This window comes from Microbacterium sp. lyk4-40-TSB-66, assembly GCF_030209475.1.
Taxonomy (GTDB): Bacteria; Actinomycetota; Actinomycetes; order Actinomycetales; family Microbacteriaceae; genus Microbacterium.
The window spans coordinates 57,672-114,252 of sequence record NZ_JARVRW010000007.1 but is presented as its reverse complement, the minus strand read 5'-3'; the positions used below and the strand labels follow the sequence as shown (position 1 = coordinate 114,252).

Below are 56,581 nucleotides of genomic sequence, written 5' to 3'. Positions count from 1 at the left end.
CGACCACGACGACACCGGCCCCGGCGATCACCGTCGACGAGAGGGTCACCGAGGTGGGGCTCAGAGCGTGGAAGGCGAGGGGGATCATCACCGGTCCGAGGACCATCAGGGCATTCGCGACGGCGAACGCGATAGACCAGCCCACGTTCACCCAGACCAGGTAGATCGCCGATGCGCTGACCTCGGCCACACCGGCGATCGCGGCGTACTGCAGTGATGCGCCGGCCGGGCCGTCACGGCCGACGAGCAGCAGCCCCACCAGGAGCAGGGCGCCGGTCGCCGCGAGGCACGTCACCGACAGCGCCATCACGAATGCCACCATGGTCGACCCCCTCACCGCGTGCGCGGACGACACGAAGCTATTGCGGCGCACCGACCCCCGCAAGCGCGGGGCGTCCGGTCGGCCGATCGCGGGATCGCCGCCGCCACCGCCCCTCATGCGGAACGCCCGCCCCTGCGGCATCCGGAGGGTTGCGACGGGGACGGGCGATCTGCGGATGCGGGATCAGGCGAGCTGCGCGCGACGCTCCGCGAGCTGGTCGAACGAGGCGAACGACTCCGCGATCGGGCTGCCGGTGAAGTGGCCGACCCAGCCGTCGTCGTCGTGGAAGAAGCGCACGCTGACGTAGTGGGGCGTGGTGCCCATGTCGAACCAGTGGGTGGTGTTCGCCGGCACCGAGATGAGGTCGCCCGCCTCGCAGTACACCGCGTGCACCTTCTCGTTCGCGTGCAGGTAGAACACGCCGGCACCCTTGGCGAAGTAGCGGTCCTCGTCGTCGTCGTGCGCGTGCTCCGACAGGAACTTCTCGCGGAACGGCGTCTTGACCTCGTCGTAGTCGGACTGCGCGGGGTCGAGCGCCACGACGTCGACGAGGGTGTAGCCCTCGCGGTCCTTCACCTCGCCGATCTCGTCGGCGTACAGCGCGAGCACCTCGTCCTGCGAGGCGCCGACGGCGACGTCCTTGACCTCCCAGCGCGAGAAGCGGGCGCCGAGCTCGGCGAGGGCCTCTCGGATCTCGCTCTCCTCGGTGGTCTCGAGCACGGGCGTGCTGGGGTCGGTTTCCTTCCAGACGGTCAGCAGGGTCATGGCCGCTCCTTTCGTTGGGGGTGGGGAGGATGGATGCCGGTGGCTCAGCGCGTCGCGACGGCGAAGCGCAGCAGCCACTCGGTGATCTCGAGGTGGCGACGGGCCGCGGCCACGTCGCTGCCCCAGGCGTACATGCCGTGGTTCGCGACGATGAGCGCCGGAACCTCGGGCACCTCGGCGGTGGCGGGACGATAGACCTCGTCGAACCAGCCGGCTTCGACGGTCATGTCCTGGTGGTTGCGGATGACGGGGACGGTCACCGTCTCGTCGTCGGCGAGGTGGCCGATGCCTTTGAGCATCTCCATGTCGCGGATCTCGACGCCGCCCGGCCACCGGTGTCCGGCGACGACGGCGTCGAACGCGTGCACGTGGAACACCGCGTTCGCGCCCGTGCGCGCCGCGATGTGGGCGTGCAGACCCGACTCGGCCGACGGGGGCCGCTGGTCGTGGGGGTCGATCGCCTCGCCGTTCGCGTCGATCAAGACGACGTCGGCATCGGTGAGCAACGACTTGTCGAGGCCCGAGGCGGTGACGGCGAGCACGAGCGGATCGCGGTCGACGACGACCGAGAGGTTGCCCGAGGTGCCGCGCATCCAGCCGTAGCCCGAGAAGCGCGAGGCCTCGGCCGCGAGCGCGGCACCGGCGGCCTGCACCAGGTCGCGAGAGGGGAGGACGCTCATCGGGTCACCTCGATCTCGTCGAAGGACGCCACGGCGGGGGAGGCGAACGCGGTTCCGGCCCACGGTTCGCCGGCGCGGTCGAGGGCGACCACCTGCCAACCGGCCGCGAGGGCCGCGGTCACCTCGTCGGGGTGGTCGGTGAGGAACAACGCACGCTCGGGGGCGACGTCGAGGGCGGCGGCGATCGCGTCGAACGACGCGCGCTCCTTCTTCGGCCCGGCCTTGACCGTGTCGAAGAAGTCCTCCACGAGGGGGGTCAGGTCGCCCTGCGGCGCGTGACGGAACCACGGCACCTGCGAGGCGACCGAGCCCGACGAGTAGACGGCCAGCCGGACACCGTCTTCGTGCCAGGCGTGCAGGCGCGGCGGCACGTCGTCGAAGAACTGCGAGTGGATCTCGCCCGCGGCGAAGCCCTCGGCCCAGATGATCCCCTGCAGCGTCTTGAGCGGGGTGGACTTGACGTCCTTCGCCATCAGACCGCGCAGCGCCTCGGCGATCTCGGCGTCGGAGGCGTCGGCATCCAGGCCCGTCTCGACGATCGCGGCGGCGCGGGCGGCGCGGACGGTGTCGTCGTCGCGTCCGAGCACCTCGTCCAGACGCGGGCGGGCGTAGTCGTACAGGTCGCCGAGGATGAACCCGGCGGCGGACGTGGTGCCCTCGATGTCGAGCACGACCACGTCGGCGGTGGCGGAGACGGTCATGATTTCACTTTCGTGTCGATGAAGGATGCCACGGCGAGGGCCGCGAGGCGGGAGTGCTCGACGACCACGTCGTCGGACGCCCCGGCGATGTGGGGGGTGAGGGTGACGTTCGGCAGTCGCAGCAGCACGTCGTCGGGGCTGAGCGGTTCGTCGTGGAACACGTCGAAGCCGGCGCCGGCGATGCGCGCGTCGCTCAGCACCGCGACGAGGGCGTCGCGGTCGACGAGAGCGGCGCGGCCGGCGTTGATCAGGTATGCGTCGGGGCGCAGCAGGGCGAGTTCGCGCGCGCCGATCAGCCCGGTGGTCTCGGGGGTGAGCGGCACGTGCAGGGTGACGATGTCACTCGAGGAGAGCAGGTCGTCGAGCTCGAGGTGCGTCACGTCGTCGCCCAGGTCGCCGGGGGCGAGGAAGGGGTCGTAGACGGCGACGCGCATGCCGAACCCCTGCGCGCGGCGCACGACGCGGCGGCCGACCGCTCCGCCGCCGACGACGCCGAGCTGCCGGCCCGTGAGGCCGGTGCCGCGGAACCGTGCGTAGGGCTCGAAGACGTCGTCGGTGCTCCAGTTGCCCTCGCGCAGCCATGCCGACGCCGCGGGCACGTGGCGCACGGTCGCGAGCAGGAGGGCGAGGGTGAAGTCGGCGGTCACGTCGGCGTTGCGGCCCGGCGTCGTGCGCACCTCGACGCCGCGCGCGGCGCACGCGGCGAGGTCGACGTTCGCGGGGTTCGCCCGGCAGGCGACGACCAGCGACAGGCGCGGCGCCGCGGCCAGGGCGTCGTCGTCGATGCGGTCGAGCTCCGCGATCACGACGTCGGCGCCGGCCAGGGCCTCCGCGAACGCGGGATCGGCGGCGGCGCGCGCGCCGAGCGACTGGCCGATCTCGACATCGGGTGTCGTGAACACCTCACCCGGGAGCTCGGCGGCGATCCGCGGGTCGAAGGGGGCGGTGACGACGATGCGGGTCACGCGGGGGTCCTCTCGGGGGTGGGGACGTCGGGAACGGGCTCGTCGAGGTGCGCGGCCGGGGCTCCGGCGGCGGTGCGTTCGACCTCGGCGCGGTCATCGCCCTGAGGCGCGCCGCCGGTCGTCGCGTCGAGGCGGAGGCCTTCGGCATCCGGTGCCGGCCGACCGAGGGCGCGCAGCGCCGGCCACTCCGGCCGCAGCGCCGCCCGCACGCGTGCGAACACCTCTCGCGCCGACGACAGGGCGGAGGAGGGGCGAGGTGCGAACTCGACCGCGTCGGCGGGGAAGACCCGCACGGCGGCGCCCAGGTCGACGGCGAGCCCCGCGGCCACCAGGGCGACGGTCGCCGCGCCCCGCGCTCCGACCTCGGGGTCGGTCGTACGCACGATCGTGCGACCCGACACGTCGGCCAGCAGCTGGCACAGCAGGTCGCTGCGCGCGCCGCCGCCGCACACGGGCACGCGCTCGGCGGCACTCAGCAGGTCGAGGCACTCCGCGACCGAGAACGCGAGGCCCTCGAAGACACTGCGCAGCAGTTGCGCCGGAGTCGTCGTGACGTTCATGCCGACCCAGGATGCCGAGGCTGCGGCATCAACGAACGGGGCGCGCTCGCCGCTGGGCGAGCCGTAGGGGAGATAGATCACCCCGCCGCTGCCGGCCGGTGCCGTGCGTGCGAGGCGTTCGAGCTCGCTCCAGCCGCGGTCGGCGAGGCCCAGGGTGTCGCGCACCCAGTCGAGGTTGGGCGTGCCGACCATCGACGACAGGGCTTCGAGCACCTGGGTGCCCCGCCCGGTGGGTATGAGGATGCCGATCCCGCTGTCGGCGGCGTCGCGGTCGACGCGGTTGACGGCCACGGTGGCGGTCGTGCCGAGCACGACCCAGCCGTCCTGATCGTCGAGGGCGCCGAGCCCCACGGGGCAGGCGGCGGAATCGACGAGCCCGACGGCGACGGGCACGCCGGATCGGAGACCCAGCTCGGCGGCGGCGGCATCGGTGAGGGAGCCCGCGTTCTCGTGGGGGGCGCGCACGGGCGCGAGCAGGTGCGCGAACCGGCGGTGGCCGAGCGCGTCGATCATCTCGTCGGAGTAGGCGAGGGTCGCCGGGTCGAGGTACGTGCGCGACGCCTCGGAGGGGTCGGTGGCGACCTCGCCCGTGAGGCGGTGGCGCACCGCGTCCTTGCAGTTGAGATGGTGGGCGGCGCGGGCGAGGGTCTCGGGCTCGGTCTCGGCGAAGCCGTCGAGGAGCACGGGGAGCGTCCCCGGGAAGCTGGCCGATCCCGTGGCGGCGATCACGGCGGCATCCCGGCCGTCGTTCTGCCACGCGGTCACGCGGTCGGCGCCGCGTCCGTCGAGCCACAGGGCGGCCGGGCGCACCGGGTGTCCGTCGGCGTCGATGAGCCACGCCCCGTCGCCCTGGCCGGTGACACCGATCGCGACGACGTCGGGCCCGGCACTGCGGGCCTGCGACAGGGCCTGACGCACGGCACCGACGACGGCCTCCCACACGAGGTCGATGTCGCTCTCGGCCGCACCGTCGGGCGTGCGCACGACCGTGACGGCGCGGTGGCCCGCGGCGAGCGTCTCGCCCTCGAGCGAGTAGAGCACGGCCTTGACCGCGGTGGTTCCGGCGTCGATGCCCAGGACGGCGGGGGTCACGCCGCACCGCCCGGGGTGGTCTTGGCCACGGGCTTGCGCTCCGCCGCCGCCCGCGCGCGCTGCGCGACGGTGTACGCCAGTACGAGGGCGACCAGCAGCACGACGCCCTGGACGGCCGCCTTGACGTTGAAGTCGAGACCGAGCAGGTCGAGGCCGTTGGCCAGCACGCCGAGGAAGAGCACGCCCACGACGGTGCCGGGCACGTTCGGACGCGAGCGCGGGTGCATCGACGCTCCGATGAACACCGCGGCGATGGCGTCCAGCAGGTAGCTGAAGCCCGCGAGAGGGGTGTACAGCCGCAGCGAGGCGCTCAGCAGCACCCCGCCCGCCGCGCACAGCACTCCCGCGCCGATGTAGACGAGCACGCGGATGCGGCGGGTGCGAAGACCCGCGACGACCGCCGCGCGGTCCTGTAGGCCCATCGCCTGGATGCGCACGCCCGCCGGGGTGCGATGCAGCAGGATGCCGACGCCCACGGCCGCGACAGCCGCGATGATCACCGGGATGCCCACGCCCAGCACGTCGCCCGAGCCGAGGAAGGTGAAGCCCTCGGGGGCCGCGCGGAAGCTCACGCTCGCCCCGCCGTTCGTGCCGATCTGCTGGGCGCTGCGGCCGATGAAGAAGGTGCCGAGCGTCGCGAGGAAGGGCGTCACGCCGAGCCCCACGATGAGGAAGGCGTTGAGCGCGCCGATGATCGCACCACCGAGGAGTCCGAGCAGGACGGCGACGGGCCACGGCATCCCGAACGACATCATCGACACGATCGCGAACCACGCGCCGAAGTCGACGGCGACAGCGGCCGAGAGGTCGATGCCGCCGGAGGACACCACCACCGTCAGGGCGAGGGCGACGAGCAGCAGGATCGCGACGCCGTCGAGCACGTTCAGCAGGTTGCTCGGGCGCAGGAACGCGTCGCTCGCGAACGAGAAGAACACGATCAGCAGCGCGAAGGCGGCGACGAAGCCGTAGCGGGTGACGGTCGCGGCGGCGGAACCGGCGACCCCCGACCAGCGGGTGCGGGTGGCGGTGGTGCTCACGCGCGGGCCTCCTCGCTCTTGCGCGCCGCGGCCGCGGCGACGACGAGCAGGATCAGCACGCCCTTGAACCCGTCGACCCACGCGTTGGCCACGCGCGAGAGGATCAGGCCGTTCGACAGCAGCGCCACGAACACCGCACCCAGCACGGAGCCGAAGATCGTGACGGTGCCGCGGCGGGTGAAAGCCGCCCCGAGGAAGGTCGCCAGCACCATGTCGACCATGAGTCGCTCGTCGATGCCCGGGCTGCTGCCCGAACCCCGCGCGACGAGCAGCAGGGCGCTGAGGCCCGCGACCACCCCCGCGATGACGAACGTCGACATGATGTAGCGCCGGGTCGGGATGCCGGCGAAGGTCGCGGCATCCCGGTTGCCGCCGACGGCCTGCAGACGCCGGCCGTACGGGGTGCGCGCCATGACGAAGACGAGCACGGCGGCGACGATCAGCATGAGCACGGCGGCGAGCGGGATGCCGGCGATCCGCGTGTCGCGGACGGCGACGATGAGCGGGTCGGTCACGTCGATACGGCGGTTGCCGCTGACGACGCGGGTGATGCCGACCACGGCGACGTAGACCGCGAGGGTGGCGAGGATCGACGACAGCCCGACCCACCCGACGAGAACGGCGTTGAGCAGACCGAACACGGTGGTGACCAGGATGCCGAGGGCGAAGGCCACGGCGAACGGGGTGCCGTAGGTGGTGAGCTGATCGCTGACGATGGCAGTGGCGAGGGCCGCGGTGGCGGGGATCGACAGATCGATGCCGCCGACGACCACGTCGTCGCCGCCGCCGATCACGACGATCGCGAGGCCCATCGCGACCAGCGCCACGGGGGCCGCCTGCGTGAGGCTCGCGGTGATGTTCGCGACGCCGAGGAAGCCCCGCGCCGTGACGGCCAGGTACACGGTCATCGCGAGCACGACCAGCAGGGGCCCGCGTCGCGCGAGCAGACTGCGCAGGCGCGGGGCGAGCGTCGGGCGCTCCACGGTCAGGGCGCTCATGCGGCATCCCCTTCGGTTCGTTCGGGGGCGGTGGCGGCGTCGGCGGGGGAGCCGTCCGCGCTCCCGGTCACCAACGCGCTCAGGTGCTCGAGGGTCAGTCCGTCGGTGGACACCTCGTGCGCGACGCGTCCGCGTTCGAGCACCACGACGCGGTCGCTGAGCCCGAGCACCTCGGCGGGGTCGGTCGAGACGATCACGACGGCGGTCCCGGATGCCGCGAGCTCCGCGAGCAGGCGGTAGATCTCCTGCTTCGCGCCGATGTCGACGCCCACCGTGGGTTCGTCGAGCACGATGACCCGTGCGCCGGCGGCCAGGCTCCGGCCCAGCACCACCTTCTGCTGGTTCCCTCCGCTGAGCAGACGGGTCTGCACGCTCGTGTCGCGCGGGCGGATGTCGAGGCGTTCGGCGAGACCCTCGGCGCGCGTCCGCGACGCGGCGTCGTCGAGGAGCCCCGCTCGGGTGCCCTCGGCGAGGGTCGAGAGGGTGAGGTTGCGCTGCGTGGAGAAGTCGAGCACGACGCCGTCGTGGCGGCGGTCGCGCGGCACCAGCACCACGCCGGCCTCGAGGGCGGCGGCCGGGCTCGACGGACGGAACCGCCGTGCCAGCAGCGACAGATCGCCCGCGTGGCGGTGCAGCCCCACCAGGGCTTCGGCGAGTTCGGATGCTCCGGAGCCGAGCAAGCCGGTCAGACCCAGGATCTCGCCCGGACGCACGTCGAGGTCGACGCCGTGCACGACCGCGCCGACGCGGAGGCCCCGCGCGCGCAGCACCGGCTCGGTCGAGACGACGGGTCGACGTGGGGGATAGAGGTCGTCGATCTCGCGCCCGATCATCAGGCGGACCATCTCGCGACCGCTGTCGGGACCGACCGCCTCGATGCGACCCACGTCGAGACCGCCGCGAAGGATGGTCACGCGGTCGCAGATGCGAGTGACCTCGCCGAGGTAGTGCGAGATGTAAAGGCTGGAGATGCCGCGCTCGCGGAGGCGCCCGATGATGCCGAGCAGCTGCTCGGCCTCGGCGCTGGCGAGCGGAGCCGTGGGCTCGTCGAAGACGATGAGGCGCGTGTCGTCGTCGACCAGCGCGCGGGCCACCTGCACGAGCTTGCGCTCGGCGGGTCCGAGGTCGCGGACGAGCCGGGTGGGGGAGAGGCGAATGCCGAGCACGTCGTGCAGCACCTCGGTCACGCGGGCCTTCATGGCGCGGCCGCGCAGCACCCCGCCCGCGCTCTGCTCGTTGCCGAGCCAGACGTTCTCGGCCACGGTCATGTCGGGCACGAGCTGCAGCTCCTGATGCACGAACCGGATGCCGGCCGCGTGGGCTTCGGCGGGAGTGAGCTTGCCGGCATCCGTCCCGCCGATGACGACCGTGCCGCCGTCGCGCTCGTAGATGCCCGCGAGGATCTTGATGAGCGTGGACTTGCCCGCGCCGTTCTCGCCGACGAGGCCGTGCACCTCGCCCGGGCGCACGTCGATCGAGGCGCCCCGGAGAGCCGGCACGCCCGCGAACGCCTTCGTGACGCCGGTCATAAGGAGCACCGGCGTCACGAGGGGGGAGGAACTGATCGTCACTGGGTGTAGCCCAGCTCCTTCGCAACCGCGGTCGCCTCTTCGGGACCGGCGACCGGGATGGTGTCGACGTAGCTGACCTTCTCGACGTCTTCGCCGAGGAAGTACTTGCCCACGTTGTCGGCCGAGATGGTGGCGATCTTGCGCGGCAGCTGGGCGATGTTGCCGACGAACGGGCTGTTGGGCTCGCTCATGATCTCGAGCGTGTCGGGGCCGGCGTCGAAGGCGGTGACCTTCACGTCGGTGCGGCCCGAGTCCTCGATCGCCTGCACCACGCCGATGGCCGGCTGGTCCCAGCACGCCACGTGGATGCCCTGGATGGTGCCGACCGGGTACTTCTCCAGCAGCGCGAGCGTCTGCTGACGCGCGTCATCGGGGGCGTTGGCGAACTGCTCGGCGAGCTCGGGCTCGATGAGCTTGATGCCCGGGTAGTCCGTCGAGAGCTCGTTCTTCCACGCGTCGTAGCGCTCGCCGCAGAAGGACAGGCTCGTTCCGAACGCGTTGAAGACGGCCACGTTGCCCGTGCCGCCGAGGGCGTCGCCGGTGATCTTGCCGAGGGCCGTGCCGCCCACCTCGTTGTCGGACTGGGCGTTGTTGACCGCCCACTCCGAGGCGTGGTCGACGCCGAAGACGGGGATGCCGGCGTCGTGCAGCTGCTGCAGCTTCGGGTCGACCGACGCGTCGCCGAGGATCGTGATGACCGCGTCGACGTTCTGGGCGAGGAAGATGTCGTGGTTCTGCGCGTGCAGGGTGTTGTCGCGGTTGCCGTCGGTGGTGAGCGGCGTGCCGCCGAGCTTGGTGACCTCGTCGACCGCGCCCTGGAAGGCCTCGCGGTCCCAGAAGTGCTGCGTGCCGACGACGGCGATGCCGATCGTCTTGCCCGCGAGCGGCTGAGCGGCGTCGACGCCCTCGCCGTTCGGGGCGGACGCGTCGGACGAGACGGTGCTGCAGCCGGCGAGGGCGAGCCCCGCTGCGACGACGATCGCCGGAAGGGCGAAGAGGGACTTTCTCACGGTGGGCTCCTGTGGGGCCGGTGGGCGCTCGCGTCGGTGCGCGCGTCGCCGCGGATGCTGTGTGGGATGCCGCCGGAAAGCGGTCCCTCGAATCGTAGGGAGGGGGCGGACGACGTTCGACTCGAACGTCACACGGTGAAATGAAGCCGTCACGGGTGAGCCGCTCAGTATGCTTCGCCCGTCCCGCCGCGGCCCGTCCGGTGCGCCGACGGGCACCGCCCTCTCGAACCCGCCGGTCCCGCACCGGCCCGTCCCCACCGCAGGAGATCCATGTCGCACCCCGCCCGTCGCGTCGTCACCGTCGGCCTCCACGTCGCCGACGTCCTCGGTCGCTACGTCGACGCCATCCCGCCCGGGCAGGGGCTCGCACTCCTCGACGAGATCCGCCTGACCGTCGCCGGCACCGCCGCCGCGACAGCCGTCGACCTCGCGCGCCTGGGCGTTCCGGTGGCGACGGTGGGCGCCGTCGGCGACGACGCGCTGGGCGTCTTCCTGCGCTCCACGATGGCCGACGAGGGCGTCGACGTCACCGGCCTCGCCGTGCGCCTCGAGCGGCCCACCTCCGCGACGATGCTGCCCATCCGCCGCGACGGGAGCCGACCGGCACTGCACGTCATCGGGTCGAACGCGGCGATCGCGCCCGAGGATCTGGCATCCATCGATCTGAGCGACGTCGCGGTGCTGCACCTCGGCGGTACGTGCCTGCTGCCGGGCATCGACGGCGCGCCCAGCGTCGACCTGCTGCGACGCGCCCGCGAGGCCGGGGTCGTGACGACGATGGACTTCATCCCGACCGGGGGTGCGGGCGACCGCGATGCGGTGCTGCCGTGCCTGCCCTTCGTCGACCACCTCCTCCCCAGCGAGGAGGACGCGCTCTCGTTCGCCGGGGCGGCGACGCTCGACGAGGCGATCGCGTTCTACCTGGATGCCGGTGTGGGAACCCTCGTGGTCACCCGCGGCGCCGCAGGGGTCAGCATCAGCACCCGCGATTCCCGCGATATGCGACGGGCGGCATATGTCGTCGACGTCGTGGACACGACGGGCTGCGGCGACGCCTTCAGCGCCGGGTTCATCAGCGGTCTCGTGGGCGGCGCCGACGTCGCCGAAGCCGCGGAGCGCGGGCTCGCCTGCGGCAGTCTCGTCGCCACCGGGCTCGGGTCCGACGCGGGCCTGCACTCCGCGGCCGACGTCGCGCGGCTGCGCGCGGAGGGTGTGCGCGGAGCGGTGTGACGCGGCGTCCGGGGGTCTCCGCTCCCGGCTCTGCGCGTCGTCGTCGGGTCGGGCCCGACCGCGGCGGATCCCTGACCCTGCGTCGACGGCGCCACGGCTGTTCGCGCCCGCGCGCACACGCGTGCGAGAATGGCCACGGCGTGCTCGGACCGACCTTTCCCCGCACGGCGCCACGGCGCCGGTGGGTTCGAAGGGCCACCGGGCCCCAGGACAGCGTCCGCCGCACCTTTCCTGAAGGAGCACAGATGTCCGCCACTCCCACCGCCACCACCGCCGGGGCCACCTCCACCGAGCGCGTGCAGCAGCACCGCCGCTACCTGATGTGCCGGCCCGCGCATTTCACGGTGAGCTACAGCATCAACCCGTGGATGGAGCCCTCGCGCCCCACCGACACGAACCTCGCCCTCCAGCAGTGGCAGTCGCTGTACGACACCTACACGTCGCTCGGGCACGAGATCGAGCTCATCGACCCGGTCGAGGGACTGCCCGACATGGTCTACACCGCCAACGGCGGCTTCGTCATCGACGGCGTCGCGTACGGTCCGAAGTTCCGCTTCCGCGAGCGCGCGGCCGAGGCGCCGGCGTTCATCGACTGGTTCGCGGCGAACGGCTTCGAGGTCGCCGAGCCGGTGGAGGTCAACGAGGGCGAGGGCGACTTCCTGCTCGTGGGCGACACCATCCTCGCCGGCACGGGCTTCCGCTCGACCGGCGACAGCCACCGCGAGGTGGGTGAGGTGTTCTCGCGCGAGGTCGTCTCGCTGACCCTCATCGACCCGCGGTTCTACCACCTCGACACGGCGATCGCCGTGCTCGACCCCGTCGAGGGTCCGGGCGGGGTCGACAAGGCCAACATCGCCTACCTCCCCACCGCGTTCGACGAGCGCAGCCAGGCGATCCTGCGCGAGCGCTACCCCGACGCCATCCGCGTGTCCGACAGCGACGGCTCGGTCTTCGGTCTCAACTCCGCCAGCGACGGCAAGAACGTCATCATCTCGCCCCGCGCCGTGGGCTTCGAGGCGCAGCTGCGCGAGCGCGGCTACACCCCGGTGATGGTCGACCTGTCGGAGCTGCTGCTCGGCGGCGGCGGCATCAAGTGCTGCACGCTCGAGCTGCGCGGCGGTGCCCGATGAGCACCACCGTCGACGCGCTCGGCGAGCGTCTCGTCGCCGAAGAGGGCGCCCACCTCGCCCACAACTACCACCCGCTGCCGGTCGTCGTCTCGCGCGCCGAGGGCGTGTGGGTCACCGACGTCGAGGGCAAGCGCTACCTCGACCTGCTGTCCGCGTACTCGGCGCTGAACTTCGGTCACGGTCATCCCGCGATCCTCGCCGCCGCGCGGGAGCAGCTCGATCGCCTCACGCTGACCAGCCGGGCGTACCACAACGACCGACTCGGGCCCTTCGCGACGGCGCTTTCGCAGTTGTGCGGCAAAGACCTGGTCCTGCCCATGAACACGGGAGCCGAGGCCGTCGAGACCGGCATCAAGGTCGCGCGCGCCTGGGGCTACCGCACGAAGGGCATCGCCCCCGACGCGGCGACGATCATCGTCGCCAACGGCAACTTCCACGGACGCACCACGACGATCGTCGGCTTCAGCGACGATCCCGTCGCGCACGACGACTTCGGTCCGTACGCGCCCGGCTTCGTGCACGTGCCGTACGGAGACGCGGATGCCATCGCCGCGGCGATCGACGAGAACACCGCCGCCGTGCTGCTCGAGCCCATCCAGGGCGAGGCGGGCGTCGTGCTGCCGCCCGAGGGGTTCCTGCAGCGGGTGCGCGAGATCTGCACGCAGAACAACGTGCTCTTCATCGCCGACGAGATCCAGTCGGGTCTCGGCCGGGTGGGTGAGACGTTCGCGTGCGATCGCGAGGGCGTCATCCCCGACGTGTACCTCCTCGGTAAGGCGCTCGGAGGGGGCATCCTGCCCCTGTCCGCCGTCGTCGCCGACGAGGACGTGCTCGGCGTCATCCGCGCGGGCGAGCACGGCTCGACCTTCGGGGGCAACCCGCTGGCTGCGGCCGTGGGCCTGCGCGTGGTCGAGATGCTGGCATCCGGTGAGTTCCAGACCCGCGCCAAGGCGCTGGGCGGGCACCTCGAGCCGGCCCTGCGGGCGCTGATCGGCCACGGCGTGACCGCGGTGCGCATCGCGGGCCTGTGGGCCGGTGTCGACATCGCCCCCGCCTACGGCACGGGCCGAGAGGTCGCCGAGAAGCTGCTGACGCACGGGGTGCTCGTGAAGGACACGCACGGACAGACGATCCGCATCGCCCCTCCGCTGACGATCCGGGCGACCGAGCTGGACTGGGCCGTCGATCAGCTCCGCCAGGTGCTGTCGGCCCGAGCCGGATGACGCGCGAGGTCACACGATCCCGCCGAGCGCACACGCCGGTGCAGTCCGGGACAGGGTGATCTCGCGTCGGGCGTGTGATCTCGGCGCGGCGGGATGCGGCCGGGTCAGGCGACCGAGACCGTGAGCTCGTCCCACCCCGTCGCGCCGTCGGGGGCGGGCGGCGCCGGCGCGTCGGTCTGCGTCTGACCGTCGGCCGAGAGGGCGCGGCAGCGCACGGTGTGCGAGCCACTCGTCGCCTCCCACGCCAGACTCCACTGCACCCAGGTGTCGGCCGAGATCGCCGACGCCAGGGTCGCCGCCTGCCAGGGCCCGTCGTCGATCTGCACCTCGACCCCGGACACGCCGACGTGGGTCTGCCAGGCGACGCCCGCGATCACGGCGGTGCCCGCCTCGACGCGGGCGCCGGCCCGCGGGACGTCGATGCGCGACTGGAGTTTGACGGGCCCGCGCTCCGACCAGCCGCGCGAGGTCCAGTACCCCTCGGCCCGGTCGTAGCGGGTGACCTCGAGCTCGGTCACCCATTTGGTGGCGGAGACGTACCCGTACAGCCCCGGGACGACCATGCGCACCGGGAAGCCGTGCTCGATCGGAAGCGGCTCGCCGTTCATGCCGATGGCCAGGAGCGCATCGCGGTCGTCGGTGAGCGCCTCCAGCGGACTGGATGCCGTGAACCCGTCGATCGAGCGCGACAGCACCATGTCGGCGTCGGCGGTGGGCCGGGCGCGGGCGAGGACCTCCCGCAGCGGCACGCCGAGCCAGCGGGCGGTGCCGATGAGAGATCCGCCCACCTCGTTGGAGACGCAGACCAGGGTGGCGACCGTCTCTTTCGGTGCGAGCTCGAGCAGGTCGTCCCAGCGCAGCACGACCTCTTGCTCGACGAGTCCGTGCACGCGCAGGGTCCAGTCCGTGGGGTCGACCTGGGGCACGACGAGGGCCGTGTCGATGCGGTAGAAGTCGGCCGAGGGGGTGATGACCGGCGCGAGGCCGTCGATGCCGAGTTCCGCGGCCGCCGGTACGGCCGTCGTGGTCGTGGGCGTCGGGAGGCGGAGGGCCGCTCGCACGGCGCTCACCGCGCGGGCGCCGGAGCTCAGCGCGAACGAGCCGGCGGCGGCGAGGGCCCCGGCCGCGACGGCGATGCCCGACAGTGCCAGCACGCTCCGGCGGGTCAGGCCCTCGTCGGCCACGAGCCCGGAACGCGGCCCTCGACGCAGGCGGCCGATGAGCCACGCCGTCGCAGCCGACGCCGCGCCGGCCGCGACGATCGAGGGCACGGGCGACAGCATGGCCGCGTCGGAGCGGGTCAACGCCACGATCGCCCCCACGACGCCGAGCGCGCCGAGGACCACTCGGCCCCACGGGGGCCGGTGCCACTCGAGGACCCCTGCCGCCCCCGCGACAGCGAGCAGCAGCACCGCGATGCCGACGAGGAGCGCCGCTTTGTCGCCGGTGCCGAAGAGGCTGATGGCGAGGTTCTTCGCCCATGCGGGGGCGATGTCGATCATGCCGCCGCCGATCACCGCGAAGGGGCTCGCAGTGGGCGCGACGATGGCCGCGACCAGTTCGCCGAGCCCGGCGCCGAGGGCGGTGGCACCGATCGCGGCGACGGCGGCGGGCAGGTCGCGGGTTCGGATGGAGACGGAGGGCACGAACGGAGCCTATGGACGCCGTGCCCCACGGGCGCCGTCCGCGGCGGAACTCACAGCCAACCGGAACCCCGCGCCTCGCGCCCTGGCCACCCCGCACGCGGGTAGCGTGCTGGCATGCCCGAGAGCCTGCGGTCGATCCGCCGCCCCGCGGCCGGAGGGGCGCCGGCGTTCGACCTGTCGTACGTGCGCTCGGGTCCTCGGGACGCGACTCCCGTGGTCGTCATCCCGGGCGGTCCCGGCTTGGCGTCGGTGCTGCCGTACCGGGGCCTGCGCCGGTGGGCGGCGAGCGGTGGGCTCGACCTCGTGATGATCGAGCATCGCGGTGTCGGCCGCTCGCGTCACGACGTCCACGGCCGGCTCCTGCCACCCGCGGCGATGCGCATCACCGCCGTGCTCGACGATCTCGCGGCCGTCCTCGACGCCGAGGGCATCGACCGCGCCGTCATCGTGGGCTCCTCGTACGGCAGTTACCTGGCGATGGCGTTCGGCACGCGGTATCCGGAGCGGGTGGCATCCATGCTTCTCGATTCCGCGCTGCAGTCCACCCGCGATGTCGGCCTCGAGCGGGAGCGCCTGCGGGGGCTGTTCTGGGATGCCGATGACGACATGGCCCGCGGGGTGAAGCGCCTCATGGTGGAGGGCGTGACGCCGCGCGTCGTCCTCGACATCGTGCGTGCGGCGTACGAGCTGGGCGGCATCGACCTCGTTCGGCCCCTCCTTCGGCACCGTCCGGGCCTCACCTGGCGCGCGCTGGGCGCATATGCCACGCGCGACGGGGGGCTCCCGCGTATCCCGGGCATCTACGAATTCGACCTCGTCGGCACGATCGCGTTCCGCGAGCTGGGGTACGCGGGTACGCCCGACGGACATCCGCTCGACCCGGCGTTGACCTACCTCCCGCTCGCGCCCGGTTTTCCCGCGTTCGATCGCGAACCGTTCGACCTGGTCGAGGCCGTGCGCTCCTTCGCCTTCCCGCTCGTGGTGCTCTCGGGCGACCGGGATCTGCGCACGCCTCCGGCCGTCGCCGAGCGGGTGGCCGCGTCGGCTCCGGATGCCACCCTGGTCCGCATCCGCAACGGCCACAGCGCCCTCGACACCCACCCGTCGGCACTCTTGAACGCGACGCGGCGGCTGGTGCGGGGGCAGCAGGCGCGTCTACCCGGAGACGAGGCGGCGCTCGACCGACTGCCACGGAAAGGGCTGTCGGCGTCGTTTCCCGGTCTGCTCCTGCACGTCGCGCATCTCGACGCCCTGCTGCGGCGCCGCGTGCCGCCGCGCTGAGCGGGGCCGGGAGCCCCGCGTGCATCCCCGGCCCTGGAGAGCGGTCGACTGTCAGCCTTCGGAGCGCGTTCTCGCCTCGCGGCCCCGTGTCGGGCCGTCCTGCCGGGTGACGAAGGCGACCACCGTACGCAGGACGAATGCGGCACCGACGACCACCACGACGCTCACCGCGGCGCGATGGGTCCAGAGCAGGAGTGCCACGGTCATCAGGCCCGCGGCGATGGCAGCCGTCCACGATCCGGTTGCCACGAGGATGATCGACGCGATCGTCGCCGCCGCGCGGAGCAGCGACGACGAGTCCGCGCGCGGAGTTCTCACGCGTCGATCGGACGGGAACGGTCGCGTGCGTCGTGCTGTGCTCGACGATTCAGCCGCGGGTGGTGCGACGGGTGCCGTGCCCGGCAACGTCGGAACGCCCCCGGCGGAGCGCGCGACGGGGTCAGGCCGCAGCAAGTTGTGCTCGATGTGCGTCTTCCTGTTGCTGCCAGGTGCGTGCGTTCAGCATCAGCCCGGACGACATGGCGGCCTGGTCGGCGAGCTGGCGGAGGTACCCGCCGGACAGGCGTGTGGACTCGGCGCTGTCGTAGAGGAAGCGCAGTGAGATGGACGGCTGGATCCACAGGGTCGTTCGGTGCTGCTGCGCGGTGGCGCCCGTCCAGGTGATGGTGAACGATTCGCTCCGTCGCAGCTTGGTGGACAGGACGACCTGGAGGTATTGCAGCAGACGGTCCTCGATGTCGATGGGCTGAGGGTCGGAACCGTAGAAGAGCTTTCCCATGATGACTCCTGACGTCGCGGGGTGCGTGAAGATGCGGGGGAGGGAGGAGACGGCGTTCGCGCCCGGGGACGTCTCAAAACTTTCAACCTCGATGATCATCAACCTAGCAGATAGTAAACGCAGTTAGATAACTGTGTTGATCATCACGTATCCTGACAATCATTCCTGGTGAATGTCAGCCGGGGAACTTTAGGGCGTTAGGTATAGTTTCGGTAGCACACGGAACGAGGGGAGCGGATCGATGGCAGGGGAATCGGGCGAATCCTCGCCGCTCATGGGAGCGTTGACGCACTACTCGCGAGAGCGTGAAGCGGCTGCCGTTCGAGCGCGCAAGCAACTCGGCGTGAACGAGCTGGATGCGAAGGCGTTGTCGTTCGTCGGGGAACACCCCGGAGTGAGGCCCTCAGAACTGGCCGGCTACCTCGGAGTGACGTCGGCGGGCGTCACGACGATGGTGGAACGCCTGGTGCGACGGGGGATCCTGCGCCGGGAGGCCGACGAGACCGACCGGCGTGTCAATCACATCCACCTCGACGTCGACCTGGCGAAAGAGCCGTGGTCGCAGTTGGCGCGCTTCGACGACACGTGCCGGCGGATCATCCGAAACCTCGACCCGCAGCTCGAAGCCGACCTCGCAGCGCTGCTCCTGCAGACCACGATGGCCGCGAGCGAACAGGCCGAGCGAGTCGACGGCGTCGCGACGGACGCCGCCTCCGCCGCCTGATCAGGACGAGGCGTCCGCCTCGCGGCACCTCATGAGGTGCTCGGCCGACTTGGCCTGCAGGAACGCGCAGAGATCTGCGACGTTGCGGAGCTCGCGGCACAGATCGTAGACACCCTCCGGCGACAATTCGGTCACCTCGGGCTGGGCCTCGATCGTGACGCGCCAGTCCGGCTGCCCCACCGCGACGGCCTGCAGATAGACCGACGTCGTCGCATTGCTGAGCGGGTAGACCACGAGTCCGCTGTCGCGGCCGTCGACGGCCTCCTGGTCGGCGACGTACGCCACGCCGCCGCCGTCGGCGCCGCTGGCCGCGTGCTCGTCGAGCCAAGCCTGCAACGTGTGTTTGCTCCGGAACGGCACCGTCCGCACCCTCGAATCTTCCCGGCGAGATCGTGACGCCGCATGAATCGTACGTCATTCTGGCCTCGGTCCAAGAGTGTGGAGACCCGTCGGACATCGCCCCGCCCGCAGGGCCGGGTGCGGCGCGAGTCCGCCCGTCCTGTCCGGGACGGACTGCGGTGTCAAGGATCTGCACGAAAGACGCACGCGCGCGGATGCTGACCAGGTGATTGACGGCGACCATCCCGCGTTCCCCCTGCTCGTACCCGATGACACCCCCGGCCTGGGGGGCGTCCGTGGCGCCCTGGAGGCCGCGGATGCCGTCGACGGCCTCGGCACCGACACCGCCGCCACCCTCGCATGGGCGGTGGACGTCGCCCGACCGGCGTCGGTTGCGGCGACGTGGGAGCTGCTCGCGTCGGTGGCGGCCCGCGACGTCGCCGTCGCCCGCGTGCTCGAGCCGCACCTCGACGCACTCGCCATCCTCGACGAGGCCGCCGCGTCGGGCTTCGACCTCGACCTCGATGCGACCGGCGCCTGGGGCGTTTTCGCCGCAGAGGGACCGGGCGTGCGACTCGAGGCGCGATACGACGCGGGCGTTTGGACGCTTCACGGAACCAAGCCGTGGTGCTCGCTCGCCGCTGACCTCGACAGCGCACTGGTCACGGCCTGGGTCGACGACGAACGACGACAGCTCTTCGCGCTCGACCTGCGCGACGCGGCCGTGACCGCCCGCTCGGGCCCGTGGCACGCCCGCGGACTCGATCGCGTCGTCAGCGCCCCGATCGACGTCGAGGGTGCGCGGGCCGTGCCGGTGGGGGATGCCGGGTGGTACCTGCGTCGGCCCGGTTTCGCCCATGGCGGGGTCGGGGTCGCCGCGTGCTGGTGGGGAGGAGCCGTACCGCTTCGCGCAGCGCTCGCCGACGCCGCCGCGGGCGACCGCGCAGATCAGCTCTCGCGCGTGCACCTGGGCCGTGCGGACACGGCTCTGTGGGCCGCTCGCGCCGTTCTCGTCGAGACCGTGCGGGCGTTCGACGTCGGGGGCACGGCATCCGAGGGACTCCGTGCCTCCCGCGCGCGCACCGTCGTGGCCGACGCTGTCGAGACGACGATCTCCGAGGCCGCCCATGCCCTCGGTCCCCGGCCCCTCGTCGCCGACGAGGCGCACGCGCGACGGGTGGCAGACCTGCAGGTGTACGTGCGGCAGCACCACGGCGCCCGCGACCTCGCGAAGATCGGCGGCGACGTGGTGCGGGGAGGCGGAGCATGGTGAGCTTCGACCACCGCGACCCGGGTACCGACGAAGGCGTCTGGACCACCGCTCTCCGCCGCGACCTGCCACCGCTCGACCTCGACGTCGACCGACTGATCGTGGTCGCCGCGCACCCCGACGACGAGACCCTCGGGGCGGCGGGGATCCTGGCCACGGCCGGCGTCCGCGGCATCCCGGTCGACCTCGTCGTCGTGACCGATGGCGAGGGATCGCACCCCGACTCGCCCACGCACTCGCCCGCGACGCTCGGGCTGCTGCGCCGTCGCGAGGTGCGCACCGCCGCGGCGACCCTCGGGCTCCGCGCGGAGCCGCTGTTCCTCGGCCTTCCCGACGGCGGAACCGACGGGTATCGGGATGCCATCGCCATCGCCCTCGGCGAGGCGCTCGACCGGGCCGGCTCCGACCGCGTGCTGGTGCTGTCGCCCTGGCGCGGAGACGGTCACCGCGATCACCGCGTCGTCGGCGAGACCGTCGAGGAGGTGTGCGCGGCCCGGGGCGTGCGCTCGCGCGCGTTCCCGATCTGGCTGTGGCACTGGGGCGGACCCGGCGATCTGCCGTGGGAGGCCGCGGAGCGTCTCGTCCTCGACTCCGGTGTGCGGGATGCCAAGACCCGCGCCCTCGACGCGCACGCCAGTCAGCTCCAGCCGTTGTCGCCGGCGCCCGGCGACGAATCGATGGTGCACGAGCGCATGCGCGCGCATTTCGAGCGGGATGCCGAGGTGTTCTTCGCGCCGCAGCCGACCGAGGGTGCGGCCGCACGCGCCGCGACCGAGCGCGCCGGGTCGACCGGTCAGCCGGCTCCAGCCCCGCTCCCGGCCACTCCCGATCCCGCGGCGCCCGCCTCTGCCCCGACGCCGGCCCCGGCTCCGCCCGCGCCCGACCCCGCGGCGCCCGTTCCGGCCACGGACTCCACCGTCGGCCAGGCCTACTTCGACGACATCTACGCCCGGCACGACGACCCGTGGGGCTTCGACTTGCGCTGGTACGAGGAGCGCAAGCGCGCCGTGCTGCTCGCCGCCCTCCCGCGGCGACGGTACCGGGCGACCTTCGAGGCGGGGTGCTCGACGGGCGCGCTCACGGTGGAGCTGGCCGGTCGGAGCGACCGCGTGCTCGCCGTCGACCTCGCCGCCGCCGCCCTCGACCGCGCCCGCCGGCGGATGCCCGACGCCGCGCACGTCGAGCTGCGCCGCGGCACCCTCCCCGACGACTGGCCCACGGGCGAGTTCGACCTCGTGGTGCTGTCGGAGGTCGCCTACTACTGGGCGGGGGCCGATCTCGACCGCGGGCTCACCGCCGCCGTCGCGTCACTGAGCGCCGACGGTCACCTCGTGGCCTGCCACTGGCGGCATCCGGTCGCGGAGTACCCCCGCAGCGGCGACAGCGTCCACGATGCGCTCGCCGAGCGGGCCGACCTCGTGCGCCTCGTCCGGCACGAGGAGGAGGACTTCGTCCTCGAGGTGTTCGCGCGCCCGGGGGCGCGGTCGGTGGCGACCGAGGCCGGACTCGCACCGTGAGAGCGGTGACGGTCGTCATCCCCGCGCACGACGAGGAAGCCCTGATCGGGCGGTGTCTGTCGTCGGTCGGGAGGGCGGTGGCGCATGCGCGCGAGCGCACCCCCGACCTCGTCGCTGTCGTGGTCGTCGTGCTCGACGCATGCACCGACGCGACCGAGCTGCACGTGCGCCGATGGCCGGTCGAGGTCGTCGAGATCGATGCGCGTCGCGTCGGCACCGCGCGTCGGACCGGCGTCGCGTACGCCCTGTCGCTGCTGGCTGCGAGCCCCGGCGACACCTGGATCGCGATGACGGATGCCGACACGGTCGTGCCCGCCGACTGGATCAGCCACCAGCTCGACCTCGCCGGCGGCGGCGTCGACCTCGTCCTCGGAACCGTCCGCCCCGACTTCGCCGACCTCAGTGCCCGACACGTCGCGTACTGGCGCGCGACGCACCACCGCGGCCGCCCGCCCGGCAATGTGCACGGTGCCAATCTCGGCGTGCGGGCGAGCACCTACCTCGAGGCCGGTGGCATCCCGGATCTGGCGGCCCACGAAGACGTCGCCCTCGTACGCGCGGCCCGGGCGATCGGCGCGCGCGAGCGCGCGAGCGACGTGCACGAGGTCGAGACGTCGGGACGCCTCGTCGGGCGCACCCCCGCCGGATACGCGGCGTTCCTCGCGCGCGTGCACGCGTGGATCGACGCTCCCCCGCTGGCCGCGCCCGGGGCGTGACGTATCGGCTCCGGATGAGGGGCGGTGCTGTCGCCGCGGGAGGATGACGCCCCGGCGCAGCGGGCGCCGAACCCGCGGCCGTGTAGCTCGGCGCGAGGAGGGGACAGGGCCGATGGGCCTCCTGAGAGACTGAGGGGATGCCGGGGGAGTACGGGTGGCAACGGGTGCGCGTCGGGAACGCGACGATCTCGATCGCCGAGGACGAGCCGGTCGCCCTCGTGCGGTGCTCGGACGAACCGGAACGGGTGACGACGTGGCCCGACCTGGATCTCGGCGCTCGTGCGACCGGAATGACCCTGCTCTCCACCTCGACGGGTGCGTGGGTCGTGTACCGCCCGCAAGAGGCTCAGGACGAGGCGATCGCACGCGGCCGCAGCGCCGCCGTTCACATCGGACGGGACGCGTCGGTGGGGATCGTCGAGTCTTTGGGCGACGCTCAACTGGTCGGCGCGACCGTCCACGGTCTCTGGCTGCGAGATCCGGCAGCCTCGAGCGACCCGGATAGGGCCGACGCCTGGCGATCGGACGACGTGCGGATCCGCTCGGTCGACGGCGCTGAGCATCGAATGCGGGTCGACCGCCGCGTCGCGTGGGCGATCGACGCCGGAGCCTCCGACGCGCGTGTGGCCGTCCACACGGAGCCGCCGCGCCGGTCGCGACAGGGGTGGGAGTACGCGACCGCCGAGATCGTCCTCCCGCCGGGAGCGCTGCCGAGTGAGCTTCGCATTCACGATCTCACCCTCCGCCCCGTCGACGACGCCGAGATGATGACGGTGATGAGCGCGCTCGTTCCGCAACGCGTCCCGCGCGCGATCGGCGACCCGCGCGCGTCGTGGCGGCCGGCGTGCGTGCGCACCGACGACATCGAGGACGCGGTCACCGCGGTGACCCGCGAGTTCGCCGACCTCGAACGGTACTGGACCGATCCCTCCGGAAAGTCGGGACCGCTCGTCCGTGGCCTGCGCGAACCCCGGGTCGATGTGCGAGGGGAGTGGCCCGACACGCGCGTGGAGGTCAGCTTCCGGCATCCCCACTTCCCGGGCGGGCGGATGAGGCGGGCGCTCCGCGTCTTCGACGCCGCGGGGCGGTTCATGCCGTCGCTCCATGCGTCGGTGCACCTCATGGAAGATCTCGACACCGGAAGGCTCCCGCCGGTCGAGACGGCGATCGACGGCGTGCTCGATTTCTGACGGAGTGTCCCGCGGTGCAAAACCGTTCGGTTTCGCACCAGGCGAAGCCAGGTTCGTGAACAGTTCGAACGCGTAGAAGCGTCATCCGCGTCGGCACCCTAGGGTCGGGACTGATGGGGGCACCGTGCTCCCACGGGGGGATCTTCATGTCCATGCTTTCGCGCGCTTCTATCCGACATTCCCTTGCCGTCGCGGCGGCCGCCCTTCTGGTGGGTTCCGGGGTTGCCGTCCCCGCCCACGCCGACACCCCGGAAGCGACCGGGACCATCAATGGTCAGGTCCTTCTTGAAGGACCTCCGAGCTCCCCACCGGCCGCGGGCACCGAGGTGTACCTTTTCCCGCCGACGGTGACCTCAGAAACTCCCACGGTTGTTGCGACGACCTCGGGTGACGGCACATTCACCGCTAGCGTCATTTCCGGCGTGGAATACGTCGTCGCCGCGCAGGTCGAGGACGGTGTGCACGTGCCCCGCAATCTCGGAGCCACCACGAGGTTCGGCCGAGGGACGGCCTTCGCGGTGGCCACGGGCGCGACGCTCGTCCTCCCCGAGTACGTGTTGCCGCTGGGTGCGACCATCAGCGGCCAGGTCAAGACCGACGATGGTGTCACTGTCCCGGTCTCGGCATACCTCCACCTCTACGGGTACTTCGACGCCATGACCGACGAGAACGGGGACTACACCATCCGTGGGCTGGACCCCCAACCCGGCATCTTCGGCTCCTCCTACGTCGTCGGCTTCGGCTCCGACGGAGAGGGCGGGATGGCGCAGTGGTGGCGCAACAGCCCGACCATGGAAGGCGCCGAGACCGTCGTGATCACCAGCATCGACGACGCCATCACCGGCATCGACGCCGACCTGCGCACCCCGCGAACGAACCCGCTCGACTCCGCCCCCTGCCTTGACCGGTCCTCCCTGACGGTCGCAAAAGCCACGACCCTCGCCCGCGCATACCTCCGCACTCATCACGACCTCGCTGCGCTGAAGACGCTCACCCGCGCCGACGTGCAGGAATACCTCGCCCGCTGCGCCTGACCCTCCTCACCGACTGAGCGGCCGCCGGCATCACGGCGGTGGCCGCTCATGTCTGCCGCGCCCACACCCATCCCGTGTCGCACCGCGAGCGGTCCTGCGTGAGGCCGGGCGACGCCGCACCCCGTATGTCAGGGTCCGGCGTTCCGTGGCCGGAGAGGGTTCATTTCATGTCCCGAAGGTGGCGTCGATGTCGGCCATCTTCGTAGTTGACGTGGCCCCGACCAGTTCGCGCAGTTCCGCGTCGGCTCCGGGGGAGAGTTCCTCGGGGCGTTTGGGGCGACGATGATCGGCGTCCCGACGGGGTGCTCGCTGGCATCCGGCTGCGTGCCGTCGCCCGACGGCGCCCCTCACCTCATCCATCGGCATCGGAGCGAGGAAGATCGGAATGCGCTGTCGATGCTCCGTCAACGAGCAGTACGGCCTCATCGGGCTTCCATCGGTGATTCGTGCGCACTCGTTCGCTGATCGCGTTGACCGCGTCGGGTGCCGAGAGCATCACACCGTGCGGGATGTCCTTCGCGTCGGGATCGATCGCCCGCGCTACCGTGCGCATCTCGGCGAGGAGCCTGCCCATGCGTTCAGTCCCATAGGCGGCGGAGGCGAGGTCCCAATCGCCGAGTACGACGGCGACACCCGGAGGACGCCCGGAGGCGGTCTCGGTCACACGAGGCTCGAGACGCAACCGCAGGACCGCCCCACCGATCGACATCACGGCGAGAGCACCCAGCACTGTGGTCGGGACGAACGAGAACGCCGCGAGGAACAGTGGTGAGTGCCAACCCATTCCGATACCCACCACGATGCGGGCCGCGCTGTACAACGAATAGACCAGGTTCACTGCCACGATGACCCGCATGGGCGCGGCCGGACTGATCCGCGATCGCCAAGCCGCCAAGGCCCCCACCCCGCACGCCACCGACAGCGCCAGCGCTTTCACCGCGAGCGATGCCGGCAGGGGGACCAGGGCGGTCACCGTGGCGACGACCGACGCAAGGGCGAGGGCATAGCTCAACGCGCCTCTGACCCGACGGCCCTCGAGAGCGCGAACGGCGACGTACATGAGCGCCGGAGCGAGCACCATCAACGCATCGCCCATGATGAGCGCACTGATGCCCCCGCCGGCGTTGTGGATGAAATACATCGTGCTGGAGCCGACAGCGCACACGCCCGACACTGCGGCGAATCGCAGGAACGACATCGCCGAGCCGGGGGCGCCGACGCGCGGCACGGCCACGGACACCACAGCAGCGGCAACCGTGACGCTGACAACCAGCAACCCGAATGACAATCCCATGCACTCTCCCCGCGGTGATTCTGACGCGTCAAGCGGGGTTCGGCATCCGAATGCGCCCGTACCCGTCATCGAATGCTGGCTGGTCGAGGTGGAGCGAACGAGGTGCGGCGGTGCACTCCATGGCACCCCGGCGGCCCCGCCTCATGTGGCGGAGGCGCGCGATCCAGAGGATTGTTCCGCCTCCCCCTGGTGTGTCGGTGCGGCGAAGGGCTTCGAACCCCCCGCGCCAGCGGATCTGGCCGCGGTCCAAGCCGCCCCGAGCGCGAAGAGAGTGGGAGCTTGGTAATGCCTCATCGCGGCAGCGATGCGACGTCGGCCGGTGCGGGGGTTGATGCCGAGGTTGTTCGACGCGCTCTCGAGGGTGTAGCCCTGCAGCATGAGGTGAAGGAGGGAGCTCCACGTGTGTTGTTCCGCTTCCAGGGGCTCGGCGCGTTGCCAGAGCTCTTCGAAGTAGGCGCGAGCGAAGTTGGCCAGCCCCTCGTGACGGAGTCCGAGGACACTGGTGGGAGCCGCCTCACCCCAGACATACGGCAGGCCGATGTGGTCGCCGTCGACCCAGAACCAGCCCGGTACCTTATCCAGCGTCCGATACTCGAGGCCTCGCGGGCCGTACTGCGACATGCGCTCGAGAACGCGCGCGTCAGAGGTCACCGCGGTGGGGACGATGACGCGAAGGTTGTGGTCCTCTTTCAACTCACCCCCGAAACGCTCGGCCCGCTCGCTGGTGGGGGTCATCAGCCGCTCAACGCTTCCCAGCACGGCGACGAACTCGCTTGATGGTCCCCCTCGGAGTTCCCACATCATGTTGTCGACGGCGTACGGTCCGTGGCGCAGAATCGTGGGCACGAGATCGGTGGAGATCTCACCCGCCACCCACGCGCTGAGCACGGTCGGAAGATTCTCGAGGATCCGCTCGATGCCCGACATGGCGTCCTCGGATGCGGCGCGAGCTCGACGGGTGTGCGCCGAGACCGCCTCGGTCATCCACTGCGCGGGGGGTGGGTAGGCCAGAGTCTGGCCGGTGCCCCCGATGCGTCCCTGTTCGCGCAACCGATCGATGGCCGCGGAGATCTGCTCGGGATCGAGGTGCGTCGTCCGCGCCGCGTCGTCGACCGTCGCCGGCCGGCCGCGCAGGAGTATGCCCAAGAGGGTGTCGTCGTCCAAGGGGGCCGTCCTAGCTGGATATCGAGTTCTCGTCCGTCAGCGGAACCCTACGTCGTCGGGCCGGCGTTCTTTTGAACAGCAATGTCCCGAAGGTGAGTAAACGATGGCACGGCGCTGTCCGCGCGAGCAACGTCCTGTAGTGGCCGTGTCCGCTTCAGGGCCCACCTGCGATTGCGCGGGCGATCCGCTGTCACGACCGCGGCACCGTGGGTGCACGTGCCGAGGTGCGTCTAGACGCGCGTGGGGCTGGGCTGGCTGCGGATGAATTCACGCATGCTGTGGCGAATCTCGGCGGCGGGGGTGTCCGTCAGGGTGACCAGTTGCGTGATGAGGTCGTTGATCACGGTGGCGGACGCGGCGAGCAGTGTGACGTAGCACTCGGCGGCGGTCCCCGTGTGGACGCGCTCGTGGATGCGGTAAAGGCGGGCGACGACGCTGCGATACTCGGCGTCGTCCTCTCGGTCGGCGTCACGTCGGTGGATCGTGAAGTCGATCAGGGCCGTTGCCAGATCCGCTTGAGCGGTGCCATCTCGGGGTACTCGCGTGCGCAGTTCGTCGAGTACCGCGTCGCGTGCGGTGTCAGCGGCCGGCTCGCCGTCCTCGCCCGAGCGAGGGGTCAGCGACGTACCGGTGCGAGTCGTCTCGGACGTGATCCTGGCTGCCAGTTCGTCCAAGATCACTGCACACGCGAGGATCTGCGATTCATCGGTGCCGGGGTCGCCGGTGAGGCGGGCCTCACGCAGCGTTGTCTGCGTGAGCGTGCTCATGGTGCGCGTGAAGGCCGTGGAGGGGTCGGTGTCGGCGGTGTTCGCGGAGTTGGTGAGGAGCGCGTATGCGTGCGTGCGCGTTTCATCGTTCATTGCTGATGTGCTCCGAGGTCGTGGCCGGAATCTCGTCGTCGCGATCGGCCCCCGCGCGATCCATGTGCGCCATCATCGCACGAGGTGCGGCGAGGGTGCGAGATCCGGTGGTGCGAGACCGATGGGCTCGCACCACCTTCCGCGGCGGGCGTGTTTCGGGTGCTGCCTGGCGTCTCGGAAAGAGCGCGAAGGGGCAGTGGCGGTTGGCGCCGCCCCGCCCGTGGAGGGCGCTTCTCGGCGCTGCAGCTCTCGTCGCAGCGCTCCTACGCGGGTCGACACCGCCGCCCGCCGCACAGCGCACATATCCGCCCACGTGGGCGCATTTTCGAAGCGTCTCGTTCAGACTGCCAACATGGAGTACGGCGGAACAGTACCGACGGATGCCCCCGATCCGAGCATCGCCTCGGAAGCGCGACTGCGTTCGATCCCCTTCCCGGTGTTCGAGCTGCGACCGCAACCAGCAGTGACTCGGACACCGATCACAGGCTTCGCTGAAGGCAGCGGGCCGGCCGGTCTCACGGACATGTCGGTGCATCTCAGCTACGCCCTTTGGCGCGTCCCCGAAGACCACGGTGACCCGCGCAATGAGCGAGAGCTGGACGAACGGACGCGTCGGTCCATCGAGGAAGAGCCCCCGTGGGGTCGGCCGCCTTGGCTCATCGAGCAGGCGAGGCTTCACCTCTACCCGATGTTGTGGGAAGCAACGCGCACGGCCTGGCACGCATCACCCGACGCCGAACGACACTCACTGTCTCAACAACTCGTCGATCACACGAACCACGTGCTGCGGAACAGCTTCCGCGAACAGCTTGGCATCCCCGCCGGACCGACGAGGACGACGGAGTGGAGAGTGAAGCCGACCGCTATCGCGGAGGCCTCTCTTGAGGTCGATGGCGAGCACCGCTCGGCCATTCACATCGATACCGACCCATTCGTGTACGCCGTCGTATTCCGCGTCGACGAGCACACCGTCTCCACAAACGTGTTTCCGCGCGACAGCCTGCCGCTACTGAACCTCTCCCTCACCACCCTGGTGTGACGGCGCTGAAGCCGTTGGCGCACAACCATCGGTAACGCGCAAGGACGGGACCTCGTTCGTGTACCGCTTGATGGAGTTGCCAGTTCGGGGGAGGTGTGGGGGTGTGGCATCCCCCGCGAATCTCATGACGAGTGTCACCGGACCCATCGATGAAGATCCGACGATCGATTCTGGAATCGGCGGCTTCGAGGGCTGAGGTTGTGGAGGAACTGTGCGCGCTCGATTCGCGCGAGTTCACCGAGGGTGCTGGACGTGTCCCCAGGCACGTGACGCACCCAGAGGGGGCTCGTCAACCACCTCGGTGCGCCGCCGCGTGCGGGCGCACACTGGGCGTCCCCGGAACGAGAGGCACGACATGAAGGCACTGACCTGGCAGGGCAAGCGCAACGTGAGCGTCGAGGAGGTCCCCGATCCCGAGATCCTCGAACCCACGGATGCCATCGTGAAGATCACCTCGACGGCGATCTGCGGCTCCGACCTGCACCTGTACGAGCTGTTCGGCCCCTTCATCGACAAAGGCGACGTGCTCGGCCACGAGCCGATGGGCGTCGTGGTCGAGGTCGGCTCCGCCGTGACGAACCTCGCGGTGGGCGACCGCATCGTCGTCCCCTTCAACATCTCGTGCGGGCACTGCTTCATGTGCCGGCGCGGCCTGCAGTCGCAGTGCGAGACGACGCAGGTGCGCGAGTACGGCAGCGGTGCCGCGCTCTTCGGCTACACCAAGCTCTACGGCCAGGTGCCCGGGGGCCAGGCCGAATACCTGCGCGTGCCGCTGGCCGACTACAACCACATCCGCGTCGGCGACGATCTGCCCGACGACCGTTACCTCTTCCTCAGCGACATCGTCCCGACCGCCTGGCAGGGCGTGAAGTACGCGAACGTGCCCGAGGGGGGAACGCTCGCGGTGATGGGACTCGGCCCGGTCGGCCAGTTCGCCGCCCGCATGGGCGTGCACCTCGGCTACCGGGTGCTGGCGATCGAGCCCGAGCCGGAACGCCGCGCGATGGCCGAGCGCCACGGCGTGCTCACCTACGACCTCACCGACACGGTCGTCGACGAGCTCGTCGACCTCACCGAGGGTCGCGGGGCCGACGCGGTGGTGGATGCCGTGGGCATGGAGGCGCACGGCAACCGCGGTATCGCCCTCGCGCAGAGCGCCGTCGGACTGTTGCCGGACGCCCTCGCGCAGAAGCTCATGGACAAGGCCGGACTCGACCGTCTCGCCGCGGTCTACGCCTCGATCGACCTCGTCCGCCGCGGCGGCACCGTCTCTCTCAGCGGGGTCTACGCGGGTGAGGCCGACGTGCTGCCGATGAAGACGATGTTCGACAAGCAGATCACCTTCCGGATGGGGCAGTGCAACGTCAAGCGCTGGGTCGACGACCTGCTTCCGCTCGTCGAGGACCCCGCCGACCCGCTCGGCGTCATGGACCTGGTCACCCACCACGCGCCGCTCGCCGACGCCCCCGGCCTGTACGAGACGTTCCAGAAGAAGGAGGACGGCTGCATCAAGGTCGTGCTGCGCCCCGGCACCTGACCCCCGCCGCGCGCGAGACGGTTTTCGGCCGACGGGGCGGTTGCCGCCCGAGACGCTCTAGTCGGGGGATGCCGTCTCGCGATCGGCTCGGCAGGGGGTGGATGCCGCGGACTCAGATGCGACCGGCGTGCACGGCCTCGAGGGCCGCGGCATCCGTCTCGCTCATGCCCTCGATCGGCTCGCCGTTCCAGACGATGTCGTCGCCGAGGGCGGCGAGGACCTCTTTGCGGTCGCCGTGCGAGATCTTCGCGCCGTGCGCGATCGTGGCCGGACTCCAGAGCATCGCGGCGTCGTCCCACCATCCGGCGCCGACGTCGCGCACGTGGAGCAGGTCGTGCAGGGTCTTCGGCAGGTGCGACAGCGGCTCGGTGAACGCGTCGGCGATCACCGCGAGCGTGATCTGCCGCTCGGTCCCGGGGATGGCGACGACCGGCTCGGTGAGCTCGCCCTGGATCGCCCTGGCGACGTCGTCGGCCTCGAGCAGGATGATGCCGTTGGTGGGGCGCGGGTTGCACTCGATGATCTTGTAGTCGGGGGCCGCGTCGGTGCCGTGGTCGACGAAGTCGAACGAGATCTGCCCCGTGAAGCCCGGGTCGAGGGCGGCGACGAGCTGCTGCGTGTAGCGCAGGGTGTCGGTGCTGTCGACGGCGATGAACGCGATCGCGGTGGAGTGCGCCCACTGCTCGGCCGCCCGGTAGGTCGTGTGCGCCTGCACCGTGCCGTCGACGACCACGCTGTAGGTGCAGACCATCGGCCCGTCGACGAACGGCTGCACGAGCCACGGCTGCTCGGGGGTCGGCACGCAGTCCCCGATCGGCACCTTGCCCGCGAGCGGGCCCGTGTTGGTGAGCAGGCCGACGCCACCACGTGAGAAGGCCGCGCGGGCGAAGTAGCGGGGGAATCGTTCGGTGGCGGTGCGCAGCTCGTCGGGCGAGGTGACGACGACCGTCTCGGGGATGGGCACGCCGGCATCCTCGGCGAGGCGCTGGAAGCTCGCCTTGTCGTGCAGGCGCGCGAGGTCGCCGAAGCGTCCGGCGTACAGGCGCACCCCCTCGGGCAGGTCGGCCGCGCGGGCGGCGAGGTAGAAGACCTCCTCGAAGGTCGGGATGACGACCTCGATGTCGTGCTCCTCGACGTAGGCGTTGACCGTTTCGATGAACGCGTCGGTCTCGAAGCGCGGCGACGGGGTCGTCAGGTGGCCCGCGAGGAATCGAGAATGGCTGCCGACCGCTCCCTCGTACGTGTCGGCGGCGAAGACCGTGTGCCCCACGCTCCCGAGCTTGCGGATCAGATCCAGGGCGAAGGTGTTGCGGGAACTGGTGACGAGCACGCGCATGGAAGCACCCTTGATCGTGGCGGCGAACGTTGGCGTCACTCTATCCACACCCCCGACACCCCGACATCGTCGCCCGGGAAACGTGTCGGCAACACGGTGCTGAGTAGAGTCTTGGCATGGGTGACCTCTTCGACGGTTACGGCTCCACGCTGGCGCCGCGCAAGACCGCATCCGGCATCCCGGCGTACGACGAGATGTTCGGTGTCCCGGCCACGGCCGGAGACGCCGCACCCTCTCGCGAGGCGTACCGGGAGCTGTACCAAGCGCTCGCGCAGATGACCCAGGAGGAGCTGCGCGGGCGCACCGAGTCGCTCGCGAGCTCCTATCTGGCGCAGGGCGTGACGTTCGACTTCGCGGGCGAGGAACGGCCGTTCCCGCTCGACGCGGTGCCCCGGGTCATCGCCTACGACGAGTGGTCGCGCATCGAGGCGGGCGTGAAGCAGCGCGTCCGCGCGCTCGAGGCCTTCCTCGACGACGCCTACGGCAATCAGCACTGCGTGCGCGACGGCATCCTGCCCGCCGGTCTCATCTCGTCGTCGCAGTATTTCTACCGTCAGGCCGCCGGCATCCGCAGCGCCAACGGCGTGCGCATCCAGGTGTCGGGCATCGACCTCATCCGCGACGAGCACGGCGAGATGCGCGTGCTCGAAGACAACGTCCGCGTGCCCTCCGGCGTCTCGTACGTCATCTCGAACCGCCGCGTGATGGCGCAGACCCTGCCCGAGCTGTTCGTGTCGATGCGCGTGCGCCCCGTGGGCGACTACCCGAACAAGCTTCTCGCGGCGCTGCGCGCCTCCGCCCCGCCCGGTATCGACGACCCGAACATCGTCGTGCTCACCCCGGGCGTCTACAACTCGGCCTACTTCGAGCACACGCTGCTCGCGCGCCTGATGGGCGTCGAGCTCGTCGAGGGGCGCGACCTGCTGAGCATCGGCGGCAAGGTGTTCATGCGCACCACCCGCGGACCGCAGCGCGTCGACGTCATCTACCGTCGCGTCGACGACGACTTCCTCGACCCGCTGCAGTTCCGCGCCGACTCGATGCTGGGTGCTCCCGGCCTGATGCTGGCGGCGCGCCTCGGCAACGTCACGATCGCCAATGCGGTCGGCAACGGCGTCGCCGACGACAAGCTGCTCTACACGTACGTGCCGGACCTCATCCGGTACTACCTGGCCGAAGAGCCCATCCTCAAGAACGTCGACACGTGGCGGCTCGAAGACCCCGGTGCCCTCGAAGAGGTGCTCGACCGGCTGCCCGAGCTCGTGGTCAAGCCCGTCGACGGTTCCGGCGGAAAGGGCCTGGTGGTGGGCCCCGACGCCTCGCCCGCCGAACTCGACCAGCTGCGGAAGCGGCTTCTCGCAGACCCGCGTGGCTGGATCGCGCAGCCGGTGGTCATGCTCTCGACCATCCCGACGCTGGTCGAAGACGGGATGCGGCCGCGGCACGCCGACCTGCGTCCGTTCGCCGTCAACGACGGCGACGACATCTGGGTGCTCCCCGGCGGTCTCACCCGCGTGGCGCTGCCGGAGGGCCAGCTCGTCGTCAACTCGAGCCAGGGTGGCGGGTCGAAGGACACCTGGGTCGTCGGTGGTTCGGCCCCCTCGCACGTCGAGTACGGCCAGGGCAGTGGCGTCTCGGGACTGGTCGCCGACCAGGCGGCGGTCACCGAGTCCATTCCGATCATCTACGACGGTCAGCCCGCTCCCGCGACCTCGCCGCACGATCGGCGTCCGGGCCGCGATCAGCAGGAGCAGCAGCAGCAGGCCGACGTGAACGTGCAGCACGGCCCGCAGGCGGAGCAGCAGCAGCAACAGGCGTGCGAGCGGGTCGCGGACCCTTCGACGGGCTCAGGGTCCTCGGTTGCCGGACGGGAGCAGGGGTCATGCTGAGCCGCATCGCAGATCCTTCGACGAGCTCAGGGACCAGGGAGGTCGGCTCATGCTGAGCCGCATCGCAGAATCGCTGTTCTGGATCGGGCGCTACATCGAGCGCAGTGACGGCACGGCGCGCATCCTCGACGTGCACCTTCAGCTCCTGCTCGAAGACCCGTGGATCGATGAGGACACGGCGTGCCGGTCGCTGCTGAGCGTGATGGGCTCGGCCTGGCCCGAGAACATCGACATCGTGCGCCGCGACGATGTGCTCGCGCGTCTGGCCGTCGACCGGATGAACCCGTCGAGCATCGCGTACTCGCTCACCGCCGCGCGCGAGAACGCCCGCCGCGCACGCGAGATCGTCTCCACCGAGCTCTGGGAGACCCTCAACACCACGAATTCCCGGATGCCACGACGGTTGCAGACCGAGAAGGTCCATGAGTTCTTCCAGTGGACGCGCGAGCGTGCGGCCCTGGCCATCGGCATCGTCGACTCGTCCACCAACCGCGACGAGGCGTGGCAGTTCTTCACTCTCGGCCGCAGCATCGAGCGCACCGACATGACGGCGCGGCTGTTGGCCACGCGGTCGCTGACCGAGGTGTCGGGTCCATCGTGGACGACGATCCTGCGTTCGTGCGGCGCATACGAGGCGTACCTGCGCACGTACCGGGGGATGCCGAGCGCTCGCAACGCCGCGGAGTTCCTGCTGCTCGACCGCCTGTTCCCGCGTTCGATCATCTTCTCCATCCAGCGCGCAGAGGACTGCATGAGCGCCATCGATCCCCGCGCCGATCGCGTCGGTCACTCCAACACGGTGCTCCGCGCTCTCGGGCAGATCCGCAACGACCTCGAGTACCGGCCCATCAGCGAGATCCTGTCGGAGCTGCCCGAGCACATGCAACGCGTGCAGACGGTCACGCGTGAGGCGTCGGAGGCGATCCGTTCGCGGTTCTTCCCGACGCAGGCCGAGCCGAGCTGGATCGGGGAGATCTCGTGAAACGTCTGCGTATCGAGCACCAGACCGGGTTCATCTACCCGGGCGACGTCTCGGCGTCGTACAACGAGGCCCGGATGCTGCCGCACTCGACCGACAGCCAATTCGTGCTGAGCTCATCGCTCGACATCGAACCGTCGACCTCGGTCAATCAGTACGTCGACTACTTCGGCACACGGGTCGCGGCTTTCGACGTGCTGTCGCCGCACTCGGCGCTCACGATCACGGCACGCTCGCTCATCGAGGTGCGTCCGCGTCCGATCGAGCACGCCGACATCACCTGGGAGCAGCTCGCCGCCGAGGCCGGCCGATCCATCTCGACCGTCGAGCAACTCACCCAGACGCGTCGTACGACCCCGCATCCCGAGGTCGCCGCGCTGGCGCGGTCCATCGCCGCGCAACATGAGCGCCCGGGCCCTGCTGCCCACGCCATCGCGGAGGCCGTGGGCGACGCCATCGACTACATGCAGGGCGTCACGGCCGTCACGTCGACGGCCGTCGATGCCTGGGAGGCCCGCAAGGGCGTCTGCCAGGACATCGCGCACATCGCGATCGGGGCGCTCCGCGAGGTCGGCATCCCGGCCCGCTACGTCTCGGGCTACCTGCACCCGAAGCCCTCCGCCGAGGTCGGCGAGGCGGTGACGGGGGAGTCGCACGCCTGGGTGGAATGGTTCGCCGGCGACTGGCAGGGCTTCGACCCCACGAACAACATCGAGATCGGCGACCGCCACGTGCTCGTGGGCCGCGGTCGCGATTACAACGACGTGCCGCCCCTGCGCGGCGTGTACGCCGGCCCCGGCCGCAGCAACCTCAAGGTGAAGGTGACGATCACGCGCGAGACCTGAGCCGGGTCAGTCGGCGGCCGCGGCCCCGAGCAGCGTCCGGATCTCGCGGTGAAGGGCGGGGAGGTCCGCTTCTTCACCGCGATCGGCGCGGCGCGCCCACTCGTCGAGGGCCGTGCGCATCTCGAGGGCCGCGAGACCGATCGCCGCGCGAACGTCGAGCTCGCTGAGGCCGATGCGCGCGGCGATCTCGGGGACGAACCGGTCGGACGAGGTCGCCTCGCGGCGGATGGCGGCGCCGAGCAGTGCCGGTTCGTGACCGATGAGGCGCCGCACGCGCAGGAATCGGGCACGCGCGTGGGCGTCGGCATGCAGGCGGTCGAGTTCGCGGGCGAACACCTCTCGCAACGCCCGGGTGAGGGCGGCGATGTCGTCGCCGTCGGCACCGATCTCGGCGAAGGCGGTCACGAAGCGTTCGTCGTCGATGAAGACGGCGTCCTCCTTCGTGCCCGCGAGGCGGAAGAAGGTGCGGGCCGAGACGCCCGCGCGGGCGGCGATCTCGTCGACGGTCGTGCGCGCGACGCCCTTCTCCTCGAACAGGTCGAGGGCGGCCTCGCAGATCTCGAGCGTCGTCTCGCGGCGCCGACGGTCGCGTAGCGCCTCGCCGACGGGTGCCGCTGCGGTCTCCATGTCGGCTACAGTAGTCCATGTCTTATTGGCAGTCACTGCCACAATGTCACTAGCTGCTCACCTTCCGTTCAGATTGGTCGTCCATGGTCGCCACCGGAACCGTCCCCACCGCCGCCCCGCCCGGAAAGGCCGCCGTGCGTCCGGGCGCCGTCATCGCGCTGCTCGTCGTCGCCGCCTTCGTCGTCATCCTGAACGAGACGATCATGGGTGTCGCGCTGCCCGAGCTCATGCGCGAGCTCGACATCTCCGCCGCCACCGCGCAGTGGCTCACCACGGCCTTCCTGCTCACCATGGCCGTCGTCATCCCGGCCACGGGGTTCCTCATCCAGCGCTTCCCCCTGCGCACGCTGTTCTTCACCGCGATGGGGCTGTTCACGCTCGGAACAGTGATCGCCGCCGTCGCCCCGGGCTTCGGGGTCCTGCTACTCGGGCGCATCGTGCAGGCGTCCGGCACGGCGATCATGATCCCGCTGCTGTTCACGACCGTGCTCAACGTCGTCCCCGCCCACCGGCGCGGACGCATGATGGGCCTCATCTCGATCGTCATCTCGGTGGCGCCGGCCGTAGGGCCCACCGTCTCGGGCCTGATCCTGTCGGTCTTCCCGTGGCGGGCGATGTTCATCGTGATGGTGCCGATCGCCCTCGTCGCGATCGCCCTCGGCGCCCGGTGGGTGCGCAACCTCACCGAGACCCGTCGCGTCACCCTCGACGTGCCGTCGGTCGTGCTCTCGGCCCTCGCCTTCGGTGGCATCATCTTCGGCCTGTCGAGCATCGGCGAGGCGGCCGGCGGTCACGCGATCGTTCCGGTCTGGATCCCCCTCGTCGTCGGGGCCCTGGCGCTCGCGGCCTTCGTCGTGCGTCAGCTTCGTCTCGGCTCCACCGACCGGGTGCTGCTGAACCTCGCGGTCTTCCGTCACTCCGCATTCACCGTCGCCGTGATCCTCGTCGTGGTCGCCATGACGACGCTGTTCGGCGTGCTGATCCTGCTGCCGCTGTACCTGCAGAACGTGCTCGGCCTCGGAACGCTGCCCACCGGCCTGATGCTGCTGCCCGGCGGGTTGCTCATGGGCCTCATGGCTCCCATCGTCGGCAACCTCTTCGACCGCTTCGGCGCGCGGCCCCTCGTGCTGCCGGGCGCGGTCGTCGCCAGCCTCGCCCTGTGGGGCTTCGCGACGCTGTCGACCTCGACGCCGATCGGCTTCGTCATCGCCGTGCATTGCGTGCTGAGCCTGGGGCTGGCTTTCATGTTCACGCCCCTCATGACCTCGGCGCTCGGCTCGCTCCCGCGCGAGCTCTACCCGCACGGCTCCGCGATCGTCTCCACCGTCCAGCAGCTCGCCGGTGCGGCCGGCACGGCGGTCTTCGTCACGCTCATGACCGTGGGCGCCGCGGCGGCGACGTCGGGCGACGGCGCATCGCCGGTGGATGCCACGGCCTCCGGCATCCACTCGGCTTTCTTCGTCGCGGCGTGCCTGTCGTTGGCCGTCATCGTGCTGGCGGCGTTCGTGCGCACGCCGAAGCAGGTCGAGGCTGTCGAGGGGATGCCGGTGCATTGACCCTGGCCCGGGGGCTCTCTCGCGCGTACGATGTGGTCAGACCACACGAAAGAGAGACCCCCATGGTTCAGCGTCAGCTGCCGAAGGTCGGCGAGCTCCTCGAGCTCATGCAGTTCAAGAAGCCCGAGCTCGACGCGCGCAAGCGCCGGCTGGATGCGGCGCTCACGATCGCGGACCTCCGCACGATCGCGAAGCGTCGCACGCCCAAAGCCGCCTTCGACTACACCGACGGTGCCGCCGAGGGCGAGCTGTCACTGGAGCGCGCTCGTCGCGCGTTCCAGGACGTGGAGTTCCACCCCGACATCCTGCGCCCCGCCGCCGTGGTTGACACCTCGTGCGAGATCCTCGGCGGGCCCTCGGCGCTGCCGTTCGGCATCGCGCCCACCGGGTTCACCCGGCTGATGCAGACCGAGGGCGAGACGGCGGGAGCGTCTGCGGCGGCGGCCGCCGGCATCCCCTTCACCCTCTCGACCCTCGGCACGACCTCGATCGAGGGGGTCAAGGCCGCCAACCCGGTCGGTCGCAACTGGTTCCAGTTGTACGTGATGAAGGATCGCTCCATCTCGTACGGTCTCGTGGAGCGGGCCGCTGCGGCCGGGTTCGACACGCTGCAGTTCACCGTCGACACACCCATCGCCGGGGCCCGCCTGCGCGACAAGCGCAACGGCTTCTCGATCCCGCCGCAGTTGACCGTCGGCACCATCGTCAACGCGATCCCGCGCCCCTGGTGGTGGATCGACTTCCTCACCACCCCCAAGCTCGAGTTCGCCTCGCTCAGCACCACCGGCGGCACCGTCGGCGAGCTGCTGAACGCCGCGATGGACCCCACCATCAGCTACGACGACCTCGACGTCATCCGGCGCATGTGGCCCGGCAAGATCGTGGTCAAGGGCGTCCAGAACGTGCAGGATGCCGCACGCCTGGTCGATCAGGGCGTCGACGGCATCGTCCTCTCCAACCACGGCGGGCGTCAGCTCGACCGCGCACCCATCCCCTTCCACCTGCTGCCCACGGTGGTGCGCGAGGTGGGCAAGGACGCCACGGTCATGGTCGACACCGGCATCATGAACGGCGCCGACATCGTGGCATCCATCGCGCTCGGGGCGAAGTTCACCCTCATCGGCCGCGCCTACCTCTACGGACTCATGGCCGGCGGACGGCAGGGCGTGGACCGCACCATCGCGATCCTTCGCAGTGAGATCGAGCGCACGATGACCCTGCTGGGCGTCTCGTCGATCGACGAACTGGAACCGCGGCACGTCACGCAACTCACGCGACTCGTGCCCGTGGGATCGCAGGGGGTCCACGTACGGGCCTGAGGCGGAAACCCCATGCTTGACGTTGAGTAATGAGGCGACTCATAATTGAGTGCACTCGAATGCGAGGGCATCACGCGTACCCGTCAGCATCGAAGGAGCCCGCCATGGCCACCGGCAGCACGTCCGAACCTCTCATCACCTCATATGCGCTCGCGCCGGCGAAGACGCTCACCGTCGACGGCGACACGTTCGCCTACCGCGAGCTCGGTCCGAGAGAAGACGTTCCGGTCATCTTCTTCGTCCACCTCGCGGCGACCCTCGACAATTGGGATCCGCGCATCGTCGACGCGATCGCCCGGACCCGCCGCGTCATCACCTTCGACCAGCTCGGCGTCGGAGCGTCCTCCGGACGAGTCCCCGACACCCTCGAAGAAGCAGCCGACGACGCATACCGCTTCATCACCCGGGGTCTCGGTTACGACAAGATCGACGTCTTCTCGTTCTCGATGGGGGGCATGATCGCGCAGGACCTCGTCGTGAAGCATCCCGAGCTGGTGCGCAAGCTCGTGCTCACCGGCACCGGGCCGCGCGGCGGGAAAGACATGGACAAGGTGGTCGGCGTGACCTACTGGGACATCTTCCGGTCGGTGATCACGCGCTCCGACCCGAAGGAGTTCCTCTTCTTCAATCGTGACGCGGCCGGGAAGAAGGCGGGCAAGGCGTTCGTCGAGCGTCTCAAGGAGCGCACCGTCGATCGCGATGAGCCGATGAAGAACGCCGGCTTCACCCGGCAGTTGAAGGCGATCGTCCGCTACGGCCGTTCGGCGCCGTCCGACCTTTCGGTCATCACCCAGCCGACCCTGATCGCGAACGGCGACAACGACCGCATGGTGCCCTCCGTGCTCTCGGAGGACCTGCACCGGCGCATCGCGGGCTCGCGGGTGATCATCTACCCGAACTCCGGACACGGTGGGGTCTTCCAGTACTGGGAGCAGTTCGCCCCCGTCGCCGCCGAGTTCCTCAACGACTGACCCGCGCCGGTCCCCACAGGAGAAGCCATGGCCGACAGCACGAACGACAAGCCGGGTGTGTCCACCCACTTCACCTCATCGATCCTGCTCTGGATGCGATCCGACAAGCCGCGGCAGGAGGGGATGGATCGATGGAAGGGACCGCACTCGGGCATCATCGCGGCGACTCCCGGACTGCTGGAGTATCGGCAGATCCATCTCGACGCCCATAATCCCGGCCGCTGGCCGTCCGCGCCGGGCATCGAGGCCGCGATCCCGGAGGATCGCCGCATCGACGGCATCGCCGAGGTCACCTTCGAGAACGTCCTCTCGCCCCTGGCCGGCCGCAAGCAGACCGCGCTGGCGTTCGAGGACGAGGTGAACATCTTCCGCCGCACCCTGCTGCACGCCGGTCCTCCGGGAACGTCGCGATGGTACGACGTCGCACCGGGGCGGAAGACCGGTTCGCGGGCCCTCATCTACCTGCGCAGAGGTGAGGAGGAGGGGACGGTCGCCTTCCACCGATTCGTCAAGAAGACGCTCACCCCGGCGCTCATCGCCGTCGGTTCGCTCACCGAGCTGCGCACCCAGGTCTTCCTCCCGTGGAGTGAGAAGACCTGGGACACCCCGAACGTGGCTCACGACAATCCCGCCGACCAGCACCTGCACGCCTCGCTGATCCTGGGCTTCGTCGACGATGCGGCGCGCGACGCGTTCTACGCCGAGTACGCGCCGCAACTCGGCGACCTGCTGGCTCCGCACGTGTCCGCGATCCACGCGTACGACGTCGTCGAGGCCCTCACCTACGTGCGCGACAGCCGGATCCTGCCTCACGCCGAAAGCTGAACGACGGAGAAGGGGAGCTTCGCAGAGGTTCCCCCTCTCCGGTCACCGGGGAAGCGCGGCGGCGAGCTGGGTTCGGACGTCGGTGAGCAGCTGCTCGACGCTGCTGTCGACCTGGTCGCTGCGGGACATGGTCAGGAACAGGACCGCGGAGACCACGCTCGCCAGGGCCTGCGCCTCGACGAGGTCGAGTCGCAGGTGTCTCACGAGGAGGGCCGCCGCGGCGGCCTCCGTTCGCCCGACGATGGCCAGCGCCGCGGCGTGGTGGGGCTCGGTGGGATCGCCGAACACCATCTCGCGAAGGTAGGCGCGTCCGTTGTCTATCTGCGCGCGGTTGCAGCGGACGACGGGCTCGACGAGCGCCATGAGGGCGGCGAGTGCCGAGGGGGCCGCCGCGCTCGCAGCCAGCCCGCGCTCCAGGGCCACCTCGTACAGGGCGTTCTGTGCCAGGAGCAGGAGCTCCCCCTTCGTCTTGGCGTAGAGGAAGAGCGTGCCGGCGCCGATGTCGGCCGCGTCGGCGATCTGCTGCGTGGTGACCTCGTCGACGCTGTGCGTCGCGAACAGCTCGGTGGCGACCGCGGTGATGCGCTCGAGCTTCGCCTGCTTGTTGCGCTCGCGACGCCCCGGCGTTTCGTTGGCGACTGACATGGACATCCTTCGGGAATAGATTCTGACTATGCTCAGTTTTGAGTGTAGTCAGTGCGACGGGAACCCGACACCCTTCGCGCTGATCCACCCGAGGCCGCGTCACGGCTCGCCCATCGTGCGAGCCGCCACCGCGACACACCCTCCATGCAAAGGAATGTCACCCACATGAACTCTCCCACCTCTCTCTGGCAGCCCTTCACCCTCGGCGGGATCGCGCTGTCGCACCGTCTCGCGCTGGCGCCGATGACGCGCAACCGCGCGAACGCGGATGGCACGCCGGGTGGGCTCGCGGCGGAGTACTACGCTCAGCGCGCGTCGCTCGGTCTGCTGATCACCGAGGGGACCCAGCCGTCCGGCGACGGGCAAGGCTACATGAACACCCCCGGCATCTACACGCCCGACCAGATCGCGGGATGGCGTGAGATCGCGGATGCCGTGCACGAGAACGGCGGGCACCTCTTCATCCAGCTCATGCACGTCGGCAGGATCTCCCACCCCGACAACACCCCGCACCATCGTCAGCCGGTCGCGCCGTCGGCGATCTCCGCCGAGCAGGACATGTACACCCCCCAGGGTCCGCAGAAGACGACGGTGCCGCGTGAACTGTCGGTCGCCGACATCCAGGACGTGATCGGCGAGTTCCGCCACGCCGCCGCCTCCGCCATCGCCGCGGGAGCCGACGGAGTGGAACTCCACGCCGCCAACGGATATCTGCTGCACCAGTTCCTCGCCCCCAACGCAACCACCGCACCGACGAGTACGGCGGCTCGATCGAGAACCGGGCCCGGTTCGTCATCGAGGTGGCCCGCGCCGTCGCCGACGAGATCGGCGCCGATCGCACGGGCATCCGCATCTCGCCGGCCTTCCCCCTCGGAGGGCTCGACGAGGGCGACACCGCGGCCGTGCGCGCGCAGTACCGGTACCTGGTGGGCGAGCTCGCAAAACTCAACCTCGTCTACCTCCACGTTCACCACCTCGGCGACGACGAGCTGCTCGCCTCCTTCCGCGAGGTCTGGCCCACCGCCGTGCTCGTGGTCCGGTACGGGCGCGAACGCGAGGGCATCGCCGCCGACATCGACAGCGGCCTGGCCGATATCGCCCCGCTCGGGCGCTTCGCGCTGGCCAACCCCGACATCGTCGAGCGGCTCCGCACCGACGCGCCGCTGAACGACCTCGACCCCTCGACGCTGTACGTCGGCGGCGCTCACGGGTACGTCGACTACCCGACCCTCGCCTCCGTCTGACCCATCGATGTGCCCGGGGCGGGCGGACCCGACGTCCGCCCCGGGCGCACCCCCCTCGTCCGCATCATCTCTTCAGGAGCCCTTCACTCATGACTTCCCTCAACGGCGCCGTGGTCCTCGTCACCGGCGCGAACGGCGGTATCGGCGGCCATTTCGTGCGCGAAGCCCTCGCCCGCGGCGCGGCCAAGGTCTACGCCACCGCCCGCACCCCCCGCGACTGGGGCGACGAGCGCATCGTCCCGCTCGCGCTCGACATCACCGATGCGGCGTCCATCCGCGCCGCCGTCCAGCAGGCGCCGGACGTCACCGTGCTCATCAACAACGCCGGTACCTCGACGCCGACCCCCGGCATCCTGAGTCACTCCGATGACGAGATCCGCGCGACCATGGAGACGAACTTCTTCGGGCCGCTCTTCCTCGCCCGCGCCTTCGCGCCGACGCTCACGGCGAAGGGCGGTGACACCGCGATCGTCGACATCCACTCCGCTCTCGCCTGGTACGCCCGTGCGGGCATCTATTCGGCCAGCAAGGCGGCACTGTGGTCGGCGACGAACTCGCTGCGCCTCGAGCTGCTGCCGGCGGGGGTCCACGTCGTCGGTGTGCACGTCGGATACGTCGACACCGCCATGGCGGCCGGTGCGGAGGGGCCCAAGCTCGACCCCGTCGACCTCGTCGGCCAGGTGCTGGACACGCTCGAGGCCGGGGGCCACGAGGTGCTCGCCGACGGCACCTCGGTGCAGCTCAAGGCCGGATTGTCGGCGCCTCTCGAGGCCGTCTACCCGGAGCTCGCCGCCCGGGGGTAGGAGCGGGTGCCGGGGCGAGCGGAGGAGCCCCGTCAGGCGTCGGCGGCGTCGTGCGCTCGCGCTCCGGCGGTCTTCAGCATCGTCCGCGCCGTCTCCACGGCGAGGCCGGGCGTCGGTCCGCCGTGGACGACGGCGCGGGTCCCGACGCCGTCGTAGATCATCGTGAGCTGGTGGGCGAGCAGCAGCGGATCGGCTGCGCCGGCGTCTTCCGCCGCGGCGCGGAAGTACTCCGTCAGCGTGTCGTGGAAATCGAGGACGACCTGTCGCGCGGGGTGGTCGGGGGCCTTGATGCCGGTGGCGACGGAGACGTACGCGCAGCCCCGGAAGTCGGGGTCCGCCACGAGCCCCTCCACGCGCTCGAAGAGCGACATGATGCGCTCGGATCCCGACAGGGAGTCGGCGTTCTCGGGAATGAGCTTCGCCAAGAAGCCGGGGATGCTGCGCCGCAGTGCCGCCGCCAGCAGCTCGTCCTTGCTGCCGAAGAGCTGATACATGGACTTCTTCGACACCCCCGCCGCCTGGCACAGGGCGTCCACGCCCACGTGCACACCCACGGTATAGAACAGCAGCGCCGCCGCGTCCAGGAGTCGTTCGCGCGTCGAGGGCGCCTCGCTCGTCGGGGGCGCTGCTGCGGGGGAAGGGGCGGCCGGGGGAGTCATGTCCCCCAATCTACGCCTCCGGCTTGCGAATGGAAACCGATCGGTTTACGGTGATGGAAACCGATCAGTTTCCACCCTTGGAGAAGCCATGACACTGAACGACCCCACCTCGACGCCGACCACCGATCTCCCCGTCACCACGCGCGCGTGGCACCTGGCGAGCCGGCCCGTCGGCGAGCCGACGGCCGAGAACGTCGTGATCGACACGGTCCCGCTCGCCGAGCTCGCCGAGGGCGAGATCCTCGTCGAGAACGAGTACCTGTCGGTCGACCCCTACATGCGCGGTCGGATGAGCGACAAGAAGTCCTACATCGAGCCCTACGAGGTGGGGGCGCCGCTGGACGGCCCCGCGGTCGGCCGGGTCATCGCGTCCCGGGTGGACGGGTACTCCGTGGGCGACCACGTCTTCCACGGTCTCGGCTGGCGCGAGCACGCGGTCCTCGACGCGGCGACGGTGTACAAAGTGGACCCGCGGCTCGCCCCCCTGTCGGCCTACCTCGGCGTGCTGGGCGTGCCGGGCGTGACCGCCTACATCGGCATCGAGCGCTTCGCGAAGCTGACGGGGGGCGAGACCGTCTACGTCTCCGGCGCGGCCGGGGCCGTGGGATCGGTCGTGGGCCAGATCGCGAAGCTGAAGGGAGCGGCCAGGGTCATCGGCAGCGCGGGGTCGGACGAGAAGGTCGCCCAGCTGGTCGAGGAGTTCGGCTTCGACGCGGCCTTCAACTACAAGACGCGCCCCATCGCCGACAGCCTCGCCGAGCTGGCGCCGGAGGGCATCGACGTGTTCTTCGACAACGTGGGAGGTGAAGCGCTGGAAGCGGCCATCGGCGCCTTGAACATCCACGCGCGGATCGTCCTCTCCGGCATGGTGTCGCAGTACAACGGCCAGCCGGTCGTCGGCCCGCGCAACATCTGGAACCTCGCCGTCACGCGCTCGGCGCTGCTGACCTTCATGGTGACCGAGGAGATGGACCTGCAGCCGCAGTTCCTTCAGGAGGCGGCGGGATGGCTCGCCACGGGCGCGCTGCGCTCCCGCGAGACGGTGGTCGACGGATTCGAGAACACCCTCGAGGCCTACTCGGCGATGATGCGCGGTGAGAACATCGGCAAGATGCTCGTCCGGCTCTGACGTCGCGCGCCCACCTGCAGCTCGCGGGCATCAGCCGCCGCCGCGCGGCCGCGCGCCGTCGACGAGGCGCGCACCCTTCGCCATGCCGACACGACGAGACCCCCGTCCCTCCGCTCGACCGGAGATCGACGGGGGTTTCGTCGTGCCGTCCGTGTCGTTCCCTCTGTCGCGTCGATCGGTGCCCGCCGCACCTCAGCCGGTCGGGGCGTCGGCCGTCGACTGCTGCTCGCGCCGCGACGCGCCCGCGCCGAGTGTCAGTGTCGAGGCGAGACCGAGCGTCAGGAAGGCCGCCGCGGTGAAGGCCGCGGCGCGCGTGCCGTCGCTGAAGGCCGCGCGGGCGTTGATCGCCAGATCCTGCGTCTCGGGCGAGGCGGCGAGGCCGGCGATCGCCGCGCCCGCGCTGTCGACGACCTGTGAGACCACCTGGTCGCGCTCGGCGGCGGGGATCCCGCGGTCGTCGAGGGTGGATGCCAACACTCCCGCGGTGGTCGAGAAGAGCACGGTGCCGAGGATCGCGACGCCGAGGGCCGCACCCAACTGGCGCGAGGTCGATTGCGTGCCGGAGGCCTGACCGCTCGCGGAGGGCGGGACGTCGGCCAGGACGACACCGGTCAGCTGGGCGGTGGCGAGTCCCACGCCGAGTCCGTAGACGAAGAGGAAGGGGATGAGCGGTCCCCACGTGGCATCCGGTCCGATCGTGAAGGCGACGCCGGCGACGCCGATGATCTCGGCGAGGAGGCCGCCGCGCACGATCCACACCGGTGCCACCTTTCCGCTGAACACCCCGGCGACACCGCTCGCGACGAAGGAGCCGATGGCGAGCGCGAGCAGGAGCAGACCCGTCTGCAGGGCGTCGAAGCCGACGACGAACTGCAGCCACAGGGGCAGAGCGAGGATGATGCCGAACTCGCCGAGCGACACGACGGCGGCCGCGATGTTGCCGTTGCGGAACGACGTGATGCGGAAGAGGTCGAAGGCGAGCAGCGTCGAGCGTCCCCGGCGCTGGCGGCGCACTCCCCACGCGATGAAGGCGACGAGGGCCACCAGGGCCATCGCGAACGCCACCGGCACGGGCGACAGCGGGAACGGCCAGGTCCACTGTCCGACGGCGGGGACGGTGGCGACGGTCCACCATCCGTACGTGCGTCCTTCGATGAGCCCGAAGACGAGCGGGGCCATCGTGAGCACCGAGAGGAGGGCGCCGACGCCGTCGATCCGCTCGACGCGGTCGCTGCGCGACTCGGCGACGGTGAGCAGGACGCCGATCACGATGGCGACGCCCAGCGGGATGTTGATGCCGAACGCCCACCGCCACGAGAAGGCGGTGGTCAGCCAGCCGCCGAGAAGGGGGCCGACGGCGGCCATGCCGCCGATGGTGGAGCCCCAGACGGCGAACGCGATGCCGCGCTCGCGCCCGCGGAAGGTGGCGTTGATGATCGACAGCGTCGTCGGCAGGATCATCGCCCCGCCCACGCCCTGCACGAGCCGCGAGAGGATCAGCAGCCCTCCGGTGGGGGCGAGGGCTGCTGCGACCGAGGCGGCGGCGAAGATGACGACGCCCAGCAGCATCAACCGTCGTCGCCCGAATCGATCGGCGAGACTGCCGAACACGAGCAGGAACGACGCGAAGACGAGGGTGTAGGCCTCTTGGACCCACTGCACCTCGGTCGAGGAGATCTTCAGCTCTTCGACGATCGAGGGCACGGCCACGTTGACGATCGTCGAGTCGACGATGATCAGCGAGACGGCGATGCTGATGAAGACGAGTCCCGCCCACCGGCGGGACGTCTGATTCCCGGTCATGTAGCTAGCTTATCTAGCTAGTTGGGCGAATGCGAGGGGTGCGCGCGGGGCGGAGCGGTCCGGCACGCGCTTCGGGGCGCGATCGGCACTCCGGGGCGCGGGATCCCCGCCCCGACCGGCGGAACGCGCCCCGAACCCCGGGGGAGTGGGCCGCGCACGCCCCGGGAGGGCGCGAGGCGGTCAGCCGCTGTGACGCGGGCGGTGCACCGGGCGCGGGGCGCGCTCGCCCGGGGGCAGCGGAATCGCGGTCGTGCCGGCGATCTCGTCGCTGAAGTCCTCGGGTTCCGCCGGGATCGTCTGCAGGGGGCGCGTCTCGTCGAGCGTGAGGCGGAAGCGCTTCGTCTCGTGGCGGTGGACGCGGCCCGACGCCAGCGTCCACGAGACGCCGATCCCGCACGCGATGAGGGCGACGGCGGCGGCCAGTCCGATCGCCGTGCGCGGCCCGAACTCCGTGGCCACGGCACCCACGATCGGCGCGCCGACGGGGGTGCCGCCGAGCAGGATCGCCATGTAGAGGGCGATCACCCGGCCGCGCAGCGACGGATCGGTGGTGGTCTGCACGTAGCCGTTCGCGGTGGTGAGCGTCGTCACGACGCAGAAGCCGGTCAGAACGAGCGTCGCGGCGTACGTCGCGTAGCTGGGGGCGAAGACCGACAGGGCGGATGCCACGGCGAAGCCGCCCGTCCCCACCACGACCACCCGCATCCGGGCGCGCTCGCGACGCGCGGCCAGGAGGGCTCCGGCGAGGGAGCCGATGGCGACGAACGAGCTGAGCAGGCCGAAGCCGTCGGCGCCGCGGCCGAATTCGAGGGCCATCGTGGAGGCGAAGATGGGGAAGTTCATGCCGAAGGCGCCCAAGAGGAACACCATGACGAAGATGACGACGAGGTCGGGGCGCCGCGCGACGTAGCGGAACCCGTCGGCCAGGCGAGCGGGACCGTTGCGTCGGGCGCGGGCGACGAGCTCGTGCGGCCGCATGATCAGCAGCGCGCCGAGCATCGCGAGGAACGTCACGGCGTTGACGAGGAAGACCCACCCGGTGCCCACGAGCACGATCATCACGCCGGCGACGGCCGGGCCGATGAGTCGGGCCATGTTGAACGACGCGGCGTTCAACGCCACGGCGTTGGAGGCGTTCTCCTGCGACACGAGGTCGGACACGAAGGCCTGCCGCGCGGGGTTGTCGAACGCGGTCACCACGCCGAGGGCCAGCGCGAAGCCGTACATGAGGGGGAGCGTCATCGCTCCGGTGAGCAGCAGGATGCCGAGGCTCACGGCGAGCACGAGGAGGGCGCCCTGCGTGCACATGATGAGCTTGCGACGGTCGAAGCGATCGGCCACCCACCCGGTCACGCCGACCAGCAGGAGCGGCGGGGCGAACTGCAGCGCCATCGTGACGCCCATCGCGGCGGCGTCGTTGTCGGTGAGCTGCGTGAGCACCACCCAGTTCTGGGCGGTGGCCTGCATCCAGGCGCCGACGTTGGAGACGAGCGCTCCGATGAACCAGACGCGGTAGTTGAAGATCGACAGCGACCGGAACATCGATGTGCTCACCTGTCGGCCACCTTCCTCATGATCAGGGCCGCGCGGGCCAGCGTCTCCCGCTCGTCGGGGGTCAGGTCGGCGAGCGACTCCTCGAGGAAGGCGTCTCGTCGCCGGACGGTCTCGTCGACGATCGTGCGGCCGTAGTCGGTGAGGTCGATGCTCACCCGGCGGCGGTCGACGGCATCCGGGATGCGGGTGATGTATCCGGCTTCTTCGAGAAGAGAGACGGTGCGGTTCATCGACGGCGCGGTGACGCGCTCACGATCGGCCAGCTGGCCGAGCGTGTGCGCGCCGTGCACCGTCAGCGCGGCGAGGACGGCGAACTGCCCGTCGCTCATCGTGTCGACGGCTCGTTGCGCCCGGAGGCGGCGAGCCAGTCGGAACGTCGCCATGCGCAACTCGGAAGCTGCGGCGCTGTGGTCAGGAATATCGTCGGTGAGGGGGGATTCGTCGACGCTGTCATTCATGTTCCTGATCGTTAGCCTAACTCATTAGTCCTGCTAAGGGAATGGATGCCGCGCTGCGCGCCACCCCGCGCGGACCGGACGCGTCGACGGGCGGCGCTCTGCGTGCGGTGCGGACTCCGGAACCGCGGGCGGATCGCCGTCGTACACTCGGCCCATGCCCGAGTACGTCGACGCCTACGGCATCCCGATCGTCTACGACGTCTACGACGCGGCCGAGCCGCGCGCGGTGGTGCAGCTGTTGCACGGGGTGGGGGAGCACGCGGGTCGGTACGCCGCCCTGATCGAGGCGCTCGTCGCCGCCGGCTACACCGTGTACGCCGACGACCACCGCGGCCACGGCCGCACGGGCCTCCGCCAGTGGGGCGGCGACCGCAGCAAGCTCGGCCACCTCGGACCCGGGGGGCTGGGAGCCGCCCGCGACGCCGTCTGGACGCTGACGCAGCGCATCCGCGACGCGCACCCCGACCTCCCCCTCGTGCTCCTGGGCCACTCGTGGGGGTCGTTCCTGGCGCAGATGCTGCTCGACCGGCATCCCGAGGCCTTCGACGCCGTCGTGCTGAGCGGCACCGCCCTGCGCCGGCCCGGCTTCCTGAACGCCGGAGACCTGAACGGTCCGTGGAAGCATCTGCGCGGGTCGGGGATGGAGTGGCTATCGAGCGACGAGCAGGTGGGTCGCGACTTCGTCGACGACCCGCTCACCACGTCGGTGCCGCTGCTGCGGCTGTTCGGGCCCATCGAGGCGGCGAAGCTGTTCGGTCGTCCGCGACGGGATCTCGGCCGTGACGTGCCGGTGCTGCTCATGGTGGGACGCGACGACACCGTCGGTGGTCCCCGGAGCGTCCATCGGCTCGCCGACGCCTACCGCGGGCGATCCGGCCTGACCGACGTCTCGGTGCGGGTCTACCCCGGGGCCCGGCACGAGATCTTCGCCGAGGTGCAGCAGGCCGACGTGCGTGCCGATCTGCTCGCGTGGCTCGATGCGCGGCTGCCCGCCGACACCCCGGCGTCGTCGGCGGACTGAACGCGCCGGAACCGGAGCCGTCTGAGAGGGGACGAGGGCCTTCACGGCGCCCGGCCCCTCTCCCCCCATCGGTGGAATCGTCGGAGGCGGTGATGCGCCCCGGGCGATGTGTCCAGCATGAGGGGGCGGGAGCGCGCGGGCGAGACCCGGAAGCGGCCATGTCCGCTAGAGGGCGCTCTTCGTCGGCTGTCACGGACACGCCCGGCGAGCGCGCACTTATTGCGCCTAGTGGCTACACCTTTTGGTTGCTATCCCGCAAAAGCCTGGGTACTGTCGGGAGGGCCGGGACACCTCGATGACGAGTCCCGCCCCGCACACCCGAACCGCCCGCCATCCCCCTGGAGCGTGTCCCTCTCCCGGTCCCCGGACCGGTCGATCGCGCGCGCCCGGATCGTCACGTCCCTCAACGAAGAACGGATCCCGCGTGAACACTTCCGACTCCACCCCCACCGCCGGCGTCGGCGCCTGGTTCATCGGCGCACGAGGATCGCTCGCCACGACGGCGACGATCGGCATCCACGCCCTCGCGCTCGGAGCAGCCTCGCCGGTCGGCCTCACCACCGAGACCGACGCCGTGCGCGTCTCGGAGTTCCCGGCCGTCTCCGACATCGTCATCGGCGGCCACGACATCGCCACGACGCCGCTGGAGGAGCGGGCCGAGCACCTCGCCGCCGGGGGGATGTTCCCCGCGGCCCTCGTGGACGCCGTGCGCGAGCGGCTCCGTGCCACGGAGGAGAACCTCCGCGCGGTGCCCACGCTCACCACCACGCAGCAGGAGGAGATCGACCTCCTCGCCGCCGACATCGTCGACTTCCGCGAGCGTCACAACCTGCGCGACGTCGTCGTGATCGACGTCTCGTCCACCGAACCCCTGCCGCCCTACCACCCCGGTTTCGAAGACGACGAGGTGCTGCAGACCGCCCTCACCACCCCGGGCGTGCGCGTGCTCCCGCCCAGCTCCCGCGCCGCCCTCGCCGCCATCGCGGCCGGTGCCGCCTACGCCGCCTTCACCCCCTCGGCATCCCTCCACCTCCCCGTGCTGCGCGCCCGGGCGGAGCGTGCGGGCATCGCCTACGCCGGACAGGACGGCAAGACGGGCGAGACGCTGCTGCGCACGGTGCTCGCGCCGATGTTCGCCGCGCGCGGGTTCCGCGTGCAGTCCTGGGCGGGGACGAACCTGCTCGGCGGCGGCGACGGCGCCACCCTGGCCGACCCGGAGGCCGTGCGCTCCAAGCTCGTGTCGAAGAACCGCGGGCTGCACGCCCTCGTCGGCGACGACGTCGTCGCCCCCCTGCACATCGACAACGTGCCCGACCTCGGCGACGTCAAGACCGCGTGGGACCACGTCAGCGCGACCGGTTTCCTCGGCAGCCGCGTCACCCTGCAGACCACGTGGAGCGCGTACGACTCGGCGCTCGCCGCGCCCCTCGTGATCGACCTCGTGCGATCGCTGTCGCTGGCCACCCGCGCCGGTCACGCCGGCGTGGTCCCCGCCCTCGGCTGCTTCTTCAAAGACCCGTGGGGCAGCGACGTGCACGGCTTCGGCGAGCAGACGGCGCTGTTCGTCGCGTGGGTGCACGAGACGGCGGCCGCCGTGGCGGCGGCGCGGGTCGCCGCACCGTGACGCGGGTCGCGGACTACCTCGACCTCGTCCGCGCCCCCGCGTCGCTGACCGTCCTGGGCGATGCGCTCGTCGGCGCCCTCAGCGCGCGCGGCCCGGGCGGCGACGGGGTGGTGCGCGCGGGTGTCCTCGCGGTGTCGTCGGTGTGCCTCTACAGCGCCGGCATGGCCCTGAACGACTGGGCGGATGCCGACCTCGACGCCGTCGAACGACCGGAACGCCCCATCCCGTCGGGGCGCATCACGCGGTCGCGGGCGCTCGCCGCCGGCATCGGGCTCACGACGGTCGGCGTCGGCGCGGCGTTCGTCGCCGGCCGTCGTTCCGGTGTGGTGTCGCTCGCACTCGCGGGCGCGCTGTGGGCCTACGACCTCGTCTTCAAGCCCACGGCCGCGGGCCCGGTCGTGATGGCCGCCTGCCGCGGACTCGACGTGATGATGGGCGCCGCCGGCCCGGGGTGGCGTCGCGCGCTCCTGCCGGCCGGAGCCGTCGCGGCCCATACCGTCGCCGTCACCGCCGTCTCGCGCGGCGAGGTCGAGGGGTCGACCCGGACCACCGGACGCGCCGCGGTGGCCGTCAGCGCCGCCGTCGCGGCATCCGGTCTCGCGGGCCCGGGCGACCCGGCGGCCGCCGCCCTCGGCGGCGCGCGGTACCTCGCCGCCGTGCTGCCGGGACACCTCGCCGTCGCCCGAGACCCCGACGCGGCGAACGCGCGGACGGCGACCCGCGCGGGCATCCGCGCCGTCGTGCCGCTGCAGGCCGCCCTGGCCGCCCGCGCCGGGTCGACGATCGCCACCCTCGCGCTGCTCGGCGTCGAGGCTGTCGGCCTCGCCCTCGGGCGCCGCCGCTCCCGAGGAGACATCACATGAACGACGTGCCCTGGAGCTGGGGATACGGCACCAACGGTTTCACCGATCACCCGCTGCCGGCGGCGCTGGATGTGATGCAGGGCGAGGGGTACACCGCCGTCGCCCTCACCCTCGGTCACCCGCACCTCGACCCCTTCGCCCCCGACTGGCGCGCCCAGGCCGAGGCGCAGGCCGCCGACCTCCGCCGCCGGGGCATGCGCGTCGTCGTCGAGACCGGCACCCGCTACCTGCTCGATCCGGTGCGCAAGCACCGTCCGACGCTCGTCGACCGCAATGCCGAACCGCGCATGGTGTTCCTCCGCCGCGCGATCGAGATCGCCGCGATCCTCGACGCGGAATGCGTGTCGCTGTGGAGCGGCGTCCTGCCCGACGACGTCTTGATCGACGCCGCACGCGTGCTGCTCGACGAACGCCTGCTCGAGCTCACCGCCGTGGCCGCCGCGGCCGGCGTCACGCTCGCGCTGGAGCCCGAGCCCGGCATGGTCGTCGAGACCGTCGCCGACGCCCTGGCCGTGCGCGCCCGCATCGGGCACCCCGCCATCCTCGGGGTCACCGTCGACCTGGGGCACTGCGTCGTCGTCGAACCCGATGGAGTGGTCGGCGCGCTGCGGGCTGCGGGCGCCCTTCTCCGCAACGTGCAGGCCGACGACATGCTCCCGCACGCGCACGAACACCTCCCCTTCGGCGAAGGAGTCCTCGACCTGGATGCCGCCCTCGCCGCGCTCCGCGAGATCGACTACCGCGGCGTCGTCGCCGTCGAACTGCCCCGGCACGCGCACGCGGCCCCGGCCCTCGCGCGCGAGAGCATGGCGGCGCTCGCCGCCGCGGCGGAGCGGGCCGGTGCGGTAGCGGGGCCGGCGGGCGGCGGGGATCCGGTGACGGGAGGACTGACCGAGGCCGTGGCATCCTCCGCCGCGGGGATCTCCTCCCGCGGCGCCGCCCCCGCGGCGAGCGGAGGACCGGGGAGCAGCGGAGGATCCGCCGCGCCCGCGTCATCCTCCGCTGATCCCTCGCCCTGCGCCGACCACGCCCGCGACCCCCACCCGTGGACGCGGGATGCCGTCGCCGCCGTGCGGACGGATGCCACCCGCGCCGCACGCCTGTTCGCCTCGGCCGGTCGCGAGGTGGGACGCGAACCTCTCTCGGCGGAACCGTTCGCGCCGACCGCCGACGACGTGGCGCGCGCCGCGATCGTCGCCGCCCTCGCCGACGGCGGTGCCGACCCCGCCGTCGCGGCATCTCTGTACCGACGCGGCGACGACGCCGAGCGCCGTGGGGTGCTGCGGGGGCTGGACGCGATCACCGCTCCCGCCCCGGCGTGGCGCGACGCCGGCGTCGACCTGGTCGTCGACGCGCTGCGCGCCAACGACACCCGCCTCGTCGCCGCCGCCCTCGGATCCTTCGCCGCGGCCCACCTCGACGACCACGCGTGGCGTCACGGCGTGCTGAAGTGCGTGTTCCTCGGCATCCCCCTCTCCGTCGTGGCGGAGCTGGACGCTCGCGCAGACGACGAGCTCGCCGCGATGGCCGCGCGCTTCGCCGAGGAGCGCCGCGCCGCCGGGCGAGCCGTGCCCGATGACCTCACCCTCCTGCTCGCTCGTGAAAGGGCCTGACATGCGCATCTTCGATCCCCACATCCACATGACGGCGCGCACCACCGACGACTACGAGGCGATGTACGACGCGGGCGTGCGCGCCCTGGTCGAACCGGCGTTCTGGCTCGGGCAGCCGCGCACGAGCGTCGGGTCGTTCCTGGACTACTTCGACACGCTGATCGGGTGGGAGAGGTTCCGCGCGGCGCAGTTCGGCATCCGTCACCACTGCACGATCGCCCTGAACCCGAAGGAGGCGAACGACCCCCGCTGCCGCGAGGTGATGGCCGAGCTGCCCCACTACCTCGCGAAGGACGGCGTCGTCGCGGTCGGCGAGACCGGCTACGACTCGATGACCCCCGAAGAGGATGAGATCCTGAGCCAGCACCTCACGCTCGGGATGGAGTTCGAGCTGCCCGTCCTCGTGCACACCCCGCACCGCGACAAGGCCGTCGGCACGCAGCGCACGCTCGACGTGGTCGCCGAGTCCGGCATCCCGATGGAGTACGTGCTCGTCGACCACCTCAACGAGACGTGCGTGGACGCCGTCGCCGACAGCGGCGCGTGGATGGGTTTCTCGATCTACCCCGACACCAAGATGGACGAGCAGCGCGTGGTCGCGATCATGCAGCGCATCGGCCTCGACCGGGTGATCGTCAACTCCGCCGCCGACTGGGGACGCTCCGACCCGTTGAAGACGGCGAAGACGGGCCTGGCCATGCTCGACGCGGGCTTCAGCGACGACGACGTCGACCGCATCCTGTGGCGCAACCCCCGTGACTTCTACGCGCAGAGCGGCCGCGTGAACACCGATCCGATCGAGGGCTTCGCCCCGGCGAGCCAGGGGCCCGACCTCTTCGAGGGCAACTCCGTGCTGCGCGGCATGGCCTCGCGCACCCCGGCGCCCTCGCGGGCCGTCGCGGACGAGAGCCCCGCGCGCCAGGGAGCCTGATGCACCTCTCTTATTGCACGAACGTCCACCCCGCCGAAGACCTCGCCGGCATCGTCCGCCAGCTCGACGAGCACGCCGGTCCCGTACGCCGAGAAGCCGGTCTCGACCGGCTCGGTGTGGGCCTGTGGATGCCGGTGGGCGTGGCATCCGTCCTCGCCGGCGACCCGGCGGCTCGTGAGACGCTCGCCGACGCCCTCGAGCGCAACGGCCTCGAACTGCGCACCGTGAACGCCTTCCCGTACCGCGGATTCCACGACGACGTCGTCAAGCTCGCGGTGTACCGGCCCGACTGGACCACGGCCGAGCGTCTCACCTACACGCTCGACTGCGCCCGGGCGCTGGCGGCTCTGCTGCCCGAGGGTGCCGAGGGCAGCATCTCGACCCTGCCGCTGGGCTGGCGGGAGGGGTGGGATGCCGCGGCCTCCCGCGCCGCGGAAGAGAACCTCGCCCGCCTGGTCGAGGGTCTCGCCACCCTCCAGCGCGAGACCGGCCGCACCGTGCGCGTGGGTATCGAGCCCGAGCCGGGCTGCATCCTCGACGACGTCGCCGACGTCGTGGCGTGGCTCGCCGCGCGACCCGCGCTCATCGCCGACGGCCGGTTGGGTCTGTGTCTCGACACCTGCCACCTCGCCGTGTCGTTCGCGGACCCCGCCACCGTCGTCGCCGCCGCGACGGCCGCGGGCGTGCGCGTCGTGAAGGTGCAGGCGTCGGTGGCCCTCGAAGTGCCCGACCCCGCCGACCCGCGCTCGGTCGCGGTGCTCCGTCCCTTCGCCGAGGAGCGGTACGTGCACCAGGTGCGCTCCGCGCGCGGCACGCACGCCGCAGACGACCTGCCCGAGGTCCTCGACGCGCGGGCGTCCTGGCCGGCGGATCAGCCGTGGCGGGTGCACGTGCACATCCCCCTGCACGCCCGGCCGGCCGCGCCCCTGCGCGCAACGACCGAGGTGCTGGTCGCGGCCGTCGACGCCGTGATGGCGGCCCCGGGCGGCGACGACGCGCACCTCGACGTCGAGACCTACACGTGGTCGGTGCTGCCCGCGTCGCTCCAGCCCGCGTCGCTCGTCGACGGCATCGCCGCCGAGCTGCGCTGGGTGCGCGAACACCTGTCGCACGCGCTGCCGGAGGCGCCCGAGAGCACACGTTCGGCTCGAGAGCACACCCTCGGGCGCGCGCACAACGCGTCGCCTCGACACGATCGTGTGATCTCGGCACGGCAGCCGGGTGCACGCACCGCAATCGACGGCGGGAGCCGCGCATGAGCAAAGTCCTCCTCCTCGACATCGTGGGGCTCACCCCGCGGGCCCTCGCGGCGATGCCGGGCCTGAGCGCCCTCGGGCGCCAGGGCGGTCAGACGGGGCTCGACACGATCCTTCCCGCCGTCACGTGCAGCGTGCAGTCGACGATGCTCACCGGTCTCGCGCCGCGCGAGCACGGCATCGTCGGCAACGGCTGGTACTTCCGCGGACTCGGCGACCCGCTGCTGTGGCGCCAGCACAACAAGCTCGTCGCGGGAGAGAAAGTGTGGGAGACCGCGCGCCGCGCGCGTCCGGAGCTGCGCACCGCCAATCTCGGCTGGTGGTTCGCGATGGGCGCGACGACCGATGTCACCGTCACCCCGCGCCCGGTCTATCACGCCGACGGACGCAAGAGCCCCGACGCCTACGTGCGCCCCGCGGCCCTCCACGACCAGCTCGTGGGCGCGCTGGGGGAGTTCCCGCTCTTCCAGTACTGGGGGCCGACCGCGACCATCCGCAGCAGCGCCTGGCTCGCCGAGGCGACGCGCGGCATGATCACCGAGCGGTGGGGCCCCGCGCCCGACCTCGCGATGGCGTACCTGCCGCACCTCGACTACGACCTGCAGCGTTTCGGGCCGAACGGCGCCGAGGCCGAGCGCGCCGCCCGCGAGCTCGACGACACCATCGCGCCGCTGCTCGGCGACGCCCTCGACCGCGGCTACACGGTCGTCGCGGTGTCGGAGTACGGCATCGAGCAGGCGTCGCGCCCGGTCGACGTCAACCGGGCGCTGCGGCGGGAGGGGTTGCTCGAGGTCTACGTGCAGGACGGCCGCGAGCAGCTCGACCCGTGGACCTCGCGCGCGTTCGCCGTCGCCGACCATCAGGTGGCCCACGTCTACGTCCCGGATGCCGCCGACCTGCGGCGCGTGGCCGGACTGCTGTCCGCGCTCGACGGCGTCGACGAGGTGCTCGACCGCGA

At 71.2% G+C, this 56,581-nt stretch carries 52 protein-coding genes and 1 pseudogene (2 of these 53 only partly in view); 29 read left to right on the top strand and 24 right to left on the bottom strand.

What is annotated here, in order from left to right:
- The 10 genes from QRO03_RS11430 to QRO03_RS11385 all read right to left on the bottom strand — a co-directional run.
- On the bottom strand, positions 1 to 322 hold the 5' portion of the coding sequence (locus tag QRO03_RS11430) for a hypothetical protein (protein WP_285137620.1). Its footprint begins 599 nt before the window's first position; 322 of the gene's 921 nt are visible here — the first part of the coding sequence; the start codon lies at positions 320 to 322; its stop codon lies beyond the left edge, outside the window.
- 183 nt (positions 323 to 505) lie between these two features.
- Positions 506 to 1,087 carry a 1,2-dihydroxy-3-keto-5-methylthiopentene dioxygenase gene (locus tag QRO03_RS11425; RefSeq protein WP_285137619.1) on the bottom strand — a complete coding sequence of 194 codons (582 nt, stop codon included), beginning with the start codon at positions 1,085 to 1,087 and terminating at the stop codon, positions 506 to 508.
- Between the two features lie 44 nt (positions 1,088 to 1,131).
- Positions 1,132 to 1,767: a methylthioribulose 1-phosphate dehydratase gene (gene mtnB / locus QRO03_RS11420; RefSeq protein ID WP_285137618.1), complete on the bottom strand. Its 636-nt coding sequence runs from the start codon at positions 1,765 to 1,767 to the stop codon at positions 1,132 to 1,134.
- Positions 1,764 to 2,468: an acireductone synthase gene (mtnC, locus tag QRO03_RS11415; RefSeq protein WP_285137617.1), complete on the bottom strand. Its 705-nt coding sequence runs from the start codon at positions 2,466 to 2,468 to the stop codon at positions 1,764 to 1,766. The genes mtnB and mtnC overlap by 4 nt, the downstream gene beginning before the upstream one ends.
- Positions 2,465 to 3,433, bottom strand: a complete 969-nt coding sequence (locus QRO03_RS11410; RefSeq protein ID WP_285137616.1) for an NAD(P)-dependent oxidoreductase — start codon at positions 3,431 to 3,433, stop codon at positions 2,465 to 2,467. The genes mtnC and QRO03_RS11410 overlap by 4 nt, the downstream gene beginning before the upstream one ends.
- Complete coding sequence (locus tag QRO03_RS11405) at positions 3,430 to 5,085, bottom strand: FGGY-family carbohydrate kinase (protein ID WP_285137615.1); 1,656 nt, start codon at positions 5,083 to 5,085, stop codon at positions 3,430 to 3,432. Before QRO03_RS11405 ends, QRO03_RS11410 begins: the two co-directional genes overlap by 4 nt.
- Positions 5,082 to 6,122 carry an ABC transporter permease gene (locus QRO03_RS11400; RefSeq protein ID WP_285137614.1) on the bottom strand — a complete coding sequence of 347 codons (1,041 nt, stop codon included), beginning with the start codon at positions 6,120 to 6,122 and terminating at the stop codon, positions 5,082 to 5,084. The genes QRO03_RS11405 and QRO03_RS11400 overlap by 4 nt, the downstream gene beginning before the upstream one ends.
- Positions 6,119 to 7,120: an ABC transporter permease gene (locus tag QRO03_RS11395; protein ID WP_285137613.1), complete on the bottom strand. Its 1,002-nt coding sequence runs from the start codon at positions 7,118 to 7,120 to the stop codon at positions 6,119 to 6,121. Before QRO03_RS11395 ends, QRO03_RS11400 begins: the two co-directional genes overlap by 4 nt.
- Positions 7,117 to 8,691, bottom strand: coding sequence for a sugar ABC transporter ATP-binding protein (locus QRO03_RS11390; protein WP_285137612.1), 1,575 nt, complete (start codon positions 8,689 to 8,691; stop codon positions 7,117 to 7,119). Before QRO03_RS11390 ends, QRO03_RS11395 begins: the two co-directional genes overlap by 4 nt.
- Positions 8,688 to 9,701: a sugar ABC transporter substrate-binding protein gene (locus QRO03_RS11385; RefSeq protein ID WP_285137611.1), complete on the bottom strand. Its 1,014-nt coding sequence runs from the start codon at positions 9,699 to 9,701 to the stop codon at positions 8,688 to 8,690. The genes QRO03_RS11390 and QRO03_RS11385 overlap by 4 nt, the downstream gene beginning before the upstream one ends.
- Before the next feature lie 270 nt (positions 9,702 to 9,971).
- Between QRO03_RS11385 and QRO03_RS11380 the strand changes: the two genes are divergently transcribed.
- From QRO03_RS11380 to rocD, 3 genes are all read left to right on the top strand, one after another.
- Positions 9,972 to 10,931 (top strand): carbohydrate kinase family protein, encoded by a 960-nt coding sequence (locus QRO03_RS11380; protein ID WP_285137610.1) that lies wholly within the window; start codon positions 9,972 to 9,974, stop codon positions 10,929 to 10,931.
- A gap of 245 nt (positions 10,932 to 11,176) precedes the next feature.
- Positions 11,177 to 12,061 carry a dimethylargininase gene (ddaH, locus tag QRO03_RS11375; RefSeq protein ID WP_285137609.1) on the top strand — a complete coding sequence of 295 codons (885 nt, stop codon included), beginning with the start codon at positions 11,177 to 11,179 and terminating at the stop codon, positions 12,059 to 12,061.
- Positions 12,058 to 13,284, top strand: a complete 1,227-nt coding sequence (gene rocD / locus QRO03_RS11370; RefSeq protein ID WP_285137608.1) for an ornithine--oxo-acid transaminase — start codon at positions 12,058 to 12,060, stop codon at positions 13,282 to 13,284. The genes ddaH and rocD overlap by 4 nt, the downstream gene beginning before the upstream one ends.
- 104 nt (positions 13,285 to 13,388) lie before the next feature.
- Here the strand turns inward: rocD and QRO03_RS11365 are convergent, their stop codons facing one another.
- Positions 13,389 to 14,930 (bottom strand): molybdopterin-dependent oxidoreductase, encoded by a 1,542-nt coding sequence (locus QRO03_RS11365; RefSeq protein WP_285137607.1) that lies wholly within the window; start codon positions 14,928 to 14,930, stop codon positions 13,389 to 13,391.
- A gap of 114 nt (positions 14,931 to 15,044) precedes the next feature.
- Here QRO03_RS11365 and QRO03_RS11360 point away from each other — a divergent pair, with 114 nt between their 5' ends.
- Positions 15,045 to 16,211 carry an alpha/beta fold hydrolase gene (locus QRO03_RS11360; protein WP_285137606.1) on the top strand — a complete coding sequence of 389 codons (1,167 nt, stop codon included), beginning with the start codon at positions 15,045 to 15,047 and terminating at the stop codon, positions 16,209 to 16,211.
- Positions 16,212 to 16,262: 51 nt separating this feature from the next.
- Here QRO03_RS11360 and QRO03_RS11355 read toward each other — a convergent pair whose 3' ends face one another.
- Both QRO03_RS11355 and QRO03_RS11350 read right to left on the bottom strand, forming a co-directional pair.
- Positions 16,263 to 16,529, bottom strand: a complete 267-nt coding sequence (locus tag QRO03_RS11355; RefSeq protein WP_285137605.1) for a hypothetical protein — start codon at positions 16,527 to 16,529, stop codon at positions 16,263 to 16,265.
- A 121-nt stretch (positions 16,530 to 16,650) separates the two neighbouring features.
- Positions 16,651 to 16,989: a DUF7882 family protein gene (locus QRO03_RS11350; RefSeq protein ID WP_285137604.1), complete on the bottom strand. Its 339-nt coding sequence runs from the start codon at positions 16,987 to 16,989 to the stop codon at positions 16,651 to 16,653.
- Between the two features lie 343 nt (positions 16,990 to 17,332).
- Between QRO03_RS11350 and QRO03_RS11345 the strand changes: the two genes are divergently transcribed.
- A complete protein-coding gene (locus QRO03_RS11345) occupies positions 17,333 to 17,713 on the top strand; it encodes a MarR family winged helix-turn-helix transcriptional regulator (RefSeq protein WP_285137603.1) in 381 nt (126 codons plus the stop codon).
- Here QRO03_RS11345 and QRO03_RS11340 read toward each other — a convergent pair whose 3' ends face one another.
- Positions 17,714 to 18,049 (bottom strand): hypothetical protein, encoded by a 336-nt coding sequence (locus tag QRO03_RS11340; protein ID WP_285137602.1) that lies wholly within the window; start codon positions 18,047 to 18,049, stop codon positions 17,714 to 17,716.
- A 229-nt stretch (positions 18,050 to 18,278) separates the two neighbouring features.
- On the opposite strand from QRO03_RS11340, the gene QRO03_RS11335 reads away from it, so the two are divergent.
- From QRO03_RS11335 to QRO03_RS11315, 5 genes are all read left to right on the top strand, one after another.
- Positions 18,279 to 19,325 (top strand): acyl-CoA dehydrogenase family protein, encoded by a 1,047-nt coding sequence (locus QRO03_RS11335; RefSeq protein WP_285137601.1) that lies wholly within the window; start codon positions 18,279 to 18,281, stop codon positions 19,323 to 19,325.
- The gene (locus QRO03_RS11330) at positions 19,319 to 20,839 is read left to right on the top strand and encodes a bifunctional PIG-L family deacetylase/class I SAM-dependent methyltransferase (RefSeq protein WP_285137600.1); all 1,521 of its coding nucleotides are present in this window, start codon (positions 19,319 to 19,321) and stop codon (positions 20,837 to 20,839) included. Before QRO03_RS11335 ends, QRO03_RS11330 begins: the two co-directional genes overlap by 7 nt.
- 5 nt (positions 20,840 to 20,844) lie before the next feature.
- The gene (locus tag QRO03_RS11325) at positions 20,845 to 21,555 is read left to right on the top strand and encodes a glycosyltransferase family 2 protein (protein WP_285137599.1); all 711 of its coding nucleotides are present in this window, start codon (positions 20,845 to 20,847) and stop codon (positions 21,553 to 21,555) included.
- Positions 21,556 to 21,692: 137 nt separating this feature from the next.
- A complete protein-coding gene (locus QRO03_RS11320) occupies positions 21,693 to 22,745 on the top strand; it encodes a hypothetical protein (protein WP_285137598.1) in 1,053 nt (350 codons plus the stop codon).
- Between the two features lie 422 nt (positions 22,746 to 23,167).
- On the top strand, positions 23,168 to 23,779 hold the full coding sequence (locus QRO03_RS11315) for a hypothetical protein (protein WP_285137597.1): 612 nt from the start codon (positions 23,168 to 23,170) through the stop codon (positions 23,777 to 23,779).
- A 352-nt stretch (positions 23,780 to 24,131) separates the two neighbouring features.
- Here QRO03_RS11315 and QRO03_RS11310 read toward each other — a convergent pair whose 3' ends face one another.
- The 3 genes from QRO03_RS11310 to QRO03_RS11300 form a co-directional block, all read right to left on the bottom strand.
- Positions 24,132 to 25,073 (bottom strand): hypothetical protein, encoded by a 942-nt coding sequence (locus tag QRO03_RS11310; RefSeq protein ID WP_285137596.1) that lies wholly within the window; start codon positions 25,071 to 25,073, stop codon positions 24,132 to 24,134.
- A 141-nt stretch (positions 25,074 to 25,214) separates the two neighbouring features.
- Positions 25,215 to 26,237, bottom strand: coding sequence for a hypothetical protein (locus QRO03_RS11305; protein WP_285137595.1), 1,023 nt, complete (start codon positions 26,235 to 26,237; stop codon positions 25,215 to 25,217).
- A 230-nt stretch (positions 26,238 to 26,467) separates the two neighbouring features.
- On the bottom strand, positions 26,468 to 27,004 hold the full coding sequence (locus tag QRO03_RS11300) for a hypothetical protein (RefSeq protein ID WP_285137594.1): 537 nt from the start codon (positions 27,002 to 27,004) through the stop codon (positions 26,468 to 26,470).
- Positions 27,005 to 27,449: 445 nt separating this feature from the next.
- Between QRO03_RS11300 and QRO03_RS11295 the strand changes: the two genes are divergently transcribed.
- Together QRO03_RS11295 and QRO03_RS11290 are read left to right on the top strand one after the other, a co-directional pair.
- Positions 27,450 to 28,136 (top strand): hypothetical protein, encoded by a 687-nt coding sequence (locus QRO03_RS11295; RefSeq protein ID WP_285137593.1) that lies wholly within the window; start codon positions 27,450 to 27,452, stop codon positions 28,134 to 28,136.
- 355 nt (positions 28,137 to 28,491) lie between these two features.
- A complete protein-coding gene (locus QRO03_RS11290) occupies positions 28,492 to 29,673 on the top strand; it encodes a zinc-dependent alcohol dehydrogenase (RefSeq protein WP_285137592.1) in 1,182 nt (393 codons plus the stop codon).
- Positions 29,674 to 29,785: 112 nt separating this feature from the next.
- On the opposite strand, the gene QRO03_RS11285 is transcribed toward QRO03_RS11290, so the two are convergent.
- On the bottom strand, positions 29,786 to 31,009 hold the full coding sequence (locus tag QRO03_RS11285) for an ATP-grasp domain-containing protein (RefSeq protein ID WP_285137591.1): 1,224 nt from the start codon (positions 31,007 to 31,009) through the stop codon (positions 29,786 to 29,788).
- Positions 31,010 to 31,125: 116 nt separating this feature from the next.
- Here QRO03_RS11285 and QRO03_RS11280 point away from each other — a divergent pair, with 116 nt between their 5' ends.
- The 3 genes from QRO03_RS11280 to QRO03_RS11270 are packed head-to-tail and all read left to right on the top strand — an operon-like array spanning position 31,126 to position 34,722.
- On the top strand, positions 31,126 to 32,898 hold the full coding sequence (locus tag QRO03_RS11280; RefSeq protein ID WP_285137590.1) for a circularly permuted type 2 ATP-grasp protein: 1,773 nt from the start codon (positions 31,126 to 31,128) through the stop codon (positions 32,896 to 32,898).
- 49 nt (positions 32,899 to 32,947) lie between these two features.
- Positions 32,948 to 33,880: an alpha-E domain-containing protein gene (locus QRO03_RS11275; protein ID WP_285137589.1), complete on the top strand. Its 933-nt coding sequence runs from the start codon at positions 32,948 to 32,950 to the stop codon at positions 33,878 to 33,880.
- The gene (locus QRO03_RS11270; protein ID WP_285137588.1) at positions 33,877 to 34,722 is read left to right on the top strand and encodes a transglutaminase family protein; all 846 of its coding nucleotides are present in this window, start codon (positions 33,877 to 33,879) and stop codon (positions 34,720 to 34,722) included. Before QRO03_RS11275 ends, QRO03_RS11270 begins: the two co-directional genes overlap by 4 nt.
- A gap of 6 nt (positions 34,723 to 34,728) precedes the next feature.
- Here QRO03_RS11270 and QRO03_RS11265 read toward each other — a convergent pair whose 3' ends face one another.
- Complete coding sequence (locus QRO03_RS11265) at positions 34,729 to 35,349, bottom strand: TetR/AcrR family transcriptional regulator (protein ID WP_285137587.1); 621 nt, start codon at positions 35,347 to 35,349, stop codon at positions 34,729 to 34,731.
- Between the two features lie 83 nt (positions 35,350 to 35,432).
- Here QRO03_RS11265 and QRO03_RS11260 point away from each other — a divergent pair, with 83 nt between their 5' ends.
- The 4 genes from QRO03_RS11260 (at position 35,433) to QRO03_RS11245 (ending at position 40,020) form a co-directional block, all read left to right on the top strand.
- A complete protein-coding gene (locus QRO03_RS11260; RefSeq protein WP_285137586.1) occupies positions 35,433 to 36,905 on the top strand; it encodes an MDR family MFS transporter in 1,473 nt (490 codons plus the stop codon).
- A 62-nt stretch (positions 36,906 to 36,967) separates the two neighbouring features.
- On the top strand, positions 36,968 to 38,224 hold the full coding sequence (locus QRO03_RS11255) for an alpha-hydroxy acid oxidase (RefSeq protein ID WP_285137585.1): 1,257 nt from the start codon (positions 36,968 to 36,970) through the stop codon (positions 38,222 to 38,224).
- Between the two features lie 104 nt (positions 38,225 to 38,328).
- The gene (locus QRO03_RS11250; protein ID WP_285137584.1) at positions 38,329 to 39,195 is read left to right on the top strand and encodes an alpha/beta fold hydrolase; all 867 of its coding nucleotides are present in this window, start codon (positions 38,329 to 38,331) and stop codon (positions 39,193 to 39,195) included.
- Between the two features lie 27 nt (positions 39,196 to 39,222).
- Positions 39,223 to 40,020, top strand: coding sequence for a strictosidine synthase (locus QRO03_RS11245; RefSeq protein WP_285137583.1), 798 nt, complete (start codon positions 39,223 to 39,225; stop codon positions 40,018 to 40,020).
- Positions 40,021 to 40,062: 42 nt separating this feature from the next.
- Here QRO03_RS11245 and QRO03_RS11240 read toward each other — a convergent pair whose 3' ends face one another.
- Positions 40,063 to 40,665: a TetR/AcrR family transcriptional regulator gene (locus QRO03_RS11240; RefSeq protein WP_285137582.1), complete on the bottom strand. Its 603-nt coding sequence runs from the start codon at positions 40,663 to 40,665 to the stop codon at positions 40,063 to 40,065.
- 165 nt (positions 40,666 to 40,830) lie between these two features.
- On the opposite strand from QRO03_RS11240, the pseudogene QRO03_RS11235 reads away from it, so the two are divergent.
- Positions 40,831 to 41,909: pseudogene (locus QRO03_RS11235) on the top strand (alkene reductase).
- Positions 41,910 to 41,998: 89 nt separating this feature from the next.
- Complete coding sequence (locus QRO03_RS11230) at positions 41,999 to 42,712, top strand: SDR family oxidoreductase (protein ID WP_285137581.1); 714 nt, start codon at positions 41,999 to 42,001, stop codon at positions 42,710 to 42,712.
- Between the two features lie 32 nt (positions 42,713 to 42,744).
- On the opposite strand, the gene QRO03_RS11225 is transcribed toward QRO03_RS11230, so the two are convergent.
- Positions 42,745 to 43,371, bottom strand: a complete 627-nt coding sequence (locus tag QRO03_RS11225; RefSeq protein ID WP_285137580.1) for a TetR/AcrR family transcriptional regulator — start codon at positions 43,369 to 43,371, stop codon at positions 42,745 to 42,747.
- Between the two features lie 88 nt (positions 43,372 to 43,459).
- Here QRO03_RS11225 and QRO03_RS11220 point away from each other — a divergent pair, with 88 nt between their 5' ends.
- Entirely contained in the window at positions 43,460 to 44,500 is a 1,041-nt protein-coding gene (locus QRO03_RS11220; protein ID WP_285137579.1) for an NADP-dependent oxidoreductase, read from the top strand.
- Between the two features lie 192 nt (positions 44,501 to 44,692).
- On the opposite strand, the gene QRO03_RS11215 is transcribed toward QRO03_RS11220, so the two are convergent.
- From QRO03_RS11215 to QRO03_RS11205, 3 genes are all read right to left on the bottom strand, one after another.
- Positions 44,693 to 46,303 (bottom strand): DHA2 family efflux MFS transporter permease subunit, encoded by a 1,611-nt coding sequence (locus tag QRO03_RS11215; protein ID WP_285137578.1) that lies wholly within the window; start codon positions 46,301 to 46,303, stop codon positions 44,693 to 44,695.
- Between the two features lie 180 nt (positions 46,304 to 46,483).
- Positions 46,484 to 47,845, bottom strand: a complete 1,362-nt coding sequence (locus QRO03_RS11210; protein ID WP_285137684.1) for an MFS transporter — start codon at positions 47,843 to 47,845, stop codon at positions 46,484 to 46,486.
- Positions 47,846 to 47,853: 8 nt separating this feature from the next.
- The gene (locus QRO03_RS11205; protein ID WP_285137577.1) at positions 47,854 to 48,315 is read right to left on the bottom strand and encodes a MarR family winged helix-turn-helix transcriptional regulator; all 462 of its coding nucleotides are present in this window, start codon (positions 48,313 to 48,315) and stop codon (positions 47,854 to 47,856) included.
- Between the two features lie 154 nt (positions 48,316 to 48,469).
- On the opposite strand from QRO03_RS11205, the gene QRO03_RS11200 reads away from it, so the two are divergent.
- From QRO03_RS11200 to QRO03_RS11170, 7 genes are all read left to right on the top strand, one after another.
- Positions 48,470 to 49,336, top strand: coding sequence for an alpha/beta fold hydrolase (locus QRO03_RS11200; RefSeq protein ID WP_285137576.1), 867 nt, complete (start codon positions 48,470 to 48,472; stop codon positions 49,334 to 49,336).
- A 424-nt stretch (positions 49,337 to 49,760) separates the two neighbouring features.
- Positions 49,761 to 50,960 (top strand): inositol-3-phosphate synthase, encoded by a 1,200-nt coding sequence (locus tag QRO03_RS11195; protein ID WP_285137575.1) that lies wholly within the window; start codon positions 49,761 to 49,763, stop codon positions 50,958 to 50,960.
- Positions 50,957 to 51,823 (top strand): SCO3242 family prenyltransferase, encoded by an 867-nt coding sequence (locus QRO03_RS11190; protein WP_285137574.1) that lies wholly within the window; start codon positions 50,957 to 50,959, stop codon positions 51,821 to 51,823. Before QRO03_RS11195 ends, QRO03_RS11190 begins: the two co-directional genes overlap by 4 nt.
- Positions 51,820 to 53,436: an EboA domain-containing protein gene (locus QRO03_RS11185; protein ID WP_285137573.1), complete on the top strand. Its 1,617-nt coding sequence runs from the start codon at positions 51,820 to 51,822 to the stop codon at positions 53,434 to 53,436. The genes QRO03_RS11190 and QRO03_RS11185 overlap by 4 nt, the downstream gene beginning before the upstream one ends.
- Position 53,437: 1 nt before the next feature.
- Positions 53,438 to 54,367, top strand: a complete 930-nt coding sequence (locus tag QRO03_RS11180; RefSeq protein WP_285137572.1) for a TatD family hydrolase — start codon at positions 53,438 to 53,440, stop codon at positions 54,365 to 54,367.
- A complete protein-coding gene (gene eboE, locus QRO03_RS11175) occupies positions 54,367 to 55,626 on the top strand; it encodes a metabolite traffic protein EboE (protein WP_285137571.1) in 1,260 nt (419 codons plus the stop codon). The genes QRO03_RS11180 and eboE overlap by 1 nt, the downstream gene beginning before the upstream one ends.
- Positions 55,623 to 56,581: the 5' portion of an alkaline phosphatase family protein gene (locus QRO03_RS11170; protein ID WP_285137570.1), read on the top strand. Its footprint extends 424 nt past the window's final position; the window shows 959 of its 1,383 coding nt (coding positions 1-959); it begins with the start codon at positions 55,623 to 55,625; its stop codon lies off the right edge, out of view. Before eboE ends, QRO03_RS11170 begins: the two co-directional genes overlap by 4 nt.

What these genes read in the sequence shown, in the direction of transcription:
- QRO03_RS11200 (WP_285137576.1), top strand. Translation starts at nt 48,470, where the DNA reads ATGCCCGAGTACGTCGACGCCTACGGCATCCCGATCGTCTACGACGTC.
- QRO03_RS11360 (WP_285137606.1), top strand. Translation starts at nt 15,045, where the DNA reads ATGCCCGAGAGCCTGCGGTCGATCCGCCGCCCCGCGGCCGGAGGGGCG.
- QRO03_RS11260 (WP_285137586.1), top strand. Translation starts at nt 35,433, where the DNA reads ATGGTCGCCACCGGAACCGTCCCCACCGCCGCCCCGCCCGGAAAGGCC.
- rocD (WP_285137608.1), top strand. Translation starts at nt 12,058, where the DNA reads ATGAGCACCACCGTCGACGCGCTCGGCGAGCGTCTCGTCGCCGAAGAG.
- QRO03_RS11275 (WP_285137589.1), top strand. Translation starts at nt 32,948, where the DNA reads ATGCTGAGCCGCATCGCAGAATCGCTGTTCTGGATCGGGCGCTACATC.
- QRO03_RS11350 (WP_285137604.1), bottom strand. Translation starts at nt 16,989, where the DNA reads ATGGGAAAGCTCTTCTACGGTTCCGACCCTCAGCCCATCGACATCGAG.
- ddaH (WP_285137609.1), top strand. Translation starts at nt 11,177, where the DNA reads ATGTCCGCCACTCCCACCGCCACCACCGCCGGGGCCACCTCCACCGAG.
- QRO03_RS11220 (WP_285137579.1), top strand. Translation starts at nt 43,460, where the DNA reads ATGACACTGAACGACCCCACCTCGACGCCGACCACCGATCTCCCCGTC.
- QRO03_RS11395 (WP_285137613.1), bottom strand. Translation starts at nt 7,120, where the DNA reads ATGAGCGCCCTGACCGTGGAGCGCCCGACGCTCGCCCCGCGCCTGCGC.
- QRO03_RS11210 (WP_285137684.1), bottom strand. Translation starts at nt 47,845, where the DNA reads ATGTTCCGGTCGCTGTCGATCTTCAACTACCGCGTCTGGTTCATCGGA.
- QRO03_RS11310 (WP_285137596.1), bottom strand. Translation starts at nt 25,073, where the DNA reads ATGGGATTGTCATTCGGGTTGCTGGTTGTCAGCGTCACGGTTGCCGCT.
- QRO03_RS11290 (WP_285137592.1), top strand. Translation starts at nt 28,492, where the DNA reads ATGAAGGCACTGACCTGGCAGGGCAAGCGCAACGTGAGCGTCGAGGAG.
- QRO03_RS11230 (WP_285137581.1), top strand. Translation starts at nt 41,999, where the DNA reads ATGACTTCCCTCAACGGCGCCGTGGTCCTCGTCACCGGCGCGAACGGC.
- QRO03_RS11425 (WP_285137619.1), bottom strand. Translation starts at nt 1,087, where the DNA reads ATGACCCTGCTGACCGTCTGGAAGGAAACCGACCCCAGCACGCCCGTG.
- QRO03_RS11250 (WP_285137584.1), top strand. Translation starts at nt 38,329, where the DNA reads ATGGCCACCGGCAGCACGTCCGAACCTCTCATCACCTCATATGCGCTC.
- QRO03_RS11300 (WP_285137594.1), bottom strand. Translation starts at nt 27,004, where the DNA reads ATGAGCACGCTCACGCAGACAACGCTGCGTGAGGCCCGCCTCACCGGC.
- QRO03_RS11205 (WP_285137577.1), bottom strand. Translation starts at nt 48,315, where the DNA reads ATGAATGACAGCGTCGACGAATCCCCCCTCACCGACGATATTCCTGAC.
- QRO03_RS11295 (WP_285137593.1), top strand. Translation starts at nt 27,450, where the DNA reads ATGGAGTACGGCGGAACAGTACCGACGGATGCCCCCGATCCGAGCATC.
- mtnC (WP_285137617.1), bottom strand. Translation starts at nt 2,468, where the DNA reads ATGACCGTCTCCGCCACCGCCGACGTGGTCGTGCTCGACATCGAGGGC.
- QRO03_RS11240 (WP_285137582.1), bottom strand. Translation starts at nt 40,665, where the DNA reads ATGTCAGTCGCCAACGAAACGCCGGGGCGTCGCGAGCGCAACAAGCAG.
- QRO03_RS11265 (WP_285137587.1), bottom strand. Translation starts at nt 35,349, where the DNA reads ATGGAGACCGCAGCGGCACCCGTCGGCGAGGCGCTACGCGACCGTCGG.
- mtnB (WP_285137618.1), bottom strand. Translation starts at nt 1,767, where the DNA reads ATGAGCGTCCTCCCCTCTCGCGACCTGGTGCAGGCCGCCGGTGCCGCG.
- QRO03_RS11180 (WP_285137572.1), top strand. Translation starts at nt 53,438, where the DNA reads ATGCGCATCTTCGATCCCCACATCCACATGACGGCGCGCACCACCGAC.
- QRO03_RS11185 (WP_285137573.1), top strand. Translation starts at nt 51,820, where the DNA reads ATGAACGACGTGCCCTGGAGCTGGGGATACGGCACCAACGGTTTCACC.
- QRO03_RS11380 (WP_285137610.1), top strand. Translation starts at nt 9,972, where the DNA reads ATGTCGCACCCCGCCCGTCGCGTCGTCACCGTCGGCCTCCACGTCGCC.
- QRO03_RS11320 (WP_285137598.1), top strand. Translation starts at nt 21,693, where the DNA reads ATGCCGGGGGAGTACGGGTGGCAACGGGTGCGCGTCGGGAACGCGACG.
- QRO03_RS11255 (WP_285137585.1), top strand. Translation starts at nt 36,968, where the DNA reads ATGGTTCAGCGTCAGCTGCCGAAGGTCGGCGAGCTCCTCGAGCTCATG.
- QRO03_RS11280 (WP_285137590.1), top strand. Translation starts at nt 31,126, where the DNA reads ATGGGTGACCTCTTCGACGGTTACGGCTCCACGCTGGCGCCGCGCAAG.
- QRO03_RS11285 (WP_285137591.1), bottom strand. Translation starts at nt 31,009, where the DNA reads ATGCGCGTGCTCGTCACCAGTTCCCGCAACACCTTCGCCCTGGATCTG.
- eboE (WP_285137571.1), top strand. Translation starts at nt 54,367, where the DNA reads ATGCACCTCTCTTATTGCACGAACGTCCACCCCGCCGAAGACCTCGCC.
- QRO03_RS11225 (WP_285137580.1), bottom strand. Translation starts at nt 43,371, where the DNA reads ATGACTCCCCCGGCCGCCCCTTCCCCCGCAGCAGCGCCCCCGACGAGC.
- QRO03_RS11245 (WP_285137583.1), top strand. Translation starts at nt 39,223, where the DNA reads ATGGCCGACAGCACGAACGACAAGCCGGGTGTGTCCACCCACTTCACC.
- QRO03_RS11330 (WP_285137600.1), top strand. Translation starts at nt 19,319, where the DNA reads ATGGTGAGCTTCGACCACCGCGACCCGGGTACCGACGAAGGCGTCTGG.
- QRO03_RS11215 (WP_285137578.1), bottom strand. Translation starts at nt 46,303, where the DNA reads ATGACCGGGAATCAGACGTCCCGCCGGTGGGCGGGACTCGTCTTCATC.